Here is a 57,671-nt window from a genome sequence, read left to right as displayed (position 1 = left end):
TTTGACTAAATTCCTTGAGTCTATAACCTGGTTCGGGAATAGGTTTTTTAGAACCATCATAATGTTCAGCTAGGATATTAGTACAAGCTCCAGTATGAGATAGTAACATTTTTTTCCAGTTTTTTAACTGTCCTTTATCTGCTTTAAAAATAATATATTTACTCATTTTGATTCCTCATGATCATTAGGAAATTCTGTTTCACCTTCAAACACACAATCAACTTTGAGAATTTTATTATTAGTAGGTTCTACTTTCAATAATTCCCATCCGTATTTATCAGCCATTTCTTGACATTTATCTCTGTCTGTAGCTGCGTGTCTGGAAATTTTTTCTTCCTCTGTCATGGTGATTCTACTTGTTGAGATTTTTTATTTTGGGCGATCGCTCTCTTGACAATCACCTTAGCTAATTGAGGAACACTGAGAAACTCTCTAGCAGCCCAATCTTCTAAGTATTTATATTCATCTTCTTCTATGCGAATTGTCATTTGCGGTTTTTTGGAAGGCATATCTAACCCATGATTCACTACTCCTAAATTATCGTTCTTATTAGTCAATCAGACTAATAATGAATTAAAGTATTTACAAGTGATGCACTTGTAACTATAATATTAACAAGTAATCTATTTGTCAACTATATTAAAACCTGACATTATAGCTAAATTAATATAATTATTACCTGACATTATCAAAGAAACATCATGACTACCAACATCCTGGATAACATTTATCTGCGGACATTAGGAGAACTCCTCCAACAAGCGCGTAAAAAATGCAACATGACTCAAGCGGATGCAGCCAAAATTATTGACGCTGCACGCACCACCATGATCGCTATTGAAAAAGGAGAACGTCGCATCAAAGTGTTAATCATTTATTATTAAATAATGTACTCAATGCAATTAGAATTAAAGCACATTATCAACCTCCAAAAAATCATCCTTTGCGAAATTGGTGGATAAATGCTTCTTAATACAGCATATTGTCAGTCAATGAGGTACAAGATTGATGTATACTAACTATAAAATGCAAAATGTTTCCCACACCAAAATATGGCTGAATTTTTTTCTACTTACGGCTCTTTAATTGTCTCAATGGTCTTAGGTTCACTGCTGGGACTATCACTTTACCTGCCATTAATGACCGGACAATTATCTTTAGCTAGTCCGGGATTTTATGCTATAGGTGGATATATTGCCGCCATTTTTTCTACTAAAGTTTTTATATCTAATATCTCTAATAGTGATTTACTCCCAATTCATATCTTATTATTTGAGATGTTAATTGCTGGAATTATTTCCGGTTTATTAGGTGTAGCCGTGGGAGTTCCCGCTTTAAGATTGCGAGGAATTTATTTAGCAATTGCTACCATTGCTTTTGTGGAAGTTTTGCGGGTGATATCTTTAAATTTAGAGATCACAGGTGGTGCAGTTGGTATTTTTGGTATTCCCCAACCTTTCCAAACACCAATAGAATATTTATGGATTGCTTTACCTTTATTAATTATCAGTATGGTGGTGATTTATCGTCTAGAACGTATTCGTATTGGCCGAGCTTTTATTGCTATCCGTGAAGATGAATTAGCAGCGGGAGCAATGGGAATTAACCCCACCTATTATAAAGTTTTAGCCTTTACCTTGGGTTCAATTTTAGCCGGGGTAGTTGGCGCAATTAGCGCCCATTTTCTGAATACTTGGAATGCCCGTCAAGGTACTTTTGATGCTAGTATTATTTACTTGACTTATGTGTTAATTGGTGGTTCTAGAAGTTTTTTAGGCGCAGTATTAGGAGGAATGGTATTTACAGCTTTACCAGAAGTATTAAGAAATCTCGCTGATACAGGTGGTTTACCTGATTGGTTTGCCCATTTTTTACGAGATGGCAGATTAATTATTTTTGGTTTGTTAATTGTCATTGGTACAATATTTTTTCCCCAAGGTTTAGTCACTCCTGATATTTTTAAGCAGCTAAAGCTAAGAATCTGTCAATTTTCAATTACCGCTAAAAGAGGGAAGGGGAAAAAGGGAAATCCTTAACATTGAAAAAGTATTTTCTCAAACAAACTTGACAATTTCACCTTTTTTGAACTTAAATCACATAAATCATAGTTAAGATGATGTTAACAGCAAAAGAATTAACCCGTCGTTTTGGTGGTGTAGTCGCAGTCAATAATCTATCTTTTTCTGTTAATCAGGGAGAGATTTTTGGCTTCATTGGACCTAACGGCGCTGGTAAAACTACACTATTTAATTTAATTACTGGTTTAATTCCTCCTTCTAGTGGTGAATTAATTTATCAAGGTCGAGTAATTTCTCAATTACCACCTCATCAAATTGCGGGTTTAGGAATTGCGAGAACATTTCAAAATATTCGCTTATTTGGGGAATTATCGGTATTAGATAATGTAATTATTGCCAGACATTTACACACTCACAGCAATATTATTACAGGAGTGTTAGGTTTACCATTAGCAGTCAAGGAGGAGGAAAACAGTAGACAAAAAGCCTTAGAATTATTAACATTAATTGGTTTAGATAATCGCACCGAAGAAAAAGCTAAAAATTTAGCCTATGGTGATCAACGTCGTCTAGAAATTGCCCGGGCTTTAGCTTTAGAACCGCAAATTTTACTTTTAGATGAACCTGCGGCCGGAATGAACCTTAACGAAAAACAGCAATTGAGTGAATTTATTCGAGATTTGCGCGATCGCTTTCATTTCACTATTATTATAATTGAACATCATGTACCATTAGTTATGGGATTGTGTGATCGGATTGCAGTTTTAGATTTTGGACAGTTAATAGCTTTGGATAAACCATCTCTGATTAGAAACAATCCAAAGGTAATTGCAGCTTATTTAGGGAATGAATGATAATGAACACAGATCAACATCAATTAACCAGGGAAATCATCTTAGATCTACAAGAAATCAATGTCAGTTATGGTGGTATTCAAGCCTTAAAAAAAGTTAATTTAACTATTAAAAAAGGTGAAGTAGTCACCCTAGTTGGTGCAAATGGTGCTGGTAAAACTACCACATTAAAAGCAATTTCTAAAATGCTAAATCCCCAAAGTGGAAATATTATTTATCAAGGACGAAATATCAATCGTCGTCAAGGACATGAAATGTTAAAACTTGGTTTAGCCCATTGTCCAGAAGGGCGGAGAATTTTAGCCAAACAAACGGTTTTTGATAACTTAATGTTGGGGGCTTATGTGCGTGGAGATAAAAACATTAAAACAGATATTTCTCAGCAATTTGATCTATTTCCTCGGTTAGCACAAAGACGCAATCAATTAGCAGGAACTCTCAGCGGTGGAGAACAACAAATGTTAGCTATTGCACGGGCTTTAATGAGTAGACCAAAACTCTTACTTTTAGATGAACCCAGTTTAGGTTTAGCCCCTGGGATTGTTAAAGAAATTTTTACAATTATTCAGAATTTACGAACAACAGGAGTTACGATTTTATTAGTTGAACAAAATGCTAATTTAGCTTTGAAAATTGCAGACCGAGGCTATGTATTAGAAGCAGGTTCTATGATTTTAACAGGTGCAGCCTCAGATTTAATTAAAGATGAAAAAGTTAAACAGGCTTATTTAGGGTAGGGAATAGATAAGATCATAGGAAAGTTGAAAAAAGAGTAGTTTAATCATGGACAATTCCCCAATTAGATCAAAATCTTTAAACTTTCAAGAAGATTATCCATGTCCAGTATGTCGTATTGGTAAAATTTCGCAAATGCCAATGATGGAGGCTATGTGCTGTGATTTTTGCCACGAAATTCTTACGGTCAATTTGGAACTACAGCAAGTGAAAATGCCTTCTAGAGAACCACCATTAGTTTGGCATTGGAATGGATTTAAGTGGAATCAAGCTCAATTATTAGGTGTGGAATTAGGTTGGGGTTATAGTTTAGCTGCCATTGCTTTTGTCATTTTACCTACAACTTTGATAGGTATTACGGTATATTGTTTTCCTCCTGCGGCTGATGATTTTTTCACCTGGATTCCATTGATTTGGACAGTATTAACTTTTTTGTCGCACTTAGCAATTATTGTTTGGATTGTGATTGAGGTCTACCGCGTCCCCGTTGTAGCATATTTGCAAGCCATTGGTCGCTGGCGAAATGGATTGATCAGATAAGACTTTGTTTTTAAATGTTGTAGTTCATTGATTTTAAATACACTGGATCAAATTTTCGAGGATTCTCAAAAATTCTCACATTTCCCTGTTGACTCCTAAAGTCCGCAAAAATACTTTTTTTCCCAACCCTAAATAAGTTCAGGGCATTGCTGACGCTTCCTGGTACAATTTCCGCCAGTGGGTTGAATAGTTTGTTCAATTCCATGCCGATAGCAGCAGCAATCAATCGTTATACTGAACAAATGACTGCATAACCCATCATTTGTTCAATTATTATCTTCATCTTCACTAATATATCATGACGAGCGAATTGGAGCGGTACTACAGAATCTTGGAATTAGAGCCGGGGGCCACACTGGAAGAAATAAATCAGGCTTATAAAGATTTAGTGTTTGTTTGGCACCCAGACCGCCTCCCAAAAGACAATCTGCGTTTACAGCACAAAGCTCAGGAAAAGCTGAAATCATTGAATATGGCGCGGGATAAATTGCGCTCTTTAGGAGATAAACAGCCGCTTTCCCCTAATTCTCAACCAGATAAACCATCCAAAACTTACTCTTACTCACCAAAAACAACCTATCAACAACCACAGCCAAATTCAGATTTGAGTGGTAAAGATTTTAGTCGCGCTAACTTGAGTAATCGGGACTTATCAGGAAGAAACTTGAGTTATGCTAATTTAAGCAGGTCTAATCTCAGTGATACTTTTATGCACAAAGTGATTTTGAGAGGTGCGAATTTGTCAGAAGCCAATTTATTTAGAGCTAACTTACTTTTAGCAGATTTAAGAGAGGCAAATTTACGCTCGGCAAATTTGGTTGGTGCGGATTTCAGCGGGGCTGATTTGCGGGGCGCTGATTTGACAGGGGCAAGAATTCGTTCTGGCGATCGCTTGCTGGTAAAATTAATTGGTGCTAACTTAGCCGGAGCGATCATGCCAGATGGTACAATTCATACCTAAAATCAAATCTAGTCGCTAAAAAGCAAAAAACCAAGTCAACCTACCGTTATAGATATGAATAGGCAGAAATAAAAAGTTAACCTAATAGCCATTAGTTAAAAACTTGCATATTCCTGTACTATTTGATTATTAACTGGTAATTCTTAAAAATAGTTGAATTTATTTTAGTTCTATTAAACATCATGAATATTGCAATCATCGGTTGTGGTTACGTAGGTTATGCAGTTGGCAAATATTGGCAGTCAAACAGTAATTTTCTGCTGACTGTCACCACAACTAGCCCAGAACGTATACCAGTTTTAGAAACAATTGCACCCAAAGTTATTGTCACTCCAGGTAACGATTTAGTAGGGTTAAAAGCCGTATTAAAAAATCAGAATGTTGTCTTATTAAGTGTAGGGGCAAAAAACGCCGATTCCTATGAAGAAACCTATGTAGAAACTGCTAAAAATCTAGTTTCTCTACTTCCCAAATTTCCTAATGTTCGTCAAGTAATATATACAGGTAGTTATTCAATTTATGGAGATAGAAATGGCGTATGGGTAGACGAAGAAAGTCCACCAGCACCAGCTAATCGCAATTCTCAACTGCTACGAAAAACAGAAGACATATTATTATCAGCAAATAATGAAAATACCCGCGTGTGTATTTTACGTTTAGGCGGTATTTATGGACCCGGTAGAGAATTGGTAAAAATATTTGCTAGAGCCGCAGGAACAACCCGCGCTGGTAATGGCGAAGATATCACCAATTGGATTCACCTTGATGATATAGTTGGTACTATAGAATTTGCCCGTGAACATCGCTTAGAAGGTATTTATAATCTTGTTGATGATAGTCATCTCACGAATAAAGAATTACTTGATAATCTGATGACAAAAAATAATTTACCTAATGTTATTTGGGATGCAAATAATAAAAATATCCGCCCCTATAATGCCTGGGTATCCAATCAAAAACTTAAAGATGCTGGTTATCAATTTATTCATCCCCGCATCATTTTTTAGCAATTCTTAAAACTCCCCCTATAAAAACTTAAAATTATGTCCTTATCTAAATCTAAAACAGCATCTCCTACCCAATATTATCTGTGGCAAAATTACCGCTGTGCTTACGAAATTCATCAACCGCTCAATTCTCCAGCAACGGGTATTCCTTTACTGTTAATTCATCCCATAGGAGTAGGATTATCACGGCAATTTTGGCAGCGATTCTGCCGAGAATGGTATGATAAAAATCACCAAAATCCTATTTACAATCCCGATTTACTGGGTTGTGGTGAAAGTGATATGCCACCTCTAGCACACAAACCAATTAACTGGGCAAAACAGTTACAATACTTCTTGCAAACTGTGGTCAAAAAACCTGTTATTATCGTAGTGCAAGGGGCTTTATTACCAGTTGCTATTGAATTAGTCAAACTGGAAAAAGAATTAATTGCTGGGTTAGTATTTTCTGATCCTACATCTTGGCCAGTAATTACTAAAAACGCCCCTAAATGGCAACAAAATCTACTTTGGAGCATTTTTACATCCCCCATAGGTAATGCTTTTTTCCGCTATGCTCGCACCCGTAAGTTTTTGTATTCTTTCTCGGTGGAAAAATTGTTTGCTGCTAGTGAAAATGTTGATGATGAATGGTTAAATATGCTGGAAGCAGATGCTAAAAATATTAATGGACGTTATGCAGTATTTGCTTTTTTAGCCAGGTTTTGGCAAAGAGACTACAGTAGTGATATTGCTGCAATTCCCTATCCTACATTGTTAGTTATGGGACAAAACTCCCTGGGTATTAGTAAAGAAAGCAAACAAGAAAGTCCAGATCAAAGATTAGCGCATTATCTCAATTGTGTATCTCAAAGTCAGGGAATAAAAATAACTGGTAAAAATGTTATGCCCTATGAATCTACTCAGGCATTTGTTGAGGGAGTGTCTCCGTTTATAATCAAACTCACAGAATCTAATTTTGAGAATCATTAACCGCAGATTAACGCAGATAAAAACTGATAAAAACTGATAAATTACAGCAGTTTCCCATCTGATTATGATTTTTGCACACTAGGAGTTAAGCTGATGATATCATCAATATTCCGTTTCATAGTTTTGCAAATTGCGTCTAAAGGTAAGTCATTTTCATCATAACCAAAGGGGTTTTCAATTTCTAAACCAATGGCTTCAATACCGAATAAGGTAAAACTGACTAAAGCAGAAATTAACCCAGTCCACCAACCCAAACTCTCTACTATTTGAAATGGCAAAAGGAAGCAGTATAAAAACAATAATTGTTTAAGGTGAATAGCATAAGCAAGGGGCATGGGTGTTTTTAAAATTCGTTCACACGCACCTAAATTATCTACCAAAATATTCAACAATTCTTGCAAAGAAGCCATTTGATAACTATTGAGACAATTACGATTATACTGCTGTTGTAAATAATCACTAATCCAAAAAGCAATTTCTAAAGGAGGATTATTAATAATCTTTAATTTGATATATTTAGATTCGGGTATTAATGCTTCTAAATCACTATTGATAGGTTCACTTCGTAAATGCAATTTTGTCGCTATTCCAAAAGCTACCAGTAAATTTAAAGCATCAATTTTATTATCTTTATCTTCCGGTCGTTTTTCATCAATACATACCCAGATTTGTCGGGCTAAATTGCGGATAGTATTAACCATTGAACCCCAGCATTTTCTCCCTTCCCAAAAACGTTCATAAGCTGTATTTGTCCGAAATACTAATAATAAACCTAAGACTATACTAGGAATAACACTAGCTAAAATGGGTTGAGAAACCGGGACTTTACTATAATAAAGTACAGAAACTAATACTCCAAAAGCCCCAGTTAAAATCACCCGTTGATAAATAGCAGTAATTACTGAACCTTTGATTTGGAAAGCAGTTTTAAACCATTGCGGTTTTTGAATTACCATAAAATCCTTCTGGAGATGCAATCTTGAAATATAATATATAGGCAATCTTGAAAACTGCCAATACCTAATTAGTGTTTTTTTGTAATTTATATCTATTGATAGAGGTTTAATCTATCATGGCTTGGGAATTTTCGATTATAGCGGTCGTAAATTTATTCATATTCTCCTGAGAAGCCCACACAGTCAGTGACGAATTTATTAACTATTATCCAAAAATACCGAACTTTTAACGTTTAAAGAATTAAGTAACTTTTGCCTTTTATTTGAGGATATTGACAGTTTTTTTCTGGTATTAATAACCGCCAACTTTTACCTTCTTTCTGAATTTGCAGATAAACCTCAAAGGGTTTTTGCACTTGTTTAAAACTGCGTTTTGGCAATTTCACAGTCAGGTCATAATTTCCCTGTACCCGGTAAGCTGGTAAGTTTCCAATGGTCAACGGTTGTTGTTGAGTAATAGATATCCGCTGAATATCAAATTTTTGCAAGTTTAAATCTAGCTGTTGGTTAAGTTGCTGTTGGGTTTGTTCTAGCTGGAATGCGATCGCTTTTTGCACTAATTCTGGTGTTGGTAATAAGGCAATACTAGTACAACCTGTCAGGAAAATTATTAAAATAGCTGTAAAAATTAACTTAATCATATTTAATGATATGTAATTTATTTTTAATGTATTTGAATATGTCCTTATTAACCACCATTCACCGGCGGAATTAAAACCACTTCGTCACCATTTTGAAGAATGGTATCTGCTTCCACAAATTGTAAATTAACACCAAAGCGAGTTATTTGACTCCACTGCGTCAGTTCTGGATGTTCAGTAATTAAGCGATCGCATACCGACTTAACTATTGTACCATCAGGAAAATCCCAGATCAATTCAGAGACTCCATAGGCTTCTTGATAAGCAGCAAATAACTTAACGGTGATAGTAATCACAGATTTAGACATATAATTTTTCCATGGCCATTACCTAAACTCCCAAACGCTGAAAATCCTGCTGAACTTCAGACCATAAAGCTTTATTGTCTGGGTCGGTTTTTAAGGCTTTTTTCAGATAAATTCTGGCCTTTGGGAATTGTTTTTCTGTAATTAACGCTTGTCCCCAGATTTGATAAGCGATCGCTAACCATTGACGCACTTCTACATCTGCTGGTAAACGTGCCAGTAAAGCTTCCGCTAAAGCGATCGCTTGGGGAAAACGTCTTGCTTGTAAAAACCGCTGTAATTGTTCATACGTCTTCCATTTTAACCGTTGTTCGATATCCTGCAAATTTGCTGGGTGAGATGTAACTTTGATATTTGCTGTTGTTACCTGCGTTTTCACTTCTGAAAAACCAGAAACCTGAGTTTTCAGGTCATGAGACTGTGGCTTAATTTCCTCTGGTGATAAGATCATTTGCAGGAACTTATAAGCCTCATTCACCGCAATAAATTTATCTTTTGCTTTGAGATCATCTGGATTAATATCAGGATGATATTGCTGTACCAATCGGCGATAGGACGCTTTCACATCCGCAAAAGAAGCTCCCGACTTTAAACCCAATAAACGATAGCAATCTTGAAGATCCATGTTGGCTTAACTCCAATTCAAAATTCAAAATTCAAAATTCAAATGAACTTTACATCTTGAATTTTGAATTATTTCCTACTATCTAAATACGTTCTTCAATCACCCGATCAATTAAACCATATTCCTGAGCTTCTTGAGCAGACATAAAAAAGTCACGATTCATATCTTTCTCAATTTTCTCTAAAGTTTGACCAGTCTTATCAACATAAATTTGATTTAATTGGTGACGTAGCCGTAAAATCTCCCTAGCTTCGATTTCGATATCAGAAGCTTGTCCACGAGTACCACCGGAAGGTTGATGAATCATAATCCGGGAGTGAGGTAAAGCCATGCGTTTACCTTTAGTTCCCGCAGCCAAAAGAAAAGACCCCATGGACGCAGCCAAACCGACACAAATTGTCACCACCTCAGATTTGATGTGCTGCATTGTGTCGTAAATCGCCAAACCTGCCGTTACAGAACCACCGGGAGAATTGATATACAAATAAATTGGCTTACTCTGATCCTCGGAATCTAAATAAAGTAAGTAAGCGACAATGGCATTAGCAATACCATCATCTACTTCCTCTGTCAAGAAAATAATCCGCTCCCGAAATAGACGATCTTCGAGATCGATCCATTGTTCGTAGCTGCTACCAGGGAGACGATAAGGAACTTTGGGAATACCAATAGGCATAGGACAATTTTAGTAGAGACTATGAAGATAGAACTGTAGATTTTCCGTAATTGTCAATTGAGATCAAACTGGAAGAGATTTTGCTAAATTCTTGGTACTTTCCAGCACCCGATCAATTATTCCGTATTCCTGTGCTTCCTGGGGAGTCATATAGAAAATACGTTCACTATCTTTCGAGATTTTTTCGGCTGTTTGTCCCGTATTTTGGCAAAAAATATCAATAATCACCGATTTTTTCAGCAAAACTTCTTCAGCGTTAACTTGAATATCGGTTGCTTGACCGCGAGTAGCCACACTAAACTGAGTCAGGGCGATATTCGCATGAGGTAAACTAAATCTTTTGCCTTTCCTTCCCGATGATAAAATTAAGGCGGCCATACCCACGGCTTGACCTAAGCAGATAGTGACAATTTCTGACTTAATGTACTGTATTGTGTCGTAGATTGCCAAACAGGCCTTAATTGACATCATACCAGCGGTTTCATCCATACCAGCTAGGACAGGATCACCGAGAGAATTGATATAAAGGTAGATGGGTTTAGTTTGATCCTCTGACTCCAGATACAGTATTGAGGAAACGAGGGAATTGGCCACATTGGTAGTAAGTGGCTGGTTCAAGAAAAGAATGCGTTCCTGAGCCATGCGTTGACCAATACTAACCCATTGCCACTGATTACTACCAGGAATGTTATAAGGTACTCGAAGTGCTGAATCAACAGGCATCATGGATAATTAGAAGAAATAAGGGATGATTGTAAATAAGTTAAGCAATTACTGGTAAAGGTTTGGGTAGATCCTTCATGCTTTCTAAAACACGGTCAATTAATCCGTATTCTTTAGCTTGTTGGGGAGTTAAATAAAACATTCGCTCAGTATCCTTGGCAATTTTTTCGGGGGGCTGTCCAGTATTTTTCGAGAAAATATCCAGGATAGCTGTTTTGTTTGCTAACACTTCCTTAGCGTAAATTTGAATATCTGTTGCTTGACCCCTTGTGCCACTGCGAGGTTGATTGAGGACAATAGTGGCATGAGGTAAACTAGCTCTATGGCCTTTAGTTCCGGCTGATAGAATCAGCGCTGCTGTTCCCAAAGCTTGACCAATGCAAATTGTATGTACAGGGGTCTTGATATAATTAATGGTATCACAAATGGCAAAGGCTTCCGTCTCATAACCAATGGCATCACCTGTGTACCAAGATGTACCCGTAGAATTGATGTAAAAGAAGATCGGCTTGTCTGGGTTGTCAAATTTCAGATAGAGTAACTGAGCAATAATCAGCTTTGTTACATCAACACCCATTTGACGCTTGTATTCGTCTGCTGAAACTAAAGGCATTCCCAGATAGACAATTCGCTCTTTTAACAGTAGAGAAGGCAAATCTGGCGGCGGTGTGCGGAAGGAACTGTCGCCGTAGTAAGAAGCTTGAACTGCCTTGATGGGGGAATTTTCCATAATTAACTGATAGTCTGAGATGATGCCGTTAATGTCTTACATCCTAGCGCGACGCTTACCTGATTTTGGGTGCGGATTTCTCGCTGATGATGAATAAGTCTATATTTTAGGATATTACATTCTAACTCAAGTTGGTTCAAAAAATACAGTCTATTTTAGATAATTCAGGAGTCATAAGACTTACGTACAAGTCACGAAAGGATAAACCACGAAGGAATCTTCAGGAAACGAAGGCAAGAGAGTTGCCAGCAGGTAAAAACTCAGATCCCCGACTTCTTAAAGAGGTCGGGAATCTATAAAAAGTTGATACTAATTTATCAATTTCTGCCAACTCATTGACCCAACAATACCATCAGCAGTTAAACCGTTTTGCTGTTGAAATTTCTTGATTGCTGCTTCTGTTTTTGGACCATAAATACCATCAGGATCAGCACCTACACGGTATTGCAAATATTTAATAATCACACCACTGGCATGAGTTCCTTGAATCACCCGTTTAGCTAATATTTGATTAATAGCATCCCAGGTGGTATTACCCGCTATTCCCGTTGGTAAAACTCCCACAATTCTCTGGAATTTTTCTATTGCCGAAGATGTCGCCGGTCCCATGCTATTATCTTCTGTTAAGGGGCGATTATTTTTATCTGTAATTTTCAGACGATTTAAACTCTGTTGTAGTCTCAGAATGCTCTTATCTTTATTCTGTTCTTCATCTATCACAGAATTTGCAGGAGCATTAGGAACAGGATTTACAGGTACATTAGGAACAGGATTTGCAGGAGTATTTGCTGCTTTACCTGTTAACCCAGCAACTATGGCGTTGGCCATTGCTTCACCATCATATATTTGCATATCTTTGGCAGAATCAATGAAGCAACCCTCTATAAGAATTCCCGGCATATTTGTTCTTCTAAGAACATACAAGTGAGAACCACTTTTAACACCACGATTAAAAAAGCCTAATTTGACAATTTCATCTAATACTTTTTGGGCAACTTTTCTGCCACCGTCGCTAATCGCAAATACTTCAGTCCCATTGGCTTGACCATTAAAGGCATTAAAATGAATAGATACAAAAAAATCTACTCGGTTATTATTGGCTTTATCACAGCGGCTACCTAAAGAACGATTTACTGTACTGGCGCTATTGGGTTTACAGGGAATGACTGTATGTCCTAAACTTTCTAATTTATCTATAACCTTATTGCCTACCTCCATTGTTAACCTATCTTCCGATCTTATGCCGCTTGCACCACTATCGGGTGGGCAGTTGTGACCAATGTCAATGCCGTATTTCATTTGTATCTCCTTGGGTAACTTTACTGGTATTTCAATGATCCACTACTTGTTAATGTATTTCCAAAAAGGATAGATATGATTTTAATCTGCTATATAAAACCTAGACAAGTCTAAAGATTTATTTCTTACTTCAATGGGAGCATGGGAGCGGTTATCCCTCAGTAAGCTTTCACGCTTTAGCCAAACGCGATAAATTAATTGCTTTAGGTAGAGATTCCGTTTCAAACCCCCATTAATCCCCAAAAATGTTTAAGATTAAGGTAAAGAAATATTTCGTAGCCAAAGCATGATGAAACGCATTGTCTTAATTGCTGGATTTGAATCCTTTAACGCGGACTTATACCGAACAGCGGCTAGTTTAGCTAGTTCTCGCTGTCCAGATTTGGATATTCGAGTTTTCAGCGATCGCAATATTACCACAAACAGCACCGAAGTAGAAACAGCACTTAAAAATGCAGATGTCTTCTTTGGTAGTTTAATCTTTGATTATGACCAAGTTATGTGGTTGCGGGAGCGTATCGTTAATATTCCCATTCGTCTCATTTTCGAGTCAGCACTAGAATTAATTAGTTTAACGAAAATCGGTGCATTTGCTATCGGTGACAAACCCGCAGGAATGCCTAAACCGATTAAATTCATTCTTGATAAATTCACTAATGGTAAAGAAGAAGACAAACTTGCCGGTTATATCAGTTTCCTGAAAATCGGACCTAAGTTATTAAAATTTATCCCAGTCCAAAAAGTCCAAGACCTACGCAACTGGTTAATTATCTATGGTTATTGGAACGCCGGCGGTTCAGAAAATGTCGCTTCCTTATTTTGGACAATTGCAGAAAAATACTTAGATTTAAAAGTTGGAGATATACCACCACCCACGGAAACTCCCAACATGGGCTTATTACATCCCGACTATCCAGGTTTTTTTACCTCACCCCGTGAGTATTTACAATGGTATCTTGTAGGGCGAGTGTCTCACCTGCCTAAGAAAGGCGGGCAAGATGTCCACCCCACAAAGCCAGTTATTGGTATTCTACTTTACAGAAAGCACGTAATCACCAAACTGCCCTATATTCCCCAACTGATACGGCATTTTGAAAAAACAGGGTTAATCCCCCTACCCATCTTTATCAACGGTGTAGAAGGTCACGTAGCCGTCAGAGATTGGATGACCAGCGACTACGAAACCCAACAGCGTCAACAAGGTAATCTGGAAACGCCTTCACTTTCCTCAGAAGCGGTAAAAATTAATGCCATAGTTTCTACCATCGGTTTTCCCCTGGTTGGTGGTCCTGCGGGTTCTATGGAAGCGGGAAGACAGGTGGAAGTAGCTAAACGCATTCTCTCAGCCAAAAATGTCCCTTATATCGTCGCAGCACCGTTATTAATTCAAGATATTTATTCTTGGACACGCCAAGGTGTGGGCGGTTTGCAAAGCGTTGTCTTATATGCCTTACCAGAATTAGATGGTGCAATTGATACAATTCCCCTGGGTGGTTTAGTCGGTGAACAAATTTATTTGATTCCTGAAAGAATACAGCGTTTAACTAATAGAGTCAAAAGCTGGGTTTCCCTGGGACAAAAACCTATTTCTGCGCGAAAAATTGCCATTATTTTATATGGTTTTCCCCCCGGTTATGGTGCGGTGGGAACTGCTGCATTATTAAACGTTCCCCGCAGTTTAATTAAATTACTAAATGCACTGAAAGCACAGGGTTATACAGTTGGTGATATTCCCGAAGACGGAGAAGAATTAATTCGACAAATTAAAGCAGCAGATGAAATTAATCCCTTAGTAGAAAATAATAAAAAAGATCTGACAACGGTGAATGCTAAAACATTAGAAAAATGGTTAGGCTATCTGTTGACATCTCGCATAGAAAAACAATGGAAATACCTCACCGGTAGCGGCATTAAAACTTATGGTGATGAGTTTAATATTGGTGGTGTGCAATTAGGTAACATCTGGATAGGTGTCCAGCCACCTTTGGGTATTCAAGGTGATCCCATGCGGTTAATGTTTGAAAGAGACCTCACCCCCCACCCTCAATATGCAGCTTATTATAAATGGTTACAAAATGATTTTCAAGCTGATGCTGTTGTCCATTTTGGAATGCACGGAACTGTAGAATGGTTGCCAGGTTCACCCTTAGGAAATACCGGCTATTCCTGGTCTGATATTCTTTTAGGAAATCTGCCAAATCTCTATATCTACGCAGCAAATAATCCTTCAGAATCAATATTAGCTAAACGTCGCGGTTATGGGGTGTTAATCTCTCATAATGTTCCTCCCTATGGCCGCGCTGGTTTATATAAGGAGTTGGTAAATTTACGGGATTTAATTGCAGAATACCGCGAAGATCCAGCCAAGAATTATCTGCTAAAGGAAGGAATTTGTAAAAAGATTGTTGATACTGGTTTGGAGGTGGATTGTCCTTTTGATGATGCGAAAAACTTGGGGATTCCTTTTACACCGGAAAATGTGAGAATGTTCAGCAATCACGCTTTTGATCATTATTTGGTGAAGTTATATGAGTATTTGCAAGTTCTGGAAAATCGTCTTTTTTCCTCTGGTTTACATACTTTAGGTGCAGCACCAAGTCAGGAGGAGTTAACTGGTTATTTGGATGCTTATTTTGGAAACGAACCACAGAGGCACAGAGAACACGGAGAGGAGGAGGAAATTACAAGGTTATTAAATCAATCTACTGATGAGTTAACTAATCTTTTAAGGGGTTTAAATGGTGAGTTTATTCTTCCCGCACCTGGTGGGGATTTGTTACGAGATGGTGCTGGTGTTTTACCGACGGGAAGGAATATTCACGCTTTAGATCCCTATCGTATGCCTTCTCCAGCCGCTTTTGCACGGGGTAAGGAAATTGCTCAGAAAATTATTTCTCAGTCTTTGAGTGAAAATAAGAAATATCCTGAAACTGTGGCGGTTTTATTATGGGGTTTGGATGCTATTAAAACTAAGGGTGAATCTTTGGGGATTCTCTTGGAATTGGTGGGCGCTGAACCTGTGAAGGAGGGAACTGGAAGAATTGTTAGATATGATTTAAAACCTCTTGCTGAGGTGGGACATCCCCGCATTGATGTGTTAGCAAATCTATCGGGTATTTTTCGGGATAGTTTTGTGAATATTATTGAGTTGTTGGATGATTTGTTTCAACGGGCTGCGGAAATTGATGAACCAGAAGACATGAATTTTATTAGAAAACACGCTTTGGCTTTAAAAGCTCAAGGTGTGGAAAATTATTCGGCTAGATTGTTCTCTAACCCTGCCGGTGATTTCGGTTCTTTGGTTAATGATAGAGTAGTTGATGGTAATTGGGAGTCTGGGGAAGATTTGGGGAATACTTGGGAAAGTCGTAATGTCTTTAGTTATGGGAGAAATGATAAGGGACAAGCTAGACCAGAGGTATTACAAACTTTGTTGAAAACTAGCGATCGCATTGTTCAAGAAATAGATTCGGTAGAATATGGTTTAACTGATATTCAGGAATATTATGCCAATACGGGCGGTTTGAAAAAGGCCGCTGAAAAACAAAGTGGTAAAAAGGTACAAGCCAGTTTTGTGGAAAGTTTTTCTAAAGATACCACACCCCGCAATTTAGATGATTTATTACGCATGGAATACAGAACTAAGTTATTAAATCCTAAATGGGCTGACGCAATGGCTAATCAAGGTTCTGGTGGCGCTTTTGAAATTTCTCAACGCATGACGGCGTTAATTGGTTGGGGTGGAACTGCTGATTTTCAAGATGATTGGGTTTATGATCAAGCCGCGGATACTTATGCTTTAGATCCAGAAATGGCGGAAAAATTACGTAAAGCAAATCCTGAAGCTTTTAAGAATATTTTGGGGAGAATGTTGGAAGCGTCAGGACGCGGTTTATGGCAAGCTGATGGAGATAAATTAGATCAATTGCGAAAATTGTATGATTTAACTGATCAGGAATTGGAAGGTGTTAAGGTATAAATTTAACTCTCTTCTATTTGTAGCAATGGTCAGATTTTCAAAAATCCCAAAGCTTACCGTCGTAAAAGTAAGGTCTTGAAACATTTACGACGTATTTCTACTTTTCTAAAAATTATTTATTCCACTACAGCCTATCTAAATCTGATCTAACATCCGGCGGCGTTTTTGCTCAAACTCATACTCAGAAACTAATCCTTCTTGACGAAGTGCGTCCAACTCCCGCAAAGCATTAGCTACTGATTCTACTTGATTACTCTGAGGAGGTGTTACCTGACCTTGACTTTTACCCAAATTAAAATGACGATCAAAAGTCTCTTGATCTTGAGTTAAATACCAAACCCACTCAATAGCACTAGCTACCTTGGGAATAGGTGTCCAAGATAATAAAACATACACTATTCCCCAAAGTGGTTGCCCCAAGTAGAACTTATGCAAGCCTGGAATCGTTATTGTCCCAGAAAAGGCTAAAATAGCCGCAATAATCCGGTTTTTTTCCTTAATTAACATGATCTCATCCTAATATAATTTGTGGGATAATTTGTCAAGTTACTTCCAAAGCTCAGAAAACAAGTAGTGAAATTTCGGTAAAAAACCCTACTTTAACCAACCTAGTTTTTATATATGAATCTTCTACACTAAAATTAAGGTGTAGAGCCAAAATTTCCACCTACTGGACTAATAGTAATCATTTAAATTAAAGGAAAATGGGATTCTTCGACTCGGAAATAGTGCAGCAAGAGGCCAAGCAGTTGTTTGAAGACTATCAAGCACTGATTCAACTTGGCAACAGCTACGGCAAATTTGACCGTGAGGGCAAGAAATTGTTTATTGAGCAAATGGAATCTATGATGGACAGATATCGCGTCTTTATGAAGCGTTTCGAGCTATCAGAGGATTTCATGGCCCAAATGACTATACAGCAGCTAAAAACTCAATTAGGTCAGTTTGGTGTAACTCCACAACAAATGTTTGAGCAAATGAATGTCACACTAGAAAGGATGAAAGCGGACTTGGAAAAAACAAAATGACCATTATATAGGTAATGGGTAATGGGTAATAGGTAATGGGTAATGGGTAATGGGTAATGGGTAATGGGTAACAATAATTTCCCATCACCACTGTCAACTGTCAACTGTCAACTGTCACCTGTCAACTGTCACCTGTCACCTGTCACCTGTCAACTGTCAACTGTCACCTGTCACCTGTCACCTGTCAACTGTCAACTGTCAACTGTCAACTGTCACCTGTCACCTGTCACCTGTCAACTGTCAACTGTCAACTGTCAACTGTCAACTGTCACCTGTCAACTGTCAACTGTCAACTGTCAACTGTCAACTGTCAACTGTCAACTGTCAACTGTCAACTGTCAACTGTCAACTGTCAACTGTCAACTGTCAACTGTCAACTGTCACCTGTCAACTAACCTATTAATTTGACTTAGGACGTGGAAACTGAGAGGGGGACTTAAACTTCTCTACAGGCACATCCTTAAGTGCTTTCATCATAAAATCGCGCCAAATAGGGGCTACCATTACCCCACCAGTTGCTCCACGTGCTAATTGTCTGCTGTCGTCCCTACCTACCCAGACCGCAGTAGTTAGTTGCGGCACAGTACCCACAAACCAAATATCCTTTTCTGAGGATGTAGTTCCTGTTTTCCCAGCGGCTGGTCTGTTTATGGCGGCATTTTTACCCGTGCCTTCAGTAATTACCGAAGTCATAATATCAATGGTCGCCGCTGATGCCCAAGAATCGAGAACTTGTTTAGGTTTAGGTGTATTATCGAGAATGACATTACCAGCACTATCTGTAATGCGGACAATTACGGTAGGTGGTGATTGCCAGCCATAATTAGCAAAGGTAGCATAAGCACTAGCCATTTCTAGGGGAGTGACACCAATAGCACCCAAAGGTAAAGAGGTAACGGGTTCCATTGGACTCATAATACCCAAAGTCCGGCAGGTTTCAACGACTTTATTCATTCCCACTGCTTTACCAAGTTTAATCACTGGGATATTCCGAGAAGTGGCTAGGGCTGCGCGAATTGACATTGCTCCAGCAAAACTACTATCATAGTTTTTTGGGTAGTACCAACCATTACCATCTTGATAACCCACTGGAGCATCTATGACTGTGGTATCTGGTGCATATTTACCAGTAGCAAAGGCAGCATAGTAAACAAAAGGCTTAAAGGAAGAACCCGGTTGACGTTGCGCTTGAGTGGCTCGGTTAAATTCACTGGTTTTATAATCTACACCACCAACTAGAGCTTTCACAAAATGCGTCCGAGGATCAATTGCTACCAAGGCCATTTGATTCTTAGATAACCCTTGGGACTGAAGCTTTTGGTGCCATTCTTTGATGGTTTCTTCGGCCATGGCTTGGAATTTAGCATCAACAGTAGTTTGTACGCGCATTCCCCCTTTGAGCAGGGCTTCCCGGCCAAATTTTTTCGCCAACTCCTGGGCTACAGTATTGGTAATGTAAGGTAAGGCGCTACCTTGAAAAGACCTGATTTTGCCAAGTTTAATTTCTTGCTTGAGGGCATCATCCCGTTCTTTTTGGGTAATCCAATTTAACTCTATCATCCGCCCCAAAACTTCTTTTTGTTTCTGTTTGGCCATTTTCATGCTGGCAAAAGGGCTAAACTCTTCTGGTGCTTGAATTAAACCAGCCATCATGGCTGATTCACCTAAAGTTAAATATTCTGCTGATTTGTTAAAATAACTGCGGGCTGCTGTTTGCACACCGTAGTTGTTATGACCCCAATAAACTTGATTGAGGTACATTTCCAGAATTTCGTCTTTACTGAGAATTTGCTCTAAACGAATTGCTAGTACAGCCTCGGCTAATTTCCGCGTAAAAGCCCGTTTTTGAGACAAAAACAGGTTTTTCACCAATTGCATGGTGATGGTAGAACCACCTTCTTTGACACCACCTGCTACCATGTTGACTACCACAGCACGGCCAACTCCACTAGGATTAATCCCATGATGATCGTAAAAGTGACCATCTTCACTGGCCAAAACTGCGCGTTTGAGGTTGGGGGAAATTCTATCCAATGGTACTACTTCTCGGTTGGCTTCTCCGTGGATACTGGTTAAAAGTTTACCTTTTATATCGTATATGTAAGTTGTTTCTGAAGGAAAAAAGTTTTTAATTTGTCTAACATCTGGTAAATTACGGAAACTAATGGCTAAACCAACTAGTGTCCCCGCTATAATGGAGCTTGATAGGAGTGTTATGAATAGGAGAGTACCCCCAGTTATCTGACCGACTCCTTTAAAAAACTCAAATCCAGATGAATCCTGCTGTTGTGGTTGTTTGTTTTCAAAAGTCCTAGAAGACACGGCTATCTCACTTCCTCACTGGTAAATTTAAATGTAATTCATTAAATGGCAAAAGACGGTTAATTTTTTGTAATTATAGTAATCTGGCAGAACAGAGACGGGATGACAACCCTAACTTTTACAGTCGAAAGTATATTTAATGGCGAATTTCTTAGTATGACGCAAAATTTCTCTTGGTTGCATCGTGGTGTGGCAGAAATTTTTCCTCAACCCCATAACGATGATCATGACACGGAAAGTCTGGAAAAGCGGTTACTTAATTCTGACCGTCCTTTAAGAATTAAACTAGGTATTGACCCCACGGGGGCAGATATTCATCTTGGTCATAGTATCCCTGTACGGAAATTGCGGGCTTTTCAAGATGCTGGTCATACGGCGGTACTGATTATTGGAGATTTTACGGCGCGAATTGGTGATCCTACTGGTAAATCTGAGGTGCGTCGTCAGCTTACGGAAGCTGATGTGACACGAAACGCTCAAACTTACCTTGACCAAGTACGTCCTATTTTGGATTTTGATACCCCTGGTCGGTTGGAGGTACGTTATAACTCTCAATGGCTTTCCCAGATGGATTTAGGAAAAACTTTAGAGCTACTTTCCACAATGACTGTAGGACAAATGTTAGCTAAGGAAGGTTTTTCAGAACGTTATCAACAAGAAAGTCCCATTTTTCTCCATGAGTTCCTGTATCCACTGATGCAAGGTTATGATTCCGTGGCTGTGGAGGCTGATGTGGAATTGGGGGGGACTGATCAAAAATTTAACATCGCTGTCGGGCGAGATCTACAACGTCATTTTCATCTCAAACCGCAATTTGGACTGTTATTACCAATTTTAATTGGTACTGATGGTGTACAAAAAATGTCTAAATCTTTAAGTAATTATGTCGGTTTGGGTGAACATCCTTCACAAAAGTATCAAAAACTTCAAGGTGTACCAGATAATTTACTCCCACAGTATTTTGAATTGCTGACAGATCTACCTTTAGATAGTTTGCCACAAAACCCACGCGATCGCCAGGAGTATCTTGCATGGGAAGTGGTGCGTCAATATCACGGTGAAGCGGCAGCTAATGAGGCTAGAGAGGCTGCTAAAACTGGTGGAAGGGATGGAGCATCATTACCGGAGTATTCTGTGGCTGCTATTCCTCAATTTCCTGCGAAATTAGCCTTTATTTTGGGTGCTACTGGTTTATGTAAAAGTACCGCCGAAGGTAAAAGGAAAATTCAGGAGGGTGGAGTGAGGATAGATGGTGATAAGATTAATGATGCGGATTTAAGTTTTTCTCAGCCTGATGATTTATATAATAAAGTGTTACAGGTGGGTAAGAAGAATTTTATACGGTTAGTAAAGTAGGAGCGAACGGCCGTTCGCCCCTACAGCTGTTTGTCCGTACAGAGTTGTAGGGTGCGTCAGATATGGAAAATCTATTTATTTGCAGGATTTATACAGTAGCAAAGCACCCTACCAATCTGCCAGTTATAATGTTGTCATTATCAGTAATTCTTAAAAGTCATGATTCAAACCTTAACTAAAATTGTTACATTCGAGGAATTTGTTAACTGGCTTCCTGACAATTCCGATATACGTTATGAATTACATCGTGGAGAAATTGTTAAAATAGCCCAACCAGTGGGAGATCATGAAGAGGTTAAAGGGTTTTTAGGTGTAGAAATTCCCTTTGAAATTAAACGAATGGGATTATCTTATGTGATACCTAATCAAGTTATAGTTAGACCAGAAGGTAAAGATTGTGGTTATTTTCCCGATTTGTTGGTTTTAAATCGTGGGAATTTAGCTAATGAACAATTATGGAAAAAACAATCAGTTATCAGTAATGGGGCTTCCATATCATTAATCATCGAAATTGTTTCCACTAATTGGCGTGATGATTACCATTTAAAGTATGCTGATTATGAGGAAATGGGTATTGCTGAATATTGGATTATAGATTATGCAGCTTTAGGAGGACGTAATTTTATTGGTAATCCTAAACAACCTACTATTTCTGTTTGTAATTTGGTAGATGGAGAATATCAAATCAGTAGATTTAGAGATGATGAACAGGTTATTTCTCAAACTTTTCCCGAATTAAATTTAACTGCAAATCAGATTTTAAAAGCTGGTATGATGTAGGTTTAAATCAAATAAATCAAACAAATAAATCAAAATAGCAGATTTATTCCCCAAACATTACCTAAACTGCTACTGCTGTAAATTAATTTTGACTAATCTAGGACTTACGCACGATTCACTGAATAACGAACCACAGAGGCACAGAGAACACAGAGAAATGAGGGTTTGAGGAATATTTTGCTTAAGTCCTGTAATTTTGACAAAAATTTCTGACATATTCCCTGAAAATTGGAGATAAATCAAACAATATGTTATACCCTGTAATTTTCTGAATTAAATACCTTTTTTGTAGAGATTCTAACCCATTAATAAAATTAGTAGAAGATAATTCTAAGGTAATTTTTAGATATTCTCTAGATACAGGTTGATTACATTTACTCAATGCTAAAATAATTTGTTGTTCAATGGGTGATATTTTGTTAAATATTTGGCTAAATAAAGATTGCATTTCTTGAGTAATTACTAATTCATTTTCTGCTAAAAATTCACTAACTTTACCATTAAAAATCTTTTTAATTGAGATGGTAATAGTTTTTAGAAACAATGGATGACCTGTATATAATATCATTAAATTTAACCAAGTATCTTCATCTTTTAATCCGGTATTTTTGAGAATATCTATATTTTCTAGTCCTGATAGTTCTAAAGACTTAATAGGATATAATTCTTCATCTAAAGATTCCATTTCTGGACATTGTTCTTGACTGATTAAGATTACATGACTTTGATGTTGGGTTTCTGTAATCATTTTGAATAAGGTTTGATAGTCTTGATATTCTGGTTGATATTTTCCCGCAAATTGATGAGGAGTAAAGATATTTTGTACATCATCAAGAATAATTAAACATTTTTTATTTGTGAGAATATCAAATAATTGTTTTAATTTATCATTTATAGTTGCTTTGGGTTCTTGTTGACAAGTATTTAATAAGTCGTTAATTAGTAAATTTAGGGATTTGGGAAATTTTAAACTTCTCCAAATAATAACTTCAAACTTTTGTTGATGTAAGTCTATGAATCTTTTAACGAGGGTGGTTTTACCAATACCGGATAATCCTAAGATGGAGATTAAATTAGTAGTTTGGTTTAAAATCCAATTAAATAAAGTATCAATTTCGGAAATGCGATCGCAAAAACGATTAATTTTAGGAGCAATAGTTAAATCATAATAGAGTTGATTCTTAATACCTTGTTCTGTATTTTTAGAAGATTCATTATTATCATTATGACAATAATTTATCTGATTATTACCAAAATTATAAAACTGAGAATTATTTATAACTCTTTCTATAGTCCAACAAAAATTATGCTTATTAACATCTTCTCCTAAAGATTCCGATAAAATTTGCCATAGTTTACGTCCAACACTTCTAACGCGACTTTCGCTGCGATGACATTCATCCGCTATTGTCTCATAAGTTTTGCCATCATAAACTCCTGTAATTACAGTTTTTTGCAGATCATCTAAACGTTTTCCTGTCTTATTTAAGATCAATTGATCTGCAAATTGTAAAATTTCTGCAACATCCATAAAATCAGGTCATGATAAGGTTCTCAGCAATTATAGCGTATTCTTACGCATCATTGTAAGCTATTTTAATACATTTTTTTAATAGTTCGTTACAAAACACAGTCTTAAATAGTCTTTTGGATGATAAAAAAAGATGATACATAATAAAGCAGGGTAAAAAATCGAAAACTTACTGTATTGATACTTAGAGACAATGCTACCAACTTATAATGTAGTTATTTTGGGTCCATCTGGTTCAGGTAAAACTGTGTTTTTAGCAAGTATGTATCATAAACTCTCAACACAGGGAGAATCAGGATTTTTTTTAGCGGTAGATAATGCTGAACGAACAATTTTGAATCAGATTTATACAGAAGTTGCTACTGAGGAAACATGGCCAGAACCAACACAACTTGGAAATATATCTAATTGGACATTTACTTGTAAAATACAGACTCCGAAAGGTACTTATTCAGCTTGTCAATTTCAGTATACAGATTATGCAGGTGAAATACTAACAGATCACAAAGATGATCCTACATATATTGAAAAATTTAATGAAACAATAAAAAATGCAGATGTTTTATTAGGTTTAATAGATGGTTCGCGGTTACTTTCATATATCAAGAATGAAAGGTCAGGTATAAGATGGGTAGTTAGAGACTTAGCAAATGTATTAGATTTAATGCAAAATACAGATAAATCTATTCATTTTATTATTAGTAAATGGGATTTAATAGAAGGTGAATACACCCTAGAAGAAGTTAGAAATCATTTGCGAAAAATAGAGGCATTCCACAATATTATTAATAATCGAAGTAATAACAGTGATATTAATAATGAAAATAATAGAAATGATGATAATAAAGGTGTTGTTCGATTAATTCCTGTTAGTTCAGTTGGTAAAGGTTTTGCAGAACAACAAAGCGATGGTAGTATGAGAAAAACAGGAAAACTACCTAAACCTTATAATATAGAATTACCTATAGCTTGTATTCTACCTGATAAGCTAAAGGAACAGTTGAAGAAAATTATCAATGAGGAAAATAAAAAGTCTCAAGAACCGATTGAAGAAGTTAAAGCTAATTTAACCTTATGGGATAAGCTCAAAAAATATTTTGGTACAACTGCTAAAACAATACTGGAAACAGTAGCACCCAAATTACCTCCCCAATTTCAATTTTCTAAGGAAATACTTACAGACATTATTAATTTTATTGATCAAGAATTGCAAACATCTGTAGACAATAAAGAAGCCGCAGCTAAAGAAAGAACAGAACAATTAAAAGCTAAAAAAGCAGAGGCTTTAGTAAAAATTGAAAGTGAAAGAACTGCTTTAGACTACTCTATTAGTTGTTTCTTGTTGCTTGTAAATAAATTAGAATATGAACATCCCTATTCTAAGTTAACCAATTAAATTAATTAAATTAATTAAATTAAATCAAGAGATGAAATTATGACAACAGATATCATAGAAAAAATAGAGGGTTGGGTTTTCCTGGTTAGTCGTAGTCAAAATCTGGGATTTACAACAATAGTTGCTCCTGATTTTATGTGTGATGCTAGGGTATCTAGTTTACTTGCGTTTGTTGCAGGAGGAAAGATAACAGAAGCTAGAAAAGCAATATATCGTCAAATCCATAATTCTGCTGTGGGTAATTTAACGTTAGTATTTCGTGTGCTTGAAACAACTTATGAAGATATAGGAATAGAAGGAAATGGTAAAATTAAAGATTCTTTTGGTAGAGAAATTCCATTTATTGAAGGTGTTGTCTTTAAAGGTAAATTAACAGAAGTCAAAGTGTCTGAAGACATTTTTGCTAAAATTCATAATGACATTAAACAGCCTTATCAAACATTTTGGGAATGGAGTTATCCAAAAGCAACAATTCCTTCACAGTCACAAAGTTTTGAAAAACCATCAGAATCAGAATGTTTTGAATTAATTATTCAAGAACCTTACACAGATTCTCCAAAAATTGATGACAGTTCTCAGAAAATATGGAAACTATCATATCAAATAAATCTTGATCACGAAATATATGATTTTGATATTTCTGATCAAGGTGATTTTTTAGCTGTAAGATTCGATGATATTTGGCAAACATTAGCTATAGTTCCGTTTGATGCTACAAATAGAGAAGATATAAAGTACAATGATAAATATAAATTAGAAAAGAAACATCAAACTTTTCCCTCAAAACTAATCAATAAAATTCCTGTTGTTGGAGGAAAAATATTAGACTTTAGAGAATGTAATCAAAGTCCTATATCAATTAGTCAAAACGATTATATAGCAACGGAGATAGTAAAAACAAACAGTAACTACATTAAAATATATGATCATAATTGCAAAGAAAAATATTCAATATTAATAGAAAATATTAACCATAATATAATTACTTCCTTATCATTTATAAATAAAGATTTAATTATTTGCGGTTGTAAAGATGGAAGTATAAAATTGTTTAATTGCAAAACACAAGAAAATATTGCTAATCAAAACCACTGGAGTAATAAACAAATAACATCAATTGCAATTAGTAGCGATAATAAAACTTTTGCGAGTTCCGATAGTGAAGGAAATATATATTTTTGGGAAATAGTAGATTTAACTATATATGAAAAACGTAAAATTCAGAATGCTCACAAAATAAAAAATGGTATGAAGATTAATTCATTAGCATTTAATCCTGATGGTAAAATTTTAGCAAGTGTGGGTGAGGATGATTATAAAATAAAATTATGGAATCTTTCAGGTGAGGAAGTAGGTATTCTAGAAGAAGAAAATTCTAGTGATGTAGGTAATGATACAATTAACACAATTGTATTCAGTTCAGATGGTAAGTTATTAGCCAGTGGTGATAATAGAGGTTATATTAAAATTTGGGATTTTACTAATAAAAAGTTACTTCCTTTTGATAAAACAACGCAACATGATAGTGCTGTTACATCTCTTGCTTTTATTCCAGATACTCAAATATTAATTAGTGGTAGCAAAGATAAAACTATTAAATTTTGGAAACAGAGATAGTAGGTAAATTCGTATCTAACAAATATTTCATGATAATTTAAACTCCTCTAAATCATCAAAAACACCTTCAGAATCTATAGTTAAAGGAGTATCTTTTAAACATCCTGAAGTTTCCTCAAAAAAATTAGCTGGCCAACCTTTTCCTTTGGGTTTATTTTCCTGCAGAAAATTATCACTAGGCTTTAAAATAATAGTAATAGTTAAATCAACATTAACAATATTTACAGGAATATCTAAATGTAATATTCCATCTTCACCAACATGAGAACTTAAAGTTATTGTTTCCATAGCATTTAATTACATGGAGTGATTTTTACTAAGATATATCTAATTATACATCAGATATTTAAAAATTGCCAAATTGAACATACTAGTTGTAGATGATATAGCCTTTCCCAGCAAGTAGGTTGGGTTGAGGAAACGAAACCCAACATTGATATCAAATTTTGACAACATGATCAATACTTGTAACTTGATTCTTAAACTGTTCCCACAACTGAAAAAATAAATCAAAAGCTAATTTTTCATCCTCTACTTGAGACAAAATAATACTTTCCCAACCTTCAGCAGAATTAATTTGATATTTCCCTTGTATCCATTTCTGAAATTGAGCAAATTGTTTTTCCTGTTGTGTTAGTTGTAAACCTAACTCACCTCTGGACATACTATACCCCATTAATAACATTTTTAACCGAGTTATAGATACTTTTCATAAATACATTCCTGGGCGTTGTTTAATTTTGGTTAATAAGTCATAGAGATATTCTTGACTATTTTTATTACCATTAGTTGTAGTTACATCTAGCATAATCTTCTCCTCAATTCTCCTGAATATTTATTAAAAGTTTTCTTCAGTAACTATTAATTCTTGTCCTAAATGAATCTTACCAAAAAATTGAAAATTACCTAACCATTCTACTTTTGCTATTCCTTGAGGATGATGATTGTCAAAAACAATTTCCATCCCATCTATTATAACTATAATTCCTTAATTTCCATAACAGAGGTATCATCAGAATCAGAATCAGATTCAGTTTCATCTGGTACAAGGATAATGACTCTGACTTGTTTAAGTGCATGAATTTCTAAAGGTTTATCTAATAATAATTGACCTTTTTCATCAAATTTTCCCATGACTTCAAAAGCTTTCATTGTTTGACCTCAAATAGATAAGAATACAATTATAGCTGAATATAATCCACTGACAAATATCCTGCAATTGCTTCATACAAATTATGTAAAAGTTCTTCAAAAGAGTCTCCTTGAGTAGCACAACCAGGAAGAGAAGGAACTTCTCCCCAATATCCACCTTCTTCTGCTTCATGTACGATAATTTTTAGTTTCATGATGTTACCTTTACTTGATTTTAAGATAATTACAATATTATATCATATTATTACTGACTTATCAGGTTACAATTTATTTGATAATTTTTGATAATTTTTGCTAAACTAAACAAAAATAGTTGTAAAATTATAAGTAATATTATACCAACAAACAAATATGCAACAATTAATCATTCAAATTGCTGATAAAGAAAAAGCATAAATGCTATTAAAAATTATTTCTGCTTTAGATTTTGTGAACTCTGTAGAAGTCATAGAAGATAACACCAATATATCTGATGATGAGCAAGATTTTTTCTCCTTTGCAGGGATATGGGAATATAGAAATATTACTACTGATTCCATTCGTCAAGAAGCATGGAGACAAGAAATAAAATGATTTTATGTGATACAAATATTCTCATAGAATTTTATAAAAACAATTCTCAGGTTATTTCTGAGCTTCGTGATATTAGACTAAATCAATTGTAGGTTGGGTTGAGGTAACGAAACCCAACATTTCTAAACCTGACAACCTGACTCACTCAAGCTATCAATTAAGCAGAAAAAGCAAAAACATCAATCTCAATTTTTCTCTGGGATTTTTGATTACTATTCAACATTAAACGAATATTTTCAGCAGTTTCACTACTAAATGTTACTTCCCCACAACGAGAACAAACTTTAGCGGGAATACCCTCAACTAACATTAGTTTACCTTCGATTTCAAAAGTTTCATTAACTAATTCTTCAGTAAATTTATCTGAACCACAAATATGACAACTTAGCATTATAACCTCCTTTGGGAATAATTAATCCATTCTGTTTGCTCAGGCTCATATAAAGTAATAATAGTTAACATATCAGATTCTCGTCTTGATACCTGTAAATGTAAAGGACGATTATTAATTGTCAATCCTAAAATTAAACAGCTAGGAGAGTATTTATCATCAGGATAATCTTCAATAATAATTGCATTATCTCCTGTTTCCATTATTTCCGAGCGACTGATATTTCTTTCAACTAAACGTTTTAATCCGTGACGAGTAAATTCAAAATTTCCTGACTGAAGTTGTTCACGAATTTCATCTATAGATTTCATTAGTTATGGTGTGATCTCCTACAAGATGATAAAATTGATTCATTGATTCCAATGCAGATGAAGAATATAAATAATATTATTATACGATATATTAGCAAATATTTTTGCTAATCGCCATATCATAAACTGTCTATTTTGTCAACCCACCCCTGACTTTGCTTTACAAAAGTACATCAAGGTATTTCTAAATTTGTCCGAAAGATTCTCTATCACTCCTGAATATTTTCCCCGTCCTCACTTTCCCTATTTCTCAAATACCTATCAATAAAGGATTTCCAGATTCTACTTCCTGCAATTTTAGAAAATTGATATACTACGCCTAGATTTTGAAATTTTACCAAATCGCTGAAACTATTGCAAGATCGTTGATAAATAGAAATTATTCTCAATAAAATATTAAGAAAATATAAATATGAAGTTATATTAATTTTTCCAGAATAGAAATATTTAAACTATTTTCCAATTATCTATAATTTAAACTTATAAATTAAGGAAATAACAGGCTTAAGAGTAAAATTTTTGTTGTACTCTATTACACAGTATTTATATGTTATTAAACACTTATAGGCTTTATTTAAGTAAGTCTAATTGTTAAACTACTCAAAAGTAGTCATATTAAACATCGCTATTGAAGTATAATAAATTGGATAATATGTAATAAGTAATAATCAGAATTATGAATGATGAAAAAATTATTGTACCTTTAGATGTATCAGATTTAGATAGCGCGATCGCTCTCATTAATAAACTTCCTCAAGTCACTTTCTGGAAAGTTGGTTTGGAGTTGTTTACCAGCACAGGTCCGAAAATTCTCGATATCCTCAAATCTCGTCAAAAACGTATTTTCCTCGACTTGAAATTTCACGATATCCCCAACACTGTCGCTGGTGCTTGTCGCGCTGCTGCTGGTTATGGGGTGGATTTATTGACAATTCACGCAACTTGTGGTAGTGATGCTCTCAAAGCGGCTGCGGAAGCTGTGAAAATTGGAGCGGAAAAGGCCGGAACAAAACCTCCGCAATTAATCGCTATTACGTTGTTAACCAGTATTTCCCCACGACAATTGGCGTTTGATTTGAAAATTCCCCTGGAATTACCAGAATTTGCTCTGGAAATGGCACTTTTAGCTGAAAAGTCAGGGTTGAATGGGGCGGTTTGTTCTCCCCAGGAGGTGCAACAATTAAGAGAAACTTGTAAAAATGACTTTTTGCTCGTTTGTCCAGGGGTGCGGCCTACTTGGTCTGATAAAGGCGATCAAAAGCGATCGCTCACTCCTTCCCAAGCTATCACAGCGGGTGCAGATTATCTCGTTATCGGTCGTCCTATTACTGCGGCTGCTGAACCTGAGTTAGCCTGGAATCTGGTTGTTGAGGAGTTAAATACTTTTCCTACCAAAAACCAAAGGCCTCTTGACTAAAGAAAACTTTGGTTATCAAGATAGTTCTTCCTCGTCTATTCCATCATAACAAATTCAAAATCAATTGTCAACCCCCTTGATAGTATTTTTTGGGCTTTTCTTGGGAGTGGGAATTATTCGCTAAGTTGTGGAGGTACAAAATCATCTGCGTTTATCTGCGTTTATCTGCGTTTCATTCCTAATTGCTGTAGCTATGAGGATGGGAAATGCTATTATTTACAATTTATATGATGACAAAAACGAGCAATGCTAAACCTTGACTGGAGTTTAGAAGTTGAAGAGGAAAAAAGAACAAGGAAGAACGAAATCAATTTCTCTCCTGGTTTTTGGTGCTTATATTTAATAGCCTGTAATTTATGGTTATTTATTGCTCCTGGATTTTATTATCCTCTAATTGCGAAAACTATCACTCCTAAATCTGTAAGTCCCCAAGTTACTAACTCCTGTTCTCAACAAAGTTTAGAAACTTTAACAACTCAATTAATGTTAGATTTACCTGGTTATGCTAACCGTGTCACGCAACGTGCGCGTCGTCTGAAAAGGAGTATTGATACTTTTTCCTATATATTGGCTGCGGGGAAACCAGAGTTTGAATCTTTACCATTAAATCCTGGTATTGATCATGGGAATAACTATAACACGGAAGGAGTAGAACAGGTTTTCTTTACAACCTTAGAGAGAAAATATCTTAATAAGAAACCTGTAGAATTACAAGAATTTCACAGGCTATTTTTGACAAAAACTAACACTGGTTGGAGTGTGGTTATGATGTTTTCTCAAACCAGTGAGTATCCAGTTAAACCTCCTATCGCACCACCCAGAAATAGTAGTTATGGTGCGATCGCTCAAGGTGTTAAACTATGGTTACGGGATTGTCAAGCTGGAACTGTTCGATTACAGTAAGTAGTTACAGCCATTTTCAGGTAAATCGTTTTTTGTTTCCCACCCAGGCGCAAATCAATATACTATATACTATTACCCTTGGGGAACTTGATTTAATTCTGCTGTTAGCTTCTCTTTATTGCGTCTACGGATTTTAGCGTAAAGTTGAATACTCACAGCCATGAACACTACTAAACCAAAAATTAACCAGGCTGTCATGTCGGTGGGTAAGTTATTCTTGAATATAGCCAACATGACAATTACAACTAGTAAAAGCGTTGGTGCTTCATTCAAAGCGCGTAAACTTTGACCACTCCATTTACATTCATCTGCTGCTAACTGCTTCATGAGTCTACCACAATAATGATGATAGCCAATTAAAACAGCTACAAATGCTAATTTGAAATGTAGCCAGGGTTCTTGTAAAATATCCATGTTTGTAGATAAGATACCAATAGCCATCGCTACTGTTACTAACATTCCAGGGGTAGTTATAATATCATAAAGACGCTTTTCCATGATTTGATACTGGTTTTTCAGTATCGTTCTTGCTGGTTCTGGTTCTTGGTTGGCTTCAACGTGGTAGATAAATAACCGAACTAGGTAAAATAACCCCGCGAACCAAACCACAAAGCCAATAATATGAAATGCTTTAAACCAAGAATAAGCCATAATATCGTAACCTGCCTTAATCGCCTTACAAATGACCTTAATACCAGGTTAAGGTAATTCTAGTCGAGAATGGCGATACATTAAGAACTATTATTGATCTTCTAACTGACTACTAAACTGTTTAGCAGAACGTGGTTTTAACTCGACTGACTCAGTGCGAGGTAATAAATCAAATATTTCTCTAAATTTGTCATCTATTTCTTCAAAAGGTACTTGACCTTTTTTGTTCAAGACTACTTTACCCGACTGGTCAAAAACTACAACTTGAGGAACACCCCCTGAATAATAATATCCTGGTTCTGTCGGTTGATAGGTCTTGTCAGCTAAAATGGTATCAACACTGATAGGAATAATCTCCGCTGCGCGTCCATAGAATGCTTGTACCTCGGAAACAACTTGGGCATATTTCTTGCAATCGCTACTATCATCAATGTAAAATGTCACTAGGGCTGGTTTGTGTTCTGCTAATGTCTGTGCTAGTGTTTCTTTGGCAGGAACTAAAGAACCATTACCAGCATAAATTACAAAAATATTACCATCATAACGATCATCTTTAATACCTGCCATTGCGGGCTGTATACTAATTATGAATAGCAAAGGAAGCAGCAATAAGCATTTAGATATTAACCGTCTCCAGTTGGTGATTATTTGAGTTTGTAAAAAAAGCCACTTTATTATATTCATTCACAGAAACCTTGTATTTGTCAGTTGTCAGTTGTCAGTTGTCAGTTGTCAGTTGTCAGTTGTCAGTGGTCATTGAAAAAAATCATCTTTTCTTGTTTCCCTATTTCCCGTCTCCTTGTCTCCTTTTGATGCTATCTTCTCTATAATAATCCTATTTGATTTTTTTAATGAACCACACCAGACACAGAGATCATGGAGGAAGAGAAAATAAAGATGTTATGTCTACGGATACACATACTCATTCAAAATCGTTATAGTTAGTTAAATTTACAGTTTCAAATGCTTTTGACAATGATCACGTTATTAATAAATCATGACTGTGGGTAAAAAAATAAAATTTATCAGTAGAATTACCTTAGGTTTTGCGGTATCAATAGCCAAAAGCGTGACGTTTTTGGTCAGGTCACTGCGTCTTGGTGCTGCTAGTGTTTTACCAGGTGCTATTGCGCGACGTATAGAACCCCGAATTTTGCAATTATTGAGTCAGCAAGTTAAACACGGGGTAATTATTATTGCGGGAACAAATGGAAAAACTACTACTGCTTTGCTGTTATGCACCATTTTACAACGAAAGGGGTTTCGTATTGCCCATAATTCTACAGGCGCGAATCTGGAAAACGGTTTAGCAACTGCTTTGATAGACAATGCTAATCTGTTGGGAAAGTTAAATATAGATTATGCAATTTTAGAAGTCGATGAAAATATAGTTCCCAAGGTTTTGAAACCGCTACAACCTCGAATTATTCTCTGTTTAAATCTGTTCCGCGACCAATTAGATAGATATGGAGAAGTAGATAGTATTAGTAAGCGGTGGACCAAGGTAATTTCGACTTTACCAGAAACAACCGTAGTTATTCCCAATGCTGATGATCCAACTTTATCATATTTGGGTCAACAGTTACCACAAAGAGTCTTATTTTTTGGTTTAAATGAACCAGAAAATTATTTAGAAGCTATTCCTCACGCTGTTGATTCTATCTATTGTCCTAGATGCGGCCATGCTTTAGACTATCAAGGGGTTTATTTATCCCATTTGGGAGATTTTACTTGTCCTAGTTGTGGTTTTACTAAAGGTCAACCCGCATTATTAAGTCGCAACTGGCCACAAATTCTTGTCGGTTTGTACAATAAATATAATACTTTGGCCGCAGTTACAGCAGCAAAAGAATTAGGAATTGATGATGTTATTATCAGAGATACAATTAACGATTTTCAAGCCGCTTTTGGTCGCGCTGAAGATTTAGTTATTGACGGTAAACGAGTACGGATTCTATTATCTAAAAATCCCGTAGGTACAAACGAAACTATTCGCGTCGTTACTCAAAGTACCGATAAAACTACTTTATTGGTCTTGAATGACAGAACCCCCGATGGTACTGATGTATCATGGATTTGGGACGTGGATACGGAAAAGTTGGTAGCACGGGGAGGAACATTGATTGTGAGTGGCGACCGTGTGTATGATATGGCCTTACGTTTGCGTTATAGTCAAGAATCTGTGGAGAGTAATATTAACCTGATTGTAGAGTCAGATTTGCACAAAGCGATCGCAACTGCTCTAAAGCATACACCAACAAATGAAACTTTACACATTCTCCCCACCTATTCGGCCATGTTAGAAGTAAGAGAAATATTAACTGGTAAGAAAATCCTCTGATAATTGACAATTGACAATTGACTAATTATGCTGTACTAACAGCAGTGTTTATCTGTGAATTATGAAAATAGTCAAACTGATTTTACTTGCTTTTCCCGCATTTTTAGCATCTCTGCTATTACTAGTCAACCCAGCACAGGCTTCCTTGAAAGCTACACCTGCTGCAAATACAATTGCGTTATTATCTAATCAAGCGAATCTTGATTTAACAATACCGCAAATAAATAAGATTACACATTATGTGATAGAAAAAACTGGTTGTAGTTGCGCTAATTGCGTTCAGACTAATTTAGATAAGTTACAAGGTAAATTGCCTATGATTGGGGCTTAATTAAGTTAGACTAATTAATAAAGATACAGATTTGCTGTGTCTTTATTAATTAATTGATATGATAATCAAACTCTGAAAAAGTAAGTTTAAATTCTGGAACTTTGCAGATATTTATAAGCGACAATAAATTATGTTAGGAAAAAAAATATCTACCCATTTTACCCATTTATTAAAAACCACCATTTTCGGTTTAATCTTAGGATTATTTGGCTGTGGAAATAGAAATATTAGTACAATATATAATCAAAGAAATTCGACTATTATTAACAGTAACTTACCCATAGTAGTAGCAACTAATAGCGTAATTTGTGATTTAACAAAACAAGTTGCTGGGAATACAATTAACCTGATATGTTTAATCCCTCCTGGTATGAACCCCTTAACCTATAAACCCATACCGGAAGATAGTCGAGTTATTGAAAGTGCTGATTTGGTTTTATATCATGGTTACAATTTTGAACCAGGTTTAATGAAAATCATTAAATCTACTACAAATACAAACTCTTATCCAAAAATTGCTGTTGCTGAAAGTGCTGTCAAAAATCCAATCAAAATTAAACTTATAGAACCCCATATTTGGCATAATCCTAATAATACCATAAAAATGGTAGAGATTATTAATAATAATTTAATTAAATTAGCACCAAATAATAAAAATATCTATAGTAAAAATACTAAAAAAGTCATCCAAGAAATGAATCAAATTGATAATTGGATTAAAAAAAGACTAGATACTATTCCTGCTAAAAATCGCAAGTTAATCACTTCCAACGCAGCAATGATTTATTACGTCAAGGCTTATAATATTCCATATTCTGTAAATTTAGCTAAGATCAAAAATATCGAAAAGCTGACATATACAGAAGTCGAAAATTTCGCTATGGATATTCAAAAAGCTAACGTACCAACAATTTTTGCAGATACAACAACTAACTCTAATTTACTTGAATCTCTAGCCACAGCAGCCAATGTTAAGGTTTTTCAAAGACCACTTTATATTCATGGACTAGGTGCAGCGGGGACTGACGGAGACACCTATCAGAAAATGATGGACGCTAATACAAGAATAATTGTGGAAGGACTGGGAGGAACATATTTAAAATTTGAACCTTATTAAAAAGGAAAAATGATCATGGCTGAATATCAAAATCTCGAATAAAGCAGACAGGAAACAGGACGTAATTATCCCCTACTGCATTTCTCAAGTATATTCATCATCAACATAAGATTCATATATTTCATGGGTTTCCGTAGAAGTAACGGAGTTAGCTAAATGGAAGCTATCATCTGTCACACGGATGATTTCTCCAGAAAAGAATTTGGCTAAACTTTCCGCAGCTTTGAGTACACCATCGTGATCCCAATTTGATGGTGGTGGTTGCACTTTTGTAGGAGAAGAAATAGCTTGTGTTGGTGCTGTGTTAGTGACAACTGGCTGAGTTTTGACAGGTGCGGGAGGTGGTGTGGATACTGTAGATACTGGCTGTGGTGTGGGAGGGAGGGATGTAGGTTGGGGTGGTTGTTGGGGTGGTTGTTGGGGTGGTTGTTGAACGGGAGGAGAATTTTGCCCCGGTGGATTTCTTCTCGTTGATATCACATTTGCGCCATTAGCTTTTTCTAGAGTGACTTGTATTTCCTGCTGAAAGGCTTGTCTAAATGCTGTAGTAATCACAGGTACATAAGATTTCACTTTGTCATACCAAACTGCTTTTACCCCTACACGGGCCATAGAACCGTTAAACTCAATTAAATGGCACATTTGCCCTAGTAGTGCCTGGGTGGGTAGCTGTTGAATATGTCCACGCACTTGTTGCCAAAGTTGTGTTAAGTCGTATTGTGAATCTTCTCTAATTGGCTCTACTGGTGCTGGTACGGATAAAGGTTCTGGGACTGGTGGTGGGAAATTAACAGGTGAATTGTGATTTGTGGGCGGATATGCCGGTGCAGGGGCGACGGGAGGGTAAACTGGGGTTACAGGAGTTGTATTAACTCGCTGGGAAATATTTGCCGTTTGGATTTGAATATTGGCACTGGGTAATAATCCCAGTAATGTTACTTCTAACCATAATCGGGGTTGAGTGGTGTTTTTTAGTTGTACTTCTGCCGTTCTCAGGTGTTGTTGTCCCAGTAGGATGGTACTGGTGTCAAATTTTTGGGCAAAGTTGACTAATGATGTCCAAGTTGACTGGGTACAGGTAACTAAATCTTGACGACTGGGGGCGGTTTTCGCTATCAGGAAATCCCGGTAAAAAGCGGCGAGATTTTGGAGAATTATTAGGGGTTCTCTACCTCTATCTAGGATTTTTCTGGTAAAGTCTAATACTATCTCTGCCTGATCTTGACTAATAGCCTCTAATAGTCCCAGTAAGTCTTTTTCACTGACTGAACCCACCAAATCCCAAACTTTATCCGGTGTCACTTCTCCATTGACTAATGCTAATTGATCTAGTAAGCTTTCTGCATCTCTTAATCCCCCTTGGGCAATTTGTCCTACCAATGTCAAAGATTCATGGGAAATATTAATATTTTCTTGGGAAGCAATGTGAGTTAGATGTTTTACCATGGACTCTAGTTGAATCCGCCTAAAATCAAACCTTTGACAACGAGAAATAATTGTTGGTAATACCCGTTGGGGGTCAGTTGTTGCCAGAACAAAAACGACGTGCTTAGGTGGTTCTTCTAGGGTTTTAAGTAATGCGTTGAAGGCTGCGGTACTTAACATATGGCATTCATCAATGACATAAACTTTATACCGACACTGCATGGGAGCAAATTGCGCCCTTTCAATCAGTTCCCGAATATTATCAACACCAGTATTACTAGCAGCGTCAATTTCAATCACATCTGTAGAATAGCCTTTAGTAATTCCCTGACAAATTTCGCAAACCCCGCAGGGTTGGGGTGTGGGTTGGTTACCTTGCAGACAATTGAGAGATTTAGCCAAAATTCTCGCACTAGAAGTTTTTCCTGTACCTCTGGGGCCAGTGAACAAATAAGCAGGGGCGATTTTTGCTGAAAGAATAGCATTAGTTAGGGTAGTAGCGATCGCTTCCTGACCCACCAGTTCAGCAAAACTTTTTGGCCGATACTTATGGTGCAGCGGTTCGTAAGACATGGAGACAGGTTTAAATCCGTATATCCCAGGTAAATTAAGGGTTTCACCATTCTAACAAGTTATGGCATTTTCTCATTTCCTTGCCACCGTACTAGTCACTGACATCGTTAAAATTTGAAGAAGCAACATCAATGGTGCCGCAGATGCTCAAGCAACTAATTCAATGGATCAAAAAATTTTTCCTGCGCTTGTTTGCTGGTAAACAAAATCTCACCCCCGCTGGAGAACAAGTTCCAAAATCAGTAGCACCACCCCTGAGTGATACAGATTTAGAATTTCTATTTACAGAACTTTTAGAAGGGGTCCATCAAGTCAAGGGACAAACCTGGACGCAAAAATGGCTAGATAATCTTGAGGATCGTGTCAGCACGGATCGCTGGTTAGAATGGTTAAATCGGTTTGGGGAAAGATTATTAGCATCTTCTAGACCTCATAATGAATTAGCAGCTAGATTAGTTCAACTCGGTGAATTGAGAGTTGGGGAAATCAGTAATCTGTCCTACGATATAGGTATGAAAATCTTAACAAACAATCCGGGAGAGCCAATTTGGGAATATGATGGACCAGATATAGTACAAAATAATCCCTCAATACCAACCAAAACGGAGGAAGAACTAACGACAGAAGAATACAAAACTGTTACCCTAGATGAGTTACTTATGATGTTGCAGGATGATGAAAACCTATGTCAGCAAGTTGCCGAACAACTAGGAATGGAAACAGATAATCCAGAAGAAATTATTCAAGCCTTGGTTAATCAGTATCATGAAGCTAATAAATCTTCTGTATAATCAGGATTAGTGATGGGAAGAGTTTCTGACTCCATCTCCTGGTCACTAACCTCAATGACTAAGTTTGATTTGTTCACTGTAGCTATAAATAATTTTACGTAATTAAATCCCAATTTTGGAGTTGATTCCGTAATTAATGATTTTCTAGACACGACGATAGCTACAATTTAGGAGAAGCAAAAATTCAATAAATTGGCAGATGTTAAGGTGGCTATTGCAGAGGCTTAACGAATTTTTACAGTACATCTTTGACAGTCTGGGGATCATCAATTCCCAGACCAGTCAAGGTAATCTGGTGGCACAGCAGCCACCAGAACTTACGAATGCGGATCTAGGTTTTTATTTAACGAACTGTTGGAAGGAGTACATCAAGCGCGAGGGGAACGGTGGGCGCTGAAGTATTTGCAGCGCATGGAACCAAGAATTACTGTTGACCGTTGGCTAGATTGGCTGTTGACTTATGGTGACAAATTACTATCTTCTCCAGCGCCTAATCATGAGTTAGCCCAACGGATGGTACAACTGGGTGAGTTGGGTATTGGTGAGGTTGGCAACCTGTCCCATGATATTGGGATTCAGCTATTGTGGCGCAACATGAACCAAGACCAGGAGCGCGGTCAAGAACCACAGGACTTAGACATCCCTATACCCACTCAAGAGGAGCTAGATATTCCTGGTCAAGAATTACTTCGTCAAGGTGAAGAATTATGGGCATATCAGGATGTGGATACTATTACTGACCAATCAGTATCCCAACTGATTGAGGACTTATTGACAAATTCTTCTGGGACAACTGGTAAGTCTTTGTCTAAAAATACTGCCAAAGAAAAGACTAAGACGGTAAGTGGCTCTCACGGTGACGACTATACAATTCACAAACTTCCTGAAAATGTTGAGGAAGTATTTGCAGATCCGTTAGCTCCCCTCAAGGAAAGCTTGATAGCGATACAACCTCAGTTAGCATCCACTTTAGATGAGTTGATGGTACGGTTGGAGCAAAGCACTAATCTCGTTGAGCAGTTAGCTTCAGATTTGGCAATTCGTGATGGTCAGATTGTTCAACTAAGATCAGAAATATTTGTTCCTAATCAGGCGGAAACTTTATTTTCTCAAGGTCTCCAGCAAGCTAAATCGGGAAATTTATTAGCCGCTTTGGCTTTATATCAATGCGCTAGTCAACTACAACCTCAAGTTTATGAATATTGGTGGCATCAGGGGTTAGTTCTCTTTCATTTACAGCGATTTACTGAGGCGATCGCCGCTTATGACCAAACACTGGCACTCAAACCAGATTTATACAAGGTTTGGTACAGTCGAGGCTGTATTCTCTGCGAATTGGGAGAGTTTGATCCGGCTATCGCTGCTTTCGATCAAGCAATCTCTATTCAGCCAGATTACCAAGAAGCTTGGTCTAACAGGGGTTTAGCATTACTCAAATTAGGTTTAATCTCGGAAGCAATTACTAGTTATGATCAAGCTATCAAGCTACAACATGAGGACGCAGAGGCCTGGTACTACCGAGGGATAGCTTTAGCTGTGATTCAACAAGACGTAGAAGCAATTGCTAGTTATGATCAAGCCCTGAATCTACGACCGGACTATCATGAGGTTTGGATTGATCGGGGTATAGTCTTATTTAATTTAAAAAGATATGCGGAAGCAATTGCTAGTTATGATCAAGCCCTCTCTATTCAACCTGAATTTTATTTGGCTTGGTATAACCGGGGTGTGTCTTTTGAAAACTTAGGTAATCGTCAAGAGGCGATCGCTTCCTATCAAAAAGCCATAGCTATTAAACCTGATTTTCACCCCGCTTGGTATAACCAAGCTGTAGCCCTATTTTACTTAGAACGTTTCGCCCAAGCTATTTCCTGTTATGACAATGCTTTACAAATTAAAATGGACTATTGGGAAGCTTGGCTCGGTCGTGGTGTAGCTGCGGCTAATCTCAACTCTTACCAATCATCATTGATTGTAGTTAGTAACATTTCTAAGTCTAATCCCGCTCTTAACTTAGGTGGCTATGAGGGCAAGTTAGCAAGTTATCAAGAGGGTTTGAAGCATCTTCGTCCAGATACTCACCCGGAAGGCTGGGCAAGATTACATATAGCTATCGCTAATACTTACTACGAGCAAGGGAAAAAAGATCTCGCACTTCGTGATTATTGGCATGATGCTATATCTGAATACCAACTGGCACTATCCACTCTCTCACCAGAAGATTTTCCAGAATTGTACCTAGAAATTTTGCAATCTCTGATCAAGGTGTTTGTCTGTTTGGAAGAAACAGCCACTGCACAGGAGTTACAAAAATGGGGAATTGAATTATTACAACAATTACTCTCTCACCCCACTCGTTCTGATGACAGCAAAAAACAATTAATAATAAAATTTCCAGATTTTGAACAATTAGCAGTTGATTTGAGTCATAATGAGTCATAAATAGATAGACAAAACTTGGTAGAAGCTTGAGAAATCGCTGAACAAGGTAAAAATAATTGCTTATAGTGGATTTAATTTGCTCAAGAGTACAAATACAGCAATATTCTTAATCTGGCAAAAAATAAGGGAGGGCATCTCCCCGGAATTAAACCCTCAAGCGAATCAAGGGTAATCTGAGAATGATAAGCTATATGGTGACCGAAAAAAATCGGATACAAGCCCCGTCCTTCTAAGACCGCTTTATAGTAAACTAAGTATAGTCGCCACAGGGCATTGGGAGACTATAAACGGACACTCCAGACTGGATCAGACTACTTTTCGGTAGCACCGGTCAGTGAAATGTCAAGGAATCCTCGCTCATGAAAGGACGAGGGGTTCATTACAAATTGTTAGAAAAGTATTCCCTAATGCTTATACAACAGAAGGGATAGCGAGTGCAGCCGTTGCACCATTAAAGGTTTTACCTTTATAAAGACAAGAACTATTACGCATTTCTACATTAGTAGATTTTAGTAGGTTTTGGCAAACGGTTATGTCAAATATAAAAGTGCAAATAAAGGCAAGTTGTTAAATGGGTTTTTCCTCAACGGCTCCTCTCCTCCTCCGCGCCGCTCGTGGTGAACAAGTAGACCGTCCCCCCGTATGGATGATGCGACAAGCGGGACGCTATATGCAAGCATATCGGAATTTACGGGACAAATATCCTTCTTTCCGCGATCGCTCGGAAATCCCCGAAGTAGCTATAGAAGTTTCCCTCCAACCCTGGAGAGCTTTTCAACCCGACGGAGTAATTTTATTTTCCGATATTGTCACCCCCCTACCAGGAATGGGGATTGACATGGATATTGCGGAAGGGAAGGGACCAATTATTTATTCGCCCATACGCACTAAACAACAAGTTGATCAACTGCATTCCTTAGATCCAGAAACAGCACTGCCGTTCATTAAAACGATTTTGCAAGCATTACGGCAGGAAGTAGGTAATCAATCAACGGTATTAGGCTTTGTCGGCGCACCCTGGACTTTAGCAGCTTATGCGGTGGAAGGTAAAGGTTCTAAAACCTATTCCATTATCAAAAACATGGCCTTCTCAGATCCCACTGTTTTACATCAGCTATTAACTAAATTAGCTGAGTCTATTGCAGATTACGTGCGCTATCAAATTGATTGTGGTGCTCAAGTAGTACAAATGTTTGACTCTTGGGCTGGACAATTAAGCCCTCAAGATTATGATACCTTTGCTCTACCTTATCAAAAAATGGTATTTGAGAAGGTGAAACAAACTCATCCTGACACACCATTAATTTTGTTGGTGACAGGTAGCGCCGGACTTTTGGAAAGAATGGCAACCTCCGGTGCTGATATTATTACTGTAGACTGGACAGTAGATATGGCGGATGCACGAGCCAGATTAGGTAAGCACGTGAAAGTACAGGGTAATCTTGATCCCGGTGTGTTATTTGGTTCTAAGGAATTTATCCGCGATCGCGTTTTGGACACTGTTCGCAAAGCCGGTAACTGGGGACATATCCTTAATCTCGGACATGGTGTATTACCAGAAACTCCAGAGGAAAACGTCGCTTTCTTCTTTGAAACCGCAAAAAACCTCAACGCTTTGGTTTAGTTTCTGTTTGATTTTTTGGGTGGGTTTTTCCCACCTGATTTTTGGGGAACGCAGATAAACACAGATAAACACAGATGAGGAAATATCCTTTAATCATCAAAATATACTTAATCTTTTAAAATCCAATTTGCTAGATTTTGTCTAATTCTTCTTAATCTTCCTTCAGAAATTGCCACAATTTTACCCAAAAGTATCTGTTAAATCGGATTCTGTGTATTCAGGAAGATGATCATTTTCTAAGTCTCTCATAGCTTGTTCTCAGAAAAATTTGTTCCATTCTTCATTTTCTTTATTGATCAAAATTGGGATTAAGGTTTTTTGAATTGTCCATTTTTCTTCTTCTATCAGTTCTAAAATAGTTTCTTTGATCAGGGCTTTTAGTTGTTGGGTTTCCATTGTTCACTTTTGGTTGATTATTCTTTGATTTTACCTTGTTTTCAAATTGTGGATCTGTGACTAGGATATTGAGATCCCCGACTTCTTTTCTTAATCTTTATCATTTATTCAGTTTAATAAACATAGAAGTCGTGAATCTTAGACGATGTTATTTTTAGTAAGTTAACGGTAATATCCTGTACATCCTTTAATCCTGGTTATCCTGATTCAGAATTAGTTTTTTTTCTATAATCTTCAGATTTTACAGTTTACTATTATGAACGCAAGATCAGAACTATTATAACCGCTTTCCAGTAATCATCTTGAGAATACAAACTAATAACTACTTTCCACCACCATATCGAACCTACGGGAAAAAAGGGAAGATGCGCTTTTGGTGCTTTTATGTCAAAGGTAATTTCATTATCAGAGAGTAAATTTTCTCCTTTTCTCCATCCTACCTGATCTATAAATTTATTCCAGATTTGGTGGTTGTAAGTTGTTGTTCCCCCCACACTTTCATAAATCTGCTTTTGTACAGAAAAACCAAAGCGTCGATTACTATTCTTTACCCATAAATTGTCTATAATGCTAATGTCTTCACTGGGAATATCAAGAACATTGTCTATGGTTAAATAACCTGGTATTCCCCGGTTAGCAAGTGTCAATATTATCCGTCTTGTTTCGTCATCTGCTTTTTTCCATTTACCATCTGCTAACAATTTCTCTAGTTTTTGATACTGACTGGGTACTTTGATAACAGATATTTCAGGTTTGTCAAAAGGTGGTTGAGAATTAGGTTTTTGATCTACAAAATATAACTCCTGCATCACTTTTTTTACAGATTGATAACGATATTTCGCAATAGGACTTGCTAATTTTTCCAAAATCTTTCCTAATTCATCACTTACCACATTTCCATTCAAATAATCTCTCCATACCCATTCTCCTTCCATTGGACTATATAAATCAAACGGACTCATTCCTGTTAATAAATGCAAACAAGTTACCCCTAAACTATATAAATCACTAATAAATAATGGTTTACCTATTGACTGTTCAGGAGCGCAATATTCAGCAGATCCAATAATTGTCCCTGTAGCTGTGCGTTGCTGTGACTTGACTATTTTCGCCGCACCAAAATCTACTAAAAATAACTGATTGTCACTACTGCGAATAATATTTTCTGGTTTAATATCTCGGTGAATTACCTGTTGACTATGAACAAACTCCAATATCTGTAACAGTTCTCTTAATAATCCTCTAATTTGCTGTTCAGAAAAAACGCCATTTTTATCTAACTCAGTTTGTAGAGTTTCACCTTTCACAAATTCCTGTACTAAATATTGACGATTATCGGATGTAAAATAAGCCATTAACTCAGGTATTTGAGGATGCTTACCTAACTCCTCTAAACGTTGTGCTTCCTGTGAAAATAACTGGGATGCTTTTTCAATACTATCTGTTCCCTGTGCTTGGGGTAAAAATTGTTTAATTACACAATAAGGTTTTGATGGTTTATCCTCATCAATAGCTAAAAATGTTCTACCAAAACCACCCTGACCTAAAATTGATTTAGGTATATACCTTTCACGCAAAAGTAACTTATTACCGCACTTTTGACAATATTGAAAATTATCAGGGTTAGGAAAAAGACAGTCAGGATTAAGACATTGACGCATAGACTCACCACCAAGGCTTTATTGTAATTTTACCCTAATTAATCAAGATTTACGCAAAATCTCTCAAAAACTCATTTCTCTGCGTCTGGAGGGGTTCATTTAAAAAAATATATAACTTAACTAACACCCATATCACCGATTTCTTAAAGAAATCGGGGATCTATCTCCTCAAATCATGCTACAATTACGCACTGAACTCAAGCATACCCAAAAACCCCAACATCCAAATTCATGCCCAAAAAACGTATTTTAGTTACAGGTGCAAGTGGCTGTATCGGTCACTATATCAGCGAAGCCTTAATTCAAAACACCAATCACGAATTGTATCTCCTAGTTAGAAACCCCAATAAACTACAAGTAGATACTACAGTTCGTCCAGGTATCACCATTCTTCAGGGTGATATGCGAGAAATTGGTAAATTCTCTAATTTACTCAAAACCATTGATATCGCTGTATTAACAGCCACTTCCTGGGGTGGTGAGGGCATTTTTGATATTAATGTCTTCAAAACTCTAGAATTAATGAACCTGCTAAATCCAGAAAAATGTCAACAAGTAATTTATTTCTCCACAGCCAGTGTTTTAAATCACGAAAACAAACCACTCAAAGAAGCTGGAGAAATTGGTACAGATTATATCCGTTCTAAATATGACTGTTTACACCAAATTGAAAAGTTAGCAATTTTTCCCAAAATTACCACAGTTTTTCCTACCTTAGTTTTAGGTGGTGATGATAAAAAACCCTATTCTCATCTCACCTCTGGTATTCCCGAAGTTACTAACTATATTAATATCATTCGTTTCTTACAAGCAGATGCTAGTTTTCACTTCATTCATGGCCGAGATATTGCCACAATTATCCAATATTTAATCGATTATCCACTACAACCCGGAGATCCACGCCGATTTGTTTTGGGGCAATCTTCCCTAACTGTTAATCAAGCTATAGAAGAAGTTTGTGCTTATTTCAATAAAAAGATTTATTTCCGCATTCCTTTGTCTTTGGGTTTAGCTAATTTAATTATTGTCTTATTTCGCATTCAAATGGCAGCTTGGGATAGATTCTGTATGAATTATCGTCATTTTAACTATGCTAATGCTATTAATCCTAGCAGTTTCAATTTACCAAATTACTGTGCAACAATGACTGATGTTTTGAAAATTAGCAAAGTCAAAAATGGCATTTAGATCATAGCCATTTTTAATCAGGGTATAGGTAATGGGTAATAGGTAATTTTATGTATAAGTTTAAATTAAGTAAGTCGGCGTAAAGAAATCAAACTATGTAAAGGTCAGTAAACAGGGATGCGGCTAAGAAACTATCTTAGTTAATCCGCGTCACCATACATATCATATATTATTGGCAGTCCTATCATGAGTAATTCTATCCGTTGGCAATCTAGCACAGCCGCACTCATGGCCATAGCCATTACAACAGGTGCAGCTACCCCATTTTTATCTTTTAGTCCTGTTTTTGCTCAAGGATTTAATCTCAATCAATCACGGACAATTAGTATTCCCTCCAATGTAACTTTACCTGTCACCTACGAAAAGGAGAAAGTTATTGTCAAACCCGGTGAAACATTAGCCTTAACTTTGAAAATAGCTGACAATATTACTGATAGTAACAGAAATATTTTAATTCCTGCTAATACTCAAGTTATCGGTGAATTACAACCAGTAAGATTAAATACTCGATCTTCTATCAATAACCAGCAAGGTGTGCGTTTTGTAGCTAGAGAATTGGTATTTCCTTCTGGACAAAGATTACAGATTTTTGCTAACTCTAAAACCATCACCCAAACAGAAACAATTACCAAAGGATCAAGCACTGGACAAATATTAACTGATGCGGCTATTGGTGCGGGTGCTGCTAGTCTGATTTCTTTGGTAACAGGTAACAAGAAAATTGAAGTTTTAGAACCTGTGGGTGGCGCAGCAGCGGGGGCTTTAGCTAGTGTATTATTGCGAAAACAAAAAGCTGAGGTTTTTGTGCTTAAACCTGAACAGGATTTAGATATTACTCTGACTTCAAATTTGGTGATCACTGGTCAATAGACTGAATTTGATGATATAAATAATAAAGCGATTTTTTCCTGAATTATGGTAAGCGATTGCTTTATTTTTATGTTAATCTCTCTCTTTTAGAGACTAATGATATATTGATTGTGGTGATATATTGATTGTGGGGTGGGCTTCTAGCCCGCCCCAGCCAACAATACTATCTGATCTTTATTTCAGCTTCATAACTTACCCTAGCTCGTAGTTATCACTTGATTCCTAAAAATCAGGGCTTTAGCCCTGACTAGGAACTGAATATTATAATTTTGATTATAATTTTGTGTGACACTTTGATGACACTTTATTGACAAAATTATCAGCTAGATATAATAATTCCAGATCATCAATATCAAAATCACCTGCTAATACATCTTTCACAGCGGATATTTGATCATTATCTCTAGAAATTCTCAAACATTCTTCTAAATCTACTGCTAAATCAAACAATGATATATCTCCTAAATACTTTCTAATTTTTATAGCTACATCATCATCACTAACCAAAAATTCTTTAATAGCATCAAATAACGGACTAGATATTTGATCATCTCCCCAAGTTTCTAACCAATCACTTTCTACATCTTCTACATAAATATGAACAAAATTTAATCCATAATTTAACCAATCTTGCTGCATATTCCGGGCTACTGCTAACGCTTCAGTCAGATTTTCGAGTTGAGCGTTGCTATTAGTTTGTTGTTGATTAACCATAAATGGCATTTTCAGCAGATTAATGATGTTGGCTAGGACACAGATTTCGATTTTAATATTTAGGAATCAGGAAAAATTCATATACTTTCCTTCGGCCAGATGATCACTGTTATACAGTGCAACATTGACTAATTGTTGAATGAAATCATTTTCTTGCGGATTATAACTCAAGAATAATCCTCTTTCTATTTCCCACAATTGCAGTGCATTTTGCCACTTTTGATATTTTTGAGCATGAAATTCTTCACTAACACTTGTGACTTGAATACAGAGTGGTTTATTTTGATGATTACTGACAATGAGGTCTGTGGCCATAGAAAGGTCAGCTATATAACGCCGCCAAAAATTCCCTTCACGATGGACAATATCTTGAGCTATATATTTAATGATATCACTATCAGCTTGATTAAATTCCCCCGCCATCATTTTTTTCTTCCAAATATAAAATTTGGTGTCTGTGGCGTTTATCCATTTAGGAAATAGATAACCGTACCAATATCTTTCATTGGCGGTCATTTGCTCAAACTGTAGTTTTTGCTCTTCTGCGGAGGGTAGAGATCTAATTGCTAACCAAACTCTAGAGTCTGTAATCACTTCTAATAAAAAAGCCACGACAATTGGTTTGGACATCAGAGAACCAAGCTTGATATGTTTAATCCAACGGTTGATCTCTATTAATTTTGTCATGAGACTTGGATCTATTTCAGAGGCTTGTTCAATCAGTAGGTTTAATTTATCCTTAATTTCTTTGGCTTGCAAACTGTATCCTATGGTAAAACACTAACTTAGTTACTAAAGGCTTATATCGAACTTGATCGGTAAATAAGATTGTTAAAAACATCATCATTATTTTATTTTACTACAGCACTGATAAATTCAGCGTTGTTTAATTTTCCTACCAAAGTAGGATGAGATGGGCATATCAGTAAATAATCTTTACATTCAGTGCAGCTTTATGAAAATCTCAACATTATTTAGTACAACTTAGTTAAGAATAGTTTTAGCCACAATATCGTTTTTATCCATCATGTCTCAACCAACTATAGAATCCATTTTACAGGAAAAGCGGCTATTTCCGCCTGACAGTGATTTTTCGCAAAATGCCCATATCAAAAGTTTAGCAGACTATCAGCGTCTTTACGACCAAGCAAAAGCCGATCCTCAGCAATTTTGGGCAGAATTGGCAGAAAATGAGTTACACTGGTTTCAAAAATGGGACACTGTACTAGATTGGCAACCGCCTTTTGTCAAGTGGTTTGTCAACGGTAAGATTAATATTTCTTATAACTGTCTTGACAGACATCTCACTACCTGGCGGAAAAATAAGGCTGCGTTGATTTGGGAAGGAGAACCGGGAGATTCTCGCACCCTGACATACTCCCAATTACATCGAGAAGTTTGTCAATTCGCTAATGTACTAAAACAATTAGGCGCGAAAAAAGGCGATCGCATTGGTATTTATATGCCAATGATTCCCGAAGCCGCCATAGCTATGTTAGCCTGTGCCAGAATTGGCGCACCCCATAGCGTTGTTTTCGGTGGTTTTAGTGCTGAAGCATTACGCGATCGCTTAAATGATGCGGAAGCAAAGATAGTAATCACAGCGGATGGTGGTTGGCGCAAGGATGCAATTGTCCCCCTCAAAGAACAGGTAGACAAGGCTTTAGAAAACAATGCAGTCCCCAGTATTACAGATGTGCTAGTTGTCAAACGCACAAATCAAACAATACAAATGGCAGCAGGTCGTGACCATTGGTGGCACGATTTACAAAAAGGCGTTTCTGCGGATTGTCCCGCAGAACCAATGGATAGTGAAGATATGCTATTTGTTCTCTACACTTCCGGTAGTACAGGAAAACCGAAAGGGGTAGTTCACACCACAGGAGGTTATAACTTATACAGTCATATTACTACCAAATGGATTTTTGATCTTCAGGACACAGATGTATATTGGTGTACTGCCGATGTCGGTTGGATTACAGGACATAGCTATATAGTTTATGGACCCCTCTCCAACGGTGCAACCACTGTCATGTATGAAGGTGCGCCCCGTGCTTCTAATCCCGGTTGCTTCTGGGATGTGATTGAAAAATACGGCGTGACCATTTTTTATACTGCACCAACCGCCATTCGTGCCTTTATTAAAATGGGTGAACATCATCCTAATAAACGTAATCTTTCTTCTCTGAGATTACTGGGAACTGTCGGTGAACCGATTAACCCCGAAGCTTGGATATGGTATCAAAAAATTATCGGTGGTGAACGTTGCCCAATAGTTGATACCTGGTGGCAAACGGAAACCGGTGGGATTATGATTACACCCTTACCTGGAGCAATTCCTACAAAACCCGGTTCAGCCACCCTACCTTTTCCCGGTATTATTGCGGATGTAGTGGATTTAGAAGGTAATTCCGTTCCTGATAATGAAGGTGGTTATTTAGCCATTCGTCATCCTTGGCCGGGAATGATGCGGACTGTGTACGGTGATCCTGAGCGTTTCCGGCGGACTTATTGGGAACATATTCCGCCCACAGATGGTAAATATACGTACTTTGCTGGCGATGGTGCGAGGAAGGATGAAGATGGCTATTTCTGGGTCATGGGGCGCGTAGATGATGTCCTGAACGTCTCTGGACACCGCTTGGGAACAATGGAAGTAGAATCAGCCCTAGTGTCTCATCCGGCGGTGGCTGAGGCTGCTGTAGTGGGTAAACCGGATGAATTGAAAGGTGAGGAAGTTGTAGCTTTTGTCACTTTAGAGGGAACTTATCAAGCCAGTGAGGAGTTAAGTAAGGAACTGAAAAAGCACGTTGTAAGTGAGATTGGAGCGATCGCTCGTCCCGGTGAAATTCGCTTTACTGATGCTTTGCCAAAAACGCGATCTGGTAAAATCATGCGTCGGTTATTGCGGAATTTAGCAGCAGGTCAAGAGGTGTCGGGAGATACTTCGACTTTGGAGGATCGCAGTGTGTTGGATAAGTTGCGGGAAGGGAATTAATTTGAAATAGTCTCACGCAAAGGCACAAAGACCCAAAGCAATCTGGGGTGGGCAATTTTGCCTACCCTAATTGTCTGAATCAGGATATCCAGGATTTAAGGATTTACAGGATTGAATAAATATCAATATACAGGGCTTGATAACCTATTAAATAGGTGTAAGCTAGAGTAAAATAACAGAGATGATATAAGTCAAGTCAAGAAATAAATGAGGTGAAATCATGACAACAAAAGAAGAACTAATCAAAGAAATTACTCAATCACCGGATTTTGTAATTGAAGAAGTCTTAAATTTCTTACTCTTCATTAAAAACAGGTTTAAGCAAAGAACTTCCGAAAGTCAAACTGGAGATGTTAGCAATAACTTATCATCTCCATCTTTTTGAAATTTCATTGATGATATTACTAGCCAAATTCCTCAAACAGAATGGGAAAAGCTACCACCTGATATGTCAAAAAATTTAGATTACTATTTATATGGTTCACCCAAGAGTGAAGAATGAAAAAAGTATTTGCTGATACAGGTTATTGGATTGCTCTACTAAATCCTCATGATGAATTGCATCTTAAAGCTAGAAATGTGACTGCATCTTTATTGCCTAATATACGTATAGTCACAAGTGAAATGGTATTTACTGAATTGTTAAATGCTTTTTCTAAACAAGGACTTCTTTTAAAAAGAGCAGCAATTAGTTTAATTAATCAATCTTTTAGTAATCCTAATATGGTATTGGGTTAAGCGAAAGCGCAACCCGATCAAAAGTTTGATAATATTAATTTTGGGTTTAACTTCACTGTATTATTCCATAATTGATGAAGGATTGATATTGATGACGAGAAGCAAGGAAAATAGTTTATGCAAGTAAGACAAGAAATTTTTGATACCTATTGGCGATTTGCTGCTATGCGTCAAGAAGTTTTTTTCAACAAACTTAAAAATGTACGACCACCTTGGACAAGCGATCCTATTCTTAATACTTATAAATTTTGTAATGCTTATCGAGTCAGTGATCGGGTTTCTCAATATCTGATCAAGAATGTAATTTATGATGAGAATAAGAGTCAAAATGAAGAAGAAGTGTTATTTAGGATACTGCTGTTTAAAATTTTCAATAAAATAGAAACTTGGGAATATTTAGAAAGCAAAATAGGGGATTATATTACACTGTCTAATTTTGATTTAGAGGGATATTCAAACATATTACAAGAAGCTATGAATATTGGATATGTGATTTATACCAGTGCTTATATGTCTTGTGCCAGTAAGGAGTTTGGTTATGATAAAAAGCACCAGAATCATTTAGCATTAATTGATAAAATGGTTGTCAAGGACAGGGTAATTAATCGCATAGTGAAAGCTAAAAGTTTAGAAGAGATTTTTCATATTCTTGAATCATATCCATTGTTAGGTAAGTTTATGGCTTACCAATTAGCAACAGATATTAATTATAGTGAAGTTATCAACTTTGATGAGAATAGTTTTACTATAGCAGGACCAGGTGCAGAACGGGGTATTGATAAATGTTTTATTGATACTAAAGGAAAAAGTTATGCTGATATCATTTATTGGATGACAGAAAATCAAGAAAATCAATTTCAACGTTTGGGTTTAAATTTTAAATCTCTCTGGGGTCGTCCACTCAAAGCTATAGACTGTCAAAATCTTTTTTGTGAAACTGATAAATACTGTCGAGCCGCTTTTCCTGATTTAAAAAGTAATCGCAAAAAGATCAAAGCCAAATTCACAGCAACTCCTCAACCAATTGATTATTTTTATCCACCTAAATGGTGTATTAATGATCAAGTTCAAGAAACTTTAGCACAGAGATTACCACCATTAGAAATTCCTAATTTGCAGGATAATGGTCAGCAATTATCTTTAGAGTTAGATTCTTTAGTAAAAACTACATCTGAAATTCCAAATTGTATATCAAAACAACATAACAAAAATGGGCAAAAAACTCCGATAAAAAAATCAAGCCTTTTTCAAAATCCAGATACAGAAAAATCTCAACAGTTGTGTCTGTTTTGATATCTTATACTATTTATAAATCAACAGTAATTCAGGGTAAAACATGAATAAGAAAAGAAAACCAGGATATGCTAAGTTCGACTATAAAGATCCAAAAAAGAGAAAATGTCGCTATTTACTACGGCGTATATGGGATGAAAATTTGCCGCAAGTTACCTTTGTAATGCTTAACCCAAGTACGGCTGGTGCAGGGGAAGAGGAAAATGATCCCACTATCAAGAAATGTATTGACTTGGCTAGGTCATGGAATTATGGTTCTCTTGAAGTAGTTAATTTATTCGCTTATATTGCAACAGAACCCAAAGAACTCAATGAAGCACTTAAAAAAGGAGATGACATTGTGGGACACAACAATAACCTTTATATTCTATCAGCCACAAAACGTGCTGAGTCAATTATTGTGGCGTGGGGAGCGGGGCTTGATAATTCCAGTGCGAAGAAATATCGTGTGGAAGAAGTGCTAAATCTCATTTCTTGTAAAACACTTTATTATCTTGTTGATAGTAAAGGTAATGGTGATGATTTAACAAAAAATGGACATCCACGCCACCCGCTACAACGTGATCGATCTCTTGACGAAAGAAAGATTTTTATTAAAAACGGGGCTTCCAAAAAATAAATTATCAAATATTTAAGGAATTGCATTATGAATTTTGCTGAATATCAAACAGAAGCACTGAATACCGATCAGATTCCTGCTGTTGAAGGTAGTGAATTAATCATACCCTTACTAGGTTTAGTTGGTGAGGTTGGTTCATTGATGACAGAATATAAAAAACATTTACGCGATGGAGATGCACACAAATTATTTAAAGAAGGAATTGCGGAAGAATTGGGAGATATGCTTTGGTATATTTCCAATATAGCCAGTAAGTTTAACCTCAATTTACAAGAAATTGCAGAAGATAATTTAAGAAAGTGCAATGACCGTTGGGGATGGAGAGATTCAACAGAAACAGATAATAAAAATACAAGTTACATCTTTGATAATGAATTTCCAGAACATGAAAGTTTACCACGACAATTTGAAGTAGAAATTACGGAAGTCAGCCAAGATAATTCAGTCAAAATGAAGGCATTTATTAACAAAGAACAGATAGGAAATGACCTTACTGATAATTCTTATAAAAGTGATGGCTACCGCTTTCATGACATTTTTCATTTTGCCTATGCAGCAGTTTTAGGGTGGTCTGTAGTTACTCGCAGTATCCTAAAACGTAAGCGCAAAAGTAATCCTCTTATTGACGAAGTTGAAGATGGAGGTCGTGCAGTAGCTATTGAAGAAGGTATATCAGCACTTGTATTTAGCTATGCTAAAGATCATGGTTTATTAGAAGGTGTTTCAACTTTAGATTATCAACTATTGAAGACTATTAAAAATATGACATCTCATTTAGAAGTTTCTCAATGTTCGCTAGGAGATTGGGAGAAGGCCATTTTAATGGGCTATGATGTCTGGCGACAGGTGGAAAAAAATCACGGAGGAACAGTAGTTGTTGACCTTGATGTAGGTTTGATAACCTATCAAATAGGTGTAAGTTAAAGTAAACTAACAAGTTGAGTTAGGATTTTGCATCTGTTACTATCTATTAATTTTAAATCCTTCTCACCACCCTCAAAAACCCACCCCACACCTCAGACAGATGAACAGGTATAGACTCAGCATCTAAAATGTCAAAATCAGAATCAAAGCCAAAGCCCGATTGATACCAAAAGTATGGATTCCAACTTTCATATTTGGACGCTGACACCTACAGATGTTTACAAGACCCTCATAACCACGCCCCAAGGTATCAGCGAGGCGGAAGCAAATTTAAGATTAAAACAATCTGGTTATAACGAACTACCCGAACCCCAAACACGCCCTTTAATTCTCCGTTTTACCGACCAATTAACCCATTTTATGGCCTTGCTGTTGTGGGTAGCGGGAATATTAGCTTTTATTTCCCAAACACCAGAATTAGGTTGGGCAATTTGGGCAGTAATTTGGATTAATGCTATCTTTAGTTTTTGGCAGGAATATCAAGCGGAAAAAGCCTTATCAGCCCTGAAAAAAATCTTACCTTCCCAAGCCAAAGTTTTTCGAGATGGAAAATTATCTGTAATTGCTGCCCGTGAATTAGTTAGCGGCGATGTCATGCAGTTAGAAGAAGGTGATAAGATATCCGCTGATGCCAGAATTATTCAAAGTCAATCTTTATATGTAGATGTTTCCGTACTCACAGGAGAATCTTTGCCCGTTCCCCGCATTAGCGAACCTGTCACCGCCGCCAATATCCATGCTTCAGAAGCTAGTAACTTAGTATTTGCAGGTTCTACCGTGGCCGCCGGTCGGGGACTGGCGGTAGTCTATGCCACAGGCACACATACGGAATTTGGTCAAGTCGCCCATCTTACAGCCCATGTGAAGCGGGAAGCCAGCACTTTAGAAGTGCAAATTTCCAGAGTAGTTCACATCATTACCATCATTGCTTTGAGTATGGGGGTGGTGATATTTTTATTAACTAAGTTGCTGGTAGGAATGCAACTCAAAGAAAGTTTCATTTTTGCCATTGGTATTATTGTGGCATTTGTCCCCGAAGGTTTATTACCTACTGTCAGTCTAGCCTTAGCTATTGGTGTCAAACGCATGGCCGCTAAAAATGCTTTGGTGCGGCGTTTGTCAGCGGTGGAAACCCTGAGTGCAACAACTGTTATTTGCACCGATAAAACTGGGACTTTGACTAAAAATGAAATGACTGTCCGCCAATTGTGGATTCCCAATACTCAGATTAATGTGACTGGGGTGGGTTATGAACCCAAGGGAGAAGTGGAAATTATTACGGAGGATTTACGAACCACAGAGGCACAGAGGACGCGGAGAAATGAGGGTTTGAGGGATATGTCTCAGGTGCGGTTAATGTTGGCTGGTGCGGCACTCTGTTCTAATGCGCGGTTAAATCATCCCCCTAATTCTCATCAATGGCAAGTATTGGGTGATCCTACGGAAGGGGCGTTATTGGTGGCTGCTATTAAGGCGGGGTTGAAGTTGGAGGAGTTGCAACACCAAGCCCCAAGGGTTCGGGAAATTCCTTTTGATTCTCACCGGCGAATGATGACGGTTTTATTACAGGGAAATTTGCAGTTAGATGATAGGGAAAATTCCCAGTATTTGATTTTTACCAAGGGATCAACTTTAGATGTATTGCAACATTCGCGGTATTTATGGCATTCAGGGGAAAGGCTGGAATTGACCCCAACCCAGCGGGAGGAAGTTGTCGCGGCTAATGATCAATTAGCAAGTCAAGGTTATCGTGTCTTGGGGGTGGCTACTAGGCAAGGTGGGGCGGAATTAAATCACTTAGATGATAATTTGTTAGAACAGGATTTGACTTTTTTGGGATTGGTGGCGATGATTGATCCAGCGCGGCCAGAAGTTGCCGATGCGATCGCTCTTTGTCATCGTGCCGGGATTCAAGTGACGATGATTACAGGTGATTATGGCTTAACAGCGGCAGCAATTGCACAACGTATTGGTTTAGCCAACGGTAAACCCAGAATCATCACTGGTGAACAATTGGGACATCTTTCTGATACCCAATTGCGCCAAATCCTCCACAAACACAAAACCGGGTTAGTATTTGCCAGGGTAATGCCAGAACAGAAACTCAGATTAGTGGAAGCATATAAAACCCTTGGTCATGTCGTCGCTGTTACTGGTGATGGTGTCAACGATGCCCCCGCTTTACGCGCTGCTAATATCGGCATTGCTATGGGAATTAGCGGTACTGATGTTGCCCGTGAAGCTGCGGATATTGTTCTCATAGATGATAATTTTGCCACCATTGTCGCCGCCGTTGAACAAGGTCGGTCAGTGTATCAAAACATCCGCAAATTCATGACTTATATTCTCGCTTCCAATATGGCGGAGTTTTTGCCTTTCCTGGCAATGGTGTTTTTGAAAATACCCCCAGCCCTGGTAATTTTGCAGATATTAGCCATTGACTTAGGTACAGATATGCTGCCCGCACTGGCATTAGGGGCAGAAAAACCGGAAGCTGGTTCAATGGAGTTACCACCCCGCAAAAAATCCCAACCACTCTTAGATTTACCTTTATTGTTACGTGCTTACTGCTTTTTAGGACTGCTGGAAGGTTTGGCAGGTATGGGGGGATTTTTCTTTGTTTGGTGGACAAATGGTTATAATATGACCCAATTACAGGCACTTAGTACCAGTATTTTATCGCACTCGGCTAATGCCGCTACAATGGCCATTTATCATCAAGCAACAACAATGACTTTAGCCGTAATTGTGGCTTGTCAAGATGGTAACGTTTTTGCCTGTCGTTCAGAACGGTTTTCGATTTTGCGTTTGGGGTTTTTTACTAACCGCTTGATTTGGGCAGGAATTGCGGTGGAATGGTTTCTAATTCTCTCTATTATTTATTCTCCTACTCTGCAAAAAATCTTCTCTACCGCAGCTTTAAAACCATCATATTTGCTAATTTTATTGTTTTGTCCACCGTTGATATTAATAGCTGATGAATTGCGAAAACGAATTATTAGCGGGACTTAGGCAAACAATTTGAGATTATCAGCTGTTGTGTATTTAATTTGTATAAATCTGGCGGGCAAGATGCCCACCCCACAAGATTTAATAATTATCGGGCAAGATGCCCACCCCACAAGATTTAATAATTATCGGGCAAGATGCCCACCCCACAAGATTTAATAATTATCG

Annotated in this window: 60 protein-coding genes and 1 pseudogene (1 of these 61 running past the window's edge); 33 read left to right on the top strand and 28 right to left on the bottom strand. The window is 37.0% G+C overall.

The window, feature by feature from the left end; translation table 11 throughout:
* The 3 genes in view from H6F39_RS08920 to H6F39_RS08910 are tightly spaced (each overlapping or abutting the next) and all read right to left on the bottom strand, a layout consistent with a single transcriptional unit that may run on beyond the window.
* Positions 1-166: the beginning of a hypothetical protein gene (locus H6F39_RS08920; protein WP_137907700.1), read on the bottom strand. Its footprint begins 215 nt before the window's first position; 166 of the gene's 381 nt are visible here — the first part of the coding sequence; its start codon is at positions 164-166; its stop codon lies off the left edge, out of view.
* The gene (locus H6F39_RS08915; RefSeq protein ID WP_137907699.1) at positions 163-345 is read right to left on the bottom strand and encodes a hypothetical protein; all 183 of its coding nucleotides are present in this window, start codon (positions 343-345) and stop codon (positions 163-165) included. The genes H6F39_RS08920 and H6F39_RS08915 overlap by 4 nt, the downstream gene beginning before the upstream one ends.
* The gene (locus tag H6F39_RS08910; RefSeq protein ID WP_137907698.1) at positions 342-557 is read right to left on the bottom strand and encodes a hypothetical protein; all 216 of its coding nucleotides are present in this window, start codon (positions 555-557) and stop codon (positions 342-344) included. The genes H6F39_RS08915 and H6F39_RS08910 overlap by 4 nt, the downstream gene beginning before the upstream one ends.
* Before the next feature lie 144 nt (positions 558-701).
* Here H6F39_RS08910 and H6F39_RS08905 point away from each other — a divergent pair, with 144 nt between their 5' ends.
* From H6F39_RS08905 to H6F39_RS08870, 8 genes are all read left to right on the top strand, one after another.
* Positions 702-884, top strand: coding sequence for a helix-turn-helix domain-containing protein (locus tag H6F39_RS08905; RefSeq protein ID WP_236097109.1), 183 nt, complete (start codon positions 702-704; stop codon positions 882-884).
* Between the two features lie 168 nt (positions 885-1,052).
* A complete protein-coding gene (locus tag H6F39_RS08900) occupies positions 1,053-2,036 on the top strand; it encodes a branched-chain amino acid ABC transporter permease (protein ID WP_137907697.1) in 984 nt (327 codons plus the stop codon).
* 77 nt (positions 2,037-2,113) lie between these two features.
* Positions 2,114-2,872, top strand: coding sequence for an ABC transporter ATP-binding protein (locus H6F39_RS08895; RefSeq protein WP_137907696.1), 759 nt, complete (start codon positions 2,114-2,116; stop codon positions 2,870-2,872).
* Between the two features lie 2 nt (positions 2,873-2,874).
* A complete protein-coding gene (locus H6F39_RS08890) occupies positions 2,875-3,609 on the top strand; it encodes an ABC transporter ATP-binding protein (protein WP_028083902.1) in 735 nt (244 codons plus the stop codon).
* A gap of 46 nt (positions 3,610-3,655) precedes the next feature.
* The gene (locus tag H6F39_RS08885; RefSeq protein ID WP_190396565.1) at positions 3,656-4,147 is read left to right on the top strand and encodes a hypothetical protein; all 492 of its coding nucleotides are present in this window, start codon (positions 3,656-3,658) and stop codon (positions 4,145-4,147) included.
* A gap of 298 nt (positions 4,148-4,445) precedes the next feature.
* Complete coding sequence (locus H6F39_RS08880; protein ID WP_137907694.1) at positions 4,446-5,108, top strand: pentapeptide repeat-containing protein; 663 nt, start codon at positions 4,446-4,448, stop codon at positions 5,106-5,108.
* Between the two features lie 182 nt (positions 5,109-5,290).
* Entirely contained in the window at positions 5,291-6,115 is an 825-nt protein-coding gene (locus H6F39_RS08875) for an SDR family oxidoreductase (protein WP_137907693.1), read from the top strand.
* 36 nt (positions 6,116-6,151) lie between these two features.
* Complete coding sequence (locus H6F39_RS08870; RefSeq protein ID WP_137907692.1) at positions 6,152-7,087, top strand: alpha/beta fold hydrolase; 936 nt, start codon at positions 6,152-6,154, stop codon at positions 7,085-7,087.
* 62 nt (positions 7,088-7,149) lie between these two features.
* Here H6F39_RS08870 and H6F39_RS08865 read toward each other — a convergent pair whose 3' ends face one another.
* The 8 genes from H6F39_RS08865 to H6F39_RS08830 form a co-directional block, all read right to left on the bottom strand.
* Positions 7,150-8,043 carry a bestrophin family protein gene (locus H6F39_RS08865; protein WP_137907691.1) on the bottom strand — a complete coding sequence of 298 codons (894 nt, stop codon included), beginning with the start codon at positions 8,041-8,043 and terminating at the stop codon, positions 7,150-7,152.
* Positions 8,044-8,276: 233 nt separating this feature from the next.
* Positions 8,277-8,684 carry a hypothetical protein gene (locus tag H6F39_RS08860; protein ID WP_137907690.1) on the bottom strand — a complete coding sequence of 136 codons (408 nt, stop codon included), beginning with the start codon at positions 8,682-8,684 and terminating at the stop codon, positions 8,277-8,279.
* A gap of 47 nt (positions 8,685-8,731) precedes the next feature.
* Complete coding sequence (locus tag H6F39_RS08855; protein WP_028083909.1) at positions 8,732-8,992, bottom strand: MoaD/ThiS family protein; 261 nt, start codon at positions 8,990-8,992, stop codon at positions 8,732-8,734.
* 22 nt (positions 8,993-9,014) lie between these two features.
* Positions 9,015-9,614 carry a J domain-containing protein gene (locus tag H6F39_RS08850; protein WP_190396564.1) on the bottom strand — a complete coding sequence of 200 codons (600 nt, stop codon included), beginning with the start codon at positions 9,612-9,614 and terminating at the stop codon, positions 9,015-9,017.
* Between the two features lie 82 nt (positions 9,615-9,696).
* Positions 9,697-10,290 carry an ATP-dependent Clp protease proteolytic subunit gene (locus H6F39_RS08845; RefSeq protein ID WP_137907687.1) on the bottom strand — a complete coding sequence of 198 codons (594 nt, stop codon included), beginning with the start codon at positions 10,288-10,290 and terminating at the stop codon, positions 9,697-9,699.
* A 63-nt stretch (positions 10,291-10,353) separates the two neighbouring features.
* Complete coding sequence (locus H6F39_RS08840; protein ID WP_028083912.1) at positions 10,354-11,013, bottom strand: ATP-dependent Clp protease proteolytic subunit; 660 nt, start codon at positions 11,011-11,013, stop codon at positions 10,354-10,356.
* 40 nt (positions 11,014-11,053) lie between these two features.
* Positions 11,054-11,743: an ATP-dependent Clp protease proteolytic subunit gene (locus H6F39_RS08835; protein ID WP_028083913.1), complete on the bottom strand. Its 690-nt coding sequence runs from the start codon at positions 11,741-11,743 to the stop codon at positions 11,054-11,056.
* 309 nt (positions 11,744-12,052) lie between these two features.
* Positions 12,053-13,042, bottom strand: coding sequence for an N-acetylmuramoyl-L-alanine amidase (locus H6F39_RS08830; RefSeq protein ID WP_137907686.1), 990 nt, complete (start codon positions 13,040-13,042; stop codon positions 12,053-12,055).
* A 289-nt stretch (positions 13,043-13,331) separates the two neighbouring features.
* On the opposite strand from H6F39_RS08830, the gene bchH reads away from it, so the two are divergent.
* Positions 13,332-17,021: a magnesium chelatase subunit H gene (gene bchH / locus H6F39_RS08825; RefSeq protein WP_137907733.1), complete on the top strand. Its 3,690-nt coding sequence runs from the start codon at positions 13,332-13,334 to the stop codon at positions 17,019-17,021.
* Positions 17,022-17,156: 135 nt separating this feature from the next.
* Here bchH and H6F39_RS08820 read toward each other — a convergent pair whose 3' ends face one another.
* Complete coding sequence (locus tag H6F39_RS08820; protein WP_137907685.1) at positions 17,157-17,528, bottom strand: NINE protein; 372 nt, start codon at positions 17,526-17,528, stop codon at positions 17,157-17,159.
* A 197-nt stretch (positions 17,529-17,725) separates the two neighbouring features.
* Between H6F39_RS08820 and H6F39_RS08815 the strand changes: the two genes are divergently transcribed.
* On the top strand, positions 17,726-18,049 hold the full coding sequence (locus H6F39_RS08815; RefSeq protein ID WP_137907684.1) for a DUF1825 family protein: 324 nt from the start codon (positions 17,726-17,728) through the stop codon (positions 18,047-18,049).
* 399 nt (positions 18,050-18,448) lie between these two features.
* Here H6F39_RS08815 and H6F39_RS08810 read toward each other — a convergent pair whose 3' ends face one another.
* A complete protein-coding gene (locus tag H6F39_RS08810; protein ID WP_137907682.1) occupies positions 18,449-20,371 on the bottom strand; it encodes a transglycosylase domain-containing protein in 1,923 nt (640 codons plus the stop codon).
* Positions 20,372-20,527: 156 nt separating this feature from the next.
* On the opposite strand from H6F39_RS08810, the gene tyrS reads away from it, so the two are divergent.
* Together tyrS and H6F39_RS08800 are read left to right on the top strand one after the other, a co-directional pair.
* Positions 20,528-21,727 (top strand): tyrosine--tRNA ligase, encoded by a 1,200-nt coding sequence (gene tyrS / locus H6F39_RS08805; protein ID WP_190396572.1) that lies wholly within the window; start codon positions 20,528-20,530, stop codon positions 21,725-21,727.
* Between the two features lie 159 nt (positions 21,728-21,886).
* Positions 21,887-22,507 (top strand): Uma2 family endonuclease, encoded by a 621-nt coding sequence (locus H6F39_RS08800; RefSeq protein WP_190396563.1) that lies wholly within the window; start codon positions 21,887-21,889, stop codon positions 22,505-22,507.
* A 181-nt stretch (positions 22,508-22,688) separates the two neighbouring features.
* Here the strand turns inward: H6F39_RS08800 and H6F39_RS08795 are convergent, their stop codons facing one another.
* On the bottom strand, positions 22,689-24,038 hold the full coding sequence (locus H6F39_RS08795) for an NB-ARC domain-containing protein (protein WP_190396562.1): 1,350 nt from the start codon (positions 24,036-24,038) through the stop codon (positions 22,689-22,691).
* 193 nt (positions 24,039-24,231) lie between these two features.
* On the opposite strand from H6F39_RS08795, the gene H6F39_RS08790 reads away from it, so the two are divergent.
* Together H6F39_RS08790 and H6F39_RS08785 are read left to right on the top strand one after the other, a co-directional pair.
* Entirely contained in the window at positions 24,232-25,434 is a 1,203-nt protein-coding gene (locus tag H6F39_RS08790) for a hypothetical protein (RefSeq protein WP_199290894.1), read from the top strand.
* Between the two features lie 39 nt (positions 25,435-25,473).
* Positions 25,474-27,051: a WD40 repeat domain-containing protein gene (locus tag H6F39_RS08785; protein WP_190396561.1), complete on the top strand. Its 1,578-nt coding sequence runs from the start codon at positions 25,474-25,476 to the stop codon at positions 27,049-27,051.
* A gap of 27 nt (positions 27,052-27,078) precedes the next feature.
* Here the strand turns inward: H6F39_RS08785 and H6F39_RS08780 are convergent, their stop codons facing one another.
* The 5 genes from H6F39_RS08780 to H6F39_RS08760 form a co-directional block, all read right to left on the bottom strand.
* On the bottom strand, positions 27,079-27,339 hold the full coding sequence (locus H6F39_RS08780) for a hypothetical protein (RefSeq protein WP_190396560.1): 261 nt from the start codon (positions 27,337-27,339) through the stop codon (positions 27,079-27,081).
* 151 nt (positions 27,340-27,490) lie between these two features.
* Entirely contained in the window at positions 27,491-27,715 is a 225-nt protein-coding gene (locus H6F39_RS20675; protein WP_242025918.1) for a hypothetical protein, read from the bottom strand.
* 174 nt (positions 27,716-27,889) lie between these two features.
* Positions 27,890-28,015, bottom strand: a complete 126-nt coding sequence (locus H6F39_RS08770; RefSeq protein WP_190371596.1) for a hypothetical protein — start codon at positions 28,013-28,015, stop codon at positions 27,890-27,892.
* Between the two features lie 14 nt (positions 28,016-28,029).
* Positions 28,030-28,203, bottom strand: a complete 174-nt coding sequence (locus H6F39_RS08765; protein ID WP_190371597.1) for a hypothetical protein — start codon at positions 28,201-28,203, stop codon at positions 28,030-28,032.
* A gap of 29 nt (positions 28,204-28,232) precedes the next feature.
* Positions 28,233-28,397: a type II toxin-antitoxin system HicB family antitoxin gene (locus H6F39_RS08760; RefSeq protein ID WP_190371598.1), complete on the bottom strand. Its 165-nt coding sequence runs from the start codon at positions 28,395-28,397 to the stop codon at positions 28,233-28,235.
* 202 nt (positions 28,398-28,599) lie between these two features.
* Here H6F39_RS08760 and H6F39_RS08755 point away from each other — a divergent pair, with 202 nt between their 5' ends.
* Entirely contained in the window at positions 28,600-28,776 is a 177-nt protein-coding gene (locus H6F39_RS08755) for a hypothetical protein (protein ID WP_199290893.1), read from the top strand.
* 157 nt (positions 28,777-28,933) lie between these two features.
* On the opposite strand, the gene H6F39_RS08750 is transcribed toward H6F39_RS08755, so the two are convergent.
* A complete protein-coding gene (locus tag H6F39_RS08750) occupies positions 28,934-29,167 on the bottom strand; it encodes a YgiT-type zinc finger protein (RefSeq protein WP_028088778.1) in 234 nt (77 codons plus the stop codon).
* A complete protein-coding gene (locus H6F39_RS08745; RefSeq protein ID WP_137907675.1) occupies positions 29,167-29,478 on the bottom strand; it encodes a DUF4258 domain-containing protein in 312 nt (103 codons plus the stop codon). Before H6F39_RS08745 ends, H6F39_RS08750 begins: the two co-directional genes overlap by 1 nt.
* A gap of 676 nt (positions 29,479-30,154) precedes the next feature.
* On the opposite strand from H6F39_RS08745, the gene pyrF reads away from it, so the two are divergent.
* Positions 30,155-30,895: an orotidine-5'-phosphate decarboxylase gene (pyrF, locus tag H6F39_RS08740; RefSeq protein WP_190396559.1), complete on the top strand. Its 741-nt coding sequence runs from the start codon at positions 30,155-30,157 to the stop codon at positions 30,893-30,895.
* 246 nt (positions 30,896-31,141) lie between these two features.
* Positions 31,142-31,798, top strand: coding sequence for a hypothetical protein (locus H6F39_RS08735; protein ID WP_199290892.1), 657 nt, complete (start codon positions 31,142-31,144; stop codon positions 31,796-31,798).
* A 72-nt stretch (positions 31,799-31,870) separates the two neighbouring features.
* On the opposite strand, the gene hemJ is transcribed toward H6F39_RS08735, so the two are convergent.
* A complete protein-coding gene (gene hemJ, locus H6F39_RS08730) occupies positions 31,871-32,449 on the bottom strand; it encodes a protoporphyrinogen oxidase HemJ (protein ID WP_190396558.1) in 579 nt (192 codons plus the stop codon).
* A 90-nt stretch (positions 32,450-32,539) separates the two neighbouring features.
* Positions 32,540-33,133 (bottom strand): thylakoid membrane photosystem I accumulation factor, encoded by a 594-nt coding sequence (locus tag H6F39_RS08725; RefSeq protein WP_137907672.1) that lies wholly within the window; start codon positions 33,131-33,133, stop codon positions 32,540-32,542.
* Between the two features lie 313 nt (positions 33,134-33,446).
* Between H6F39_RS08725 and H6F39_RS08720 the strand changes: the two genes are divergently transcribed.
* From H6F39_RS08720 to H6F39_RS08710, 3 genes are all read left to right on the top strand, one after another.
* Positions 33,447-34,790 (top strand): Mur ligase family protein, encoded by a 1,344-nt coding sequence (locus H6F39_RS08720; protein ID WP_137907671.1) that lies wholly within the window; start codon positions 33,447-33,449, stop codon positions 34,788-34,790.
* 61 nt (positions 34,791-34,851) lie between these two features.
* Positions 34,852-35,121, top strand: a complete 270-nt coding sequence (locus tag H6F39_RS08715; RefSeq protein WP_137907670.1) for a hypothetical protein — start codon at positions 34,852-34,854, stop codon at positions 35,119-35,121.
* Between the two features lie 130 nt (positions 35,122-35,251).
* Positions 35,252-36,238, top strand: coding sequence for a metal ABC transporter solute-binding protein, Zn/Mn family (locus H6F39_RS08710; protein WP_190396557.1), 987 nt, complete (start codon positions 35,252-35,254; stop codon positions 36,236-36,238).
* An 84-nt stretch (positions 36,239-36,322) separates the two neighbouring features.
* Here the strand turns inward: H6F39_RS08710 and H6F39_RS08705 are convergent, their stop codons facing one another.
* Positions 36,323-38,236, bottom strand: coding sequence for a DNA polymerase III subunit gamma/tau (locus H6F39_RS08705; protein WP_190396556.1), 1,914 nt, complete (start codon positions 38,234-38,236; stop codon positions 36,323-36,325).
* A gap of 143 nt (positions 38,237-38,379) precedes the next feature.
* Between H6F39_RS08705 and H6F39_RS08700 the strand changes: the two genes are divergently transcribed.
* The 4 genes and pseudogenes from H6F39_RS08700 to hemE all read left to right on the top strand — a co-directional run bounded on the left by H6F39_RS08700 (position 38,380) and on the right by hemE (position 43,093).
* The gene (locus H6F39_RS08700; RefSeq protein WP_242028629.1) at positions 38,380-39,027 is read left to right on the top strand and encodes a hypothetical protein; all 648 of its coding nucleotides are present in this window, start codon (positions 38,380-38,382) and stop codon (positions 39,025-39,027) included.
* 199 nt (positions 39,028-39,226) lie between these two features.
* A pseudogene (locus H6F39_RS08695) lies at positions 39,227-41,496 on the top strand (tetratricopeptide repeat protein); the annotation flags it as partial.
* A 307-nt stretch (positions 41,497-41,803) separates the two neighbouring features.
* The gene (locus H6F39_RS20495; protein ID WP_190371604.1) at positions 41,804-41,941 is read left to right on the top strand and encodes a hypothetical protein; all 138 of its coding nucleotides are present in this window, start codon (positions 41,804-41,806) and stop codon (positions 41,939-41,941) included.
* A gap of 99 nt (positions 41,942-42,040) precedes the next feature.
* Positions 42,041-43,093, top strand: coding sequence for a uroporphyrinogen decarboxylase (gene hemE, locus H6F39_RS08690; RefSeq protein WP_190371605.1), 1,053 nt, complete (start codon positions 42,041-42,043; stop codon positions 43,091-43,093).
* A gap of 258 nt (positions 43,094-43,351) precedes the next feature.
* Here hemE and H6F39_RS08685 read toward each other — a convergent pair whose 3' ends face one another.
* Positions 43,352-43,489 carry a hypothetical protein gene (locus tag H6F39_RS08685; protein WP_190371606.1) on the bottom strand — a complete coding sequence of 46 codons (138 nt, stop codon included), beginning with the start codon at positions 43,487-43,489 and terminating at the stop codon, positions 43,352-43,354.
* 254 nt (positions 43,490-43,743) lie between these two features.
* Positions 43,744-45,150: a serine/threonine-protein kinase gene (locus tag H6F39_RS08680; protein ID WP_190371607.1), complete on the bottom strand. Its 1,407-nt coding sequence runs from the start codon at positions 45,148-45,150 to the stop codon at positions 43,744-43,746.
* A 231-nt stretch (positions 45,151-45,381) separates the two neighbouring features.
* On the opposite strand from H6F39_RS08680, the gene H6F39_RS08675 reads away from it, so the two are divergent.
* Together H6F39_RS08675 and H6F39_RS08670 are read left to right on the top strand one after the other, a co-directional pair.
* Positions 45,382-46,338: an NAD(P)-dependent oxidoreductase gene (locus H6F39_RS08675; protein WP_190371608.1), complete on the top strand. Its 957-nt coding sequence runs from the start codon at positions 45,382-45,384 to the stop codon at positions 46,336-46,338.
* A gap of 186 nt (positions 46,339-46,524) precedes the next feature.
* Positions 46,525-47,208 (top strand): conjugal transfer protein TrbI, encoded by a 684-nt coding sequence (locus H6F39_RS08670; RefSeq protein ID WP_137908208.1) that lies wholly within the window; start codon positions 46,525-46,527, stop codon positions 47,206-47,208.
* 273 nt (positions 47,209-47,481) lie between these two features.
* Here the strand turns inward: H6F39_RS08670 and H6F39_RS08665 are convergent, their stop codons facing one another.
* On the bottom strand, positions 47,482-47,922 hold the full coding sequence (locus H6F39_RS08665) for a hypothetical protein (RefSeq protein ID WP_190371609.1): 441 nt from the start codon (positions 47,920-47,922) through the stop codon (positions 47,482-47,484).
* Positions 47,923-47,988: 66 nt separating this feature from the next.
* Complete coding sequence (locus H6F39_RS08660) at positions 47,989-48,681, bottom strand: hypothetical protein (RefSeq protein WP_190371610.1); 693 nt, start codon at positions 48,679-48,681, stop codon at positions 47,989-47,991.
* Between the two features lie 268 nt (positions 48,682-48,949).
* On the opposite strand from H6F39_RS08660, the gene acs reads away from it, so the two are divergent.
* The 7 genes from acs (at position 48,950) to H6F39_RS08625 (ending at position 57,506) form a co-directional block, all read left to right on the top strand.
* Positions 48,950-50,920 carry an acetate--CoA ligase gene (acs, locus tag H6F39_RS08655; protein ID WP_137908211.1) on the top strand — a complete coding sequence of 657 codons (1,971 nt, stop codon included), beginning with the start codon at positions 48,950-48,952 and terminating at the stop codon, positions 50,918-50,920.
* 220 nt (positions 50,921-51,140) lie between these two features.
* Positions 51,141-51,305 carry a DUF2281 domain-containing protein gene (locus H6F39_RS20670; protein ID WP_236097133.1) on the top strand — a complete coding sequence of 55 codons (165 nt, stop codon included), beginning with the start codon at positions 51,141-51,143 and terminating at the stop codon, positions 51,303-51,305.
* Positions 51,306-51,418: 113 nt separating this feature from the next.
* The gene (locus tag H6F39_RS08645; protein WP_199290891.1) at positions 51,419-51,658 is read left to right on the top strand and encodes a hypothetical protein; all 240 of its coding nucleotides are present in this window, start codon (positions 51,419-51,421) and stop codon (positions 51,656-51,658) included.
* Between the two features lie 117 nt (positions 51,659-51,775).
* Positions 51,776-52,951, top strand: a complete 1,176-nt coding sequence (locus H6F39_RS08640; protein ID WP_190396554.1) for a nucleotide kinase domain-containing protein — start codon at positions 51,776-51,778, stop codon at positions 52,949-52,951.
* Positions 52,952-52,994: 43 nt separating this feature from the next.
* Entirely contained in the window at positions 52,995-53,570 is a 576-nt protein-coding gene (locus H6F39_RS08635; protein WP_190396553.1) for a DUF1643 domain-containing protein, read from the top strand.
* 27 nt (positions 53,571-53,597) lie between these two features.
* A complete protein-coding gene (locus H6F39_RS08630; RefSeq protein WP_190371612.1) occupies positions 53,598-54,494 on the top strand; it encodes a nucleoside triphosphate pyrophosphohydrolase family protein in 897 nt (298 codons plus the stop codon).
* Between the two features lie 174 nt (positions 54,495-54,668).
* A complete protein-coding gene (locus tag H6F39_RS08625; RefSeq protein ID WP_190371613.1) occupies positions 54,669-57,506 on the top strand; it encodes a cation-transporting P-type ATPase in 2,838 nt (945 codons plus the stop codon).
* The last annotated feature ends 165 nt before the right edge of the window (positions 57,507-57,671 follow it).

Origin of the sequence: Dolichospermum sp. FACHB-1250 (genome assembly GCF_014696335.1) — a bacterium.
GTDB classification, from domain to species: domain Bacteria; phylum Cyanobacteriota; class Cyanobacteriia; order Cyanobacteriales; family Nostocaceae; genus Dolichospermum; species Dolichospermum planctonicum.
This window is presented reverse-complemented; position numbering and strand designations above follow the sequence as displayed.

Excerpts from the sequence above, each read along its gene's own strand:
- H6F39_RS08915 (WP_137907699.1), bottom strand. The coding sequence starts at position 345 with ATGACAGAGGAAGAAAAAATTTCCAGACACGCAGCTACAGACAGAGAT.
- H6F39_RS08905 (WP_236097109.1), top strand. The coding sequence starts at position 702 with ATGACTACCAACATCCTGGATAACATTTATCTGCGGACATTAGGAGAA.
- H6F39_RS08900 (WP_137907697.1), top strand. The coding sequence starts at position 1,053 with ATGGCTGAATTTTTTTCTACTTACGGCTCTTTAATTGTCTCAATGGTC.
- H6F39_RS08895 (WP_137907696.1), top strand. The coding sequence starts at position 2,114 with ATGATGTTAACAGCAAAAGAATTAACCCGTCGTTTTGGTGGTGTAGTC.
- H6F39_RS08890 (WP_028083902.1), top strand. The coding sequence starts at position 2,875 with ATGAACACAGATCAACATCAATTAACCAGGGAAATCATCTTAGATCTA.
- H6F39_RS08885 (WP_190396565.1), top strand. The coding sequence starts at position 3,656 with ATGGACAATTCCCCAATTAGATCAAAATCTTTAAACTTTCAAGAAGAT.
- H6F39_RS08880 (WP_137907694.1), top strand. The coding sequence starts at position 4,446 with ATGACGAGCGAATTGGAGCGGTACTACAGAATCTTGGAATTAGAGCCG.
- H6F39_RS08875 (WP_137907693.1), top strand. The coding sequence starts at position 5,291 with ATGAATATTGCAATCATCGGTTGTGGTTACGTAGGTTATGCAGTTGGC.
- H6F39_RS08870 (WP_137907692.1), top strand. The coding sequence starts at position 6,152 with ATGTCCTTATCTAAATCTAAAACAGCATCTCCTACCCAATATTATCTG.
- H6F39_RS08865 (WP_137907691.1), bottom strand. The coding sequence starts at position 8,043 with ATGGTAATTCAAAAACCGCAATGGTTTAAAACTGCTTTCCAAATCAAA.
- H6F39_RS08860 (WP_137907690.1), bottom strand. The coding sequence starts at position 8,684 with ATGATTAAGTTAATTTTTACAGCTATTTTAATAATTTTCCTGACAGGT.
- H6F39_RS08855 (WP_028083909.1), bottom strand. The coding sequence starts at position 8,992 with ATGTCTAAATCTGTGATTACTATCACCGTTAAGTTATTTGCTGCTTAT.
- H6F39_RS08850 (WP_190396564.1), bottom strand. The coding sequence starts at position 9,614 with ATGGATCTTCAAGATTGCTATCGTTTATTGGGTTTAAAGTCGGGAGCT.
- H6F39_RS08845 (WP_137907687.1), bottom strand. The coding sequence starts at position 10,290 with ATGCCTATTGGTATTCCCAAAGTTCCTTATCGTCTCCCTGGTAGCAGC.
- H6F39_RS08840 (WP_028083912.1), bottom strand. The coding sequence starts at position 11,013 with ATGCCTGTTGATTCAGCACTTCGAGTACCTTATAACATTCCTGGTAGT.
- H6F39_RS08835 (WP_028083913.1), bottom strand. The coding sequence starts at position 11,743 with ATGGAAAATTCCCCCATCAAGGCAGTTCAAGCTTCTTACTACGGCGAC.
- H6F39_RS08830 (WP_137907686.1), bottom strand. The coding sequence starts at position 13,042 with ATGAAATACGGCATTGACATTGGTCACAACTGCCCACCCGATAGTGGT.
- bchH (WP_137907733.1), top strand. The coding sequence starts at position 13,332 with ATGAAACGCATTGTCTTAATTGCTGGATTTGAATCCTTTAACGCGGAC.
- H6F39_RS08820 (WP_137907685.1), bottom strand. The coding sequence starts at position 17,528 with ATGTTAATTAAGGAAAAAAACCGGATTATTGCGGCTATTTTAGCCTTT.
- H6F39_RS08815 (WP_137907684.1), top strand. The coding sequence starts at position 17,726 with ATGGGATTCTTCGACTCGGAAATAGTGCAGCAAGAGGCCAAGCAGTTG.
- tyrS (WP_190396572.1), top strand. The coding sequence starts at position 20,528 with ATGACGCAAAATTTCTCTTGGTTGCATCGTGGTGTGGCAGAAATTTTT.
- H6F39_RS08800 (WP_190396563.1), top strand. The coding sequence starts at position 21,887 with ATGATTCAAACCTTAACTAAAATTGTTACATTCGAGGAATTTGTTAAC.
- H6F39_RS08795 (WP_190396562.1), bottom strand. The coding sequence starts at position 24,038 with ATGGATGTTGCAGAAATTTTACAATTTGCAGATCAATTGATCTTAAAT.
- H6F39_RS08790 (WP_199290894.1), top strand. The coding sequence starts at position 24,232 with ATGCTACCAACTTATAATGTAGTTATTTTGGGTCCATCTGGTTCAGGT.
- H6F39_RS08785 (WP_190396561.1), top strand. The coding sequence starts at position 25,474 with ATGACAACAGATATCATAGAAAAAATAGAGGGTTGGGTTTTCCTGGTT.
- H6F39_RS08780 (WP_190396560.1), bottom strand. The coding sequence starts at position 27,339 with ATGGAAACAATAACTTTAAGTTCTCATGTTGGTGAAGATGGAATATTA.
- H6F39_RS20675 (WP_242025918.1), bottom strand. The coding sequence starts at position 27,715 with ATGTCCAGAGGTGAGTTAGGTTTACAACTAACACAACAGGAAAAACAA.
- H6F39_RS08770 (WP_190371596.1), bottom strand. The coding sequence starts at position 28,015 with ATGGAAATTGTTTTTGACAATCATCATCCTCAAGGAATAGCAAAAGTA.
- H6F39_RS08765 (WP_190371597.1), bottom strand. The coding sequence starts at position 28,203 with ATGAAAGCTTTTGAAGTCATGGGAAAATTTGATGAAAAAGGTCAATTA.
- H6F39_RS08760 (WP_190371598.1), bottom strand. The coding sequence starts at position 28,397 with ATGAAACTAAAAATTATCGTACATGAAGCAGAAGAAGGTGGATATTGG.
- H6F39_RS08755 (WP_199290893.1), top strand. The coding sequence starts at position 28,600 with ATGCTATTAAAAATTATTTCTGCTTTAGATTTTGTGAACTCTGTAGAA.
- H6F39_RS08750 (WP_028088778.1), bottom strand. The coding sequence starts at position 29,167 with ATGCTAAGTTGTCATATTTGTGGTTCAGATAAATTTACTGAAGAATTA.
- H6F39_RS08745 (WP_137907675.1), bottom strand. The coding sequence starts at position 29,478 with ATGAAATCTATAGATGAAATTCGTGAACAACTTCAGTCAGGAAATTTT.
- pyrF (WP_190396559.1), top strand. The coding sequence starts at position 30,155 with ATGAATGATGAAAAAATTATTGTACCTTTAGATGTATCAGATTTAGAT.
- H6F39_RS08735 (WP_199290892.1), top strand. The coding sequence starts at position 31,142 with ATGCTAAACCTTGACTGGAGTTTAGAAGTTGAAGAGGAAAAAAGAACA.
- hemJ (WP_190396558.1), bottom strand. The coding sequence starts at position 32,449 with ATGGCTTATTCTTGGTTTAAAGCATTTCATATTATTGGCTTTGTGGTT.
- H6F39_RS08725 (WP_137907672.1), bottom strand. The coding sequence starts at position 33,133 with ATGAATATAATAAAGTGGCTTTTTTTACAAACTCAAATAATCACCAAC.
- H6F39_RS08720 (WP_137907671.1), top strand. The coding sequence starts at position 33,447 with ATGACTGTGGGTAAAAAAATAAAATTTATCAGTAGAATTACCTTAGGT.
- H6F39_RS08715 (WP_137907670.1), top strand. The coding sequence starts at position 34,852 with ATGAAAATAGTCAAACTGATTTTACTTGCTTTTCCCGCATTTTTAGCA.
- H6F39_RS08710 (WP_190396557.1), top strand. The coding sequence starts at position 35,252 with ATGTTAGGAAAAAAAATATCTACCCATTTTACCCATTTATTAAAAACC.
- H6F39_RS08705 (WP_190396556.1), bottom strand. The coding sequence starts at position 38,236 with ATGTCTTACGAACCGCTGCACCATAAGTATCGGCCAAAAAGTTTTGCT.
- H6F39_RS08700 (WP_242028629.1), top strand. The coding sequence starts at position 38,380 with ATGCTCAAGCAACTAATTCAATGGATCAAAAAATTTTTCCTGCGCTTG.
- hemE (WP_190371605.1), top strand. The coding sequence starts at position 42,041 with ATGGGTTTTTCCTCAACGGCTCCTCTCCTCCTCCGCGCCGCTCGTGGT.
- H6F39_RS08685 (WP_190371606.1), bottom strand. The coding sequence starts at position 43,489 with ATGGAAACCCAACAACTAAAAGCCCTGATCAAAGAAACTATTTTAGAA.
- H6F39_RS08680 (WP_190371607.1), bottom strand. The coding sequence starts at position 45,150 with ATGCGTCAATGTCTTAATCCTGACTGTCTTTTTCCTAACCCTGATAAT.
- H6F39_RS08675 (WP_190371608.1), top strand. The coding sequence starts at position 45,382 with ATGCCCAAAAAACGTATTTTAGTTACAGGTGCAAGTGGCTGTATCGGT.
- H6F39_RS08670 (WP_137908208.1), top strand. The coding sequence starts at position 46,525 with ATGAGTAATTCTATCCGTTGGCAATCTAGCACAGCCGCACTCATGGCC.
- H6F39_RS08665 (WP_190371609.1), bottom strand. The coding sequence starts at position 47,922 with ATGGTTAATCAACAACAAACTAATAGCAACGCTCAACTCGAAAATCTG.
- acs (WP_137908211.1), top strand. The coding sequence starts at position 48,950 with ATGTCTCAACCAACTATAGAATCCATTTTACAGGAAAAGCGGCTATTT.
- H6F39_RS20670 (WP_236097133.1), top strand. The coding sequence starts at position 51,141 with ATGACAACAAAAGAAGAACTAATCAAAGAAATTACTCAATCACCGGAT.
- H6F39_RS08645 (WP_199290891.1), top strand. The coding sequence starts at position 51,419 with ATGAAAAAAGTATTTGCTGATACAGGTTATTGGATTGCTCTACTAAAT.
- H6F39_RS08640 (WP_190396554.1), top strand. The coding sequence starts at position 51,776 with ATGCAAGTAAGACAAGAAATTTTTGATACCTATTGGCGATTTGCTGCT.
- H6F39_RS08635 (WP_190396553.1), top strand. The coding sequence starts at position 52,995 with ATGAATAAGAAAAGAAAACCAGGATATGCTAAGTTCGACTATAAAGAT.
- H6F39_RS08630 (WP_190371612.1), top strand. The coding sequence starts at position 53,598 with ATGAATTTTGCTGAATATCAAACAGAAGCACTGAATACCGATCAGATT.
- H6F39_RS08625 (WP_190371613.1), top strand. The coding sequence starts at position 54,669 with ATGGATTCCAACTTTCATATTTGGACGCTGACACCTACAGATGTTTAC.